Here is a 55,948-nt window from a genome sequence, read left to right on the forward strand (position 1 = left end):
CCAGAATCAGCATCGGGAGGACGGTCGTCACGACGAAGAAGACCATGATCGCCAGTACCGCGACCCACCGCCAGCGGCCAAGATCGGTGAGTGTGGGCCGGTAGCCCTTGCCCGTGATCGTCCCTCGTCCCTCGACACCACCACCAAGGCGCCGAGCTGCCCAGAGCCCGAGCACGGCGATCACCAGGACGATGACGCCGATCACCGAGACCGACCCGTAGTCCGGCGGGAACGAGCGCAGCGACGTGAAGATCTCGGTGGAGAACACTCGTTTGTGGGCCGCGGAGCCGATGAGCTGCGGCACCTCGAACGAGGACATCGTCTGCACCAGCATCAAGAAGATCGCGCCGAGGACGGCGGGACGAATCAGCGGGAAGGTGATCGTGCGGAAAACCATCGCCGGGGGCGCTCCCGAGGCTGCGGCCGCCTCCTCGAGCGAGGAATCCATCGACGAGAGCGACGCGACGCCCATCAGGAATGCGATGGGCGCGACATGCATCGACTGCACCAGGATCATGCCGTGCATCGAGTACAGGTCGAACGCCGGCAGGCCAAGGTATCGGAGCAGCACGTTGACGGGACCGGTGTCGGGGGCCAAGAGCAGGCCCCAAGCGACCGTGTTGAGGATGCCCGGGATGATGAGCGGCACCAATGAGGCGACCAGTGCGAAACGTTTGGCCGGCGCGTTGGTCCGCACATAGACCCAGGCCAGCGCGAAGCCGACGGTGACCGAAGCGAGTGCGACGCCCCCGGCGTAGGTCAGCGAGGTCACCAGGGTCTCGCGGAACGCCGCGTCGGTCAGTGTGCGCTGGTAATGCTCGAGAGTCCAGGTACCGGTCGTGCCGAGGAAGTCCGAACGCAGGCTCGAGTAGAGCATGGTCACCAGCGGCACGATGGTCAGGTAACCCACCACGAGCACGGCCACGATCGACACAACGGACTGCGTGCTCACCCGCCGTCGGAGCCAGGTCACAAGGGTACGCGGTCCCGCTGAGGCGGTCCCCGCCTCAGCGCGCTGCAGCGTGGCCATCGAAGTCGTCCAGGCTCAGGTCGGCACGGGGGTAGGCGGCTCCGCTCTGCGAGATGCCCATCGCGACGCAGGTTTCGGCGAACCGGATGCCGACCGACTTGGTGTTCAGCACGGGGACGCCCACCTGCCTGCTGAGCGACTCGGGGGAGACGACGTACGGGATCAGGGCGCCACCCAGCGGGATGATGATCTCGGCCCCATCGCGCTCGACCTGTTCCTTCATCACGGCTACCGCCAGCGACTCGATCTCCTCGCGCCGGGAGACCAGGTCCTGACCGTAGACCTGAATCGGACGCACGCTCGTCACGAACCGGTCCATCGCGTAGCCATTGATCAGCCGCCAGGTATAGGGGACGTGCCCGTCGAGCGGCACCATCACCCCGACCCGGGTCGCGAGCGTCGTCGCCACGTGCAACGACGTACGGAACAGCCCGACGACCGGAATGCCGACGGCCAACCGACCCGCCTCGACCCCGGGGTCGAACGTGTTGCTCTGCACAACGGCGTCGTACCCCTGGACCTGCGCCCACACAATCTTTCGGACCAGCGCCGGGGTCTCGAGCGCATGGTGCAGACCCGTGAGCACGCTCTGCTCACCCATCCGCTGGAACACGCGAGAACCGGCAAAGTCGTCCGGGTAACACAGGTCGAGTTCGGTACCCGGCGACGCGTAGCCGCGCAGCAGCTTCTCCACGCGCTCGTGCTTGTCTTGGTCCCCGGTGAAGGGAGACTGGCTCAGGAACATAATCTTCATGGCGCGCCTCAGGGGTTAACCGCTTTGTCGAACTCCGAGCTGAGTTTGTTGTACTCGTCCGGCGGGCGCGACGGGTCGGCCCAGGCCGGTGTCCAGGTCTTGGGGTCCCATAGCGTGGTGTTGTTACGGACGTCCCCACGGATCGAGATCTTTCCCGCGGCGTCGACGACGACCTGCTGGCCCTCGGCTGACAGCAGCCAGCTCTGGAACAACATGGCAGCGTTGCGGTGTGGGGGTTTCTTCGCGAGGCCCGAGAGTGTCAGCACGGCCGGCAGCGGGTTCGAGTTCACGAAGTCGGTCCGGGTCGGGTCGGTCTTCTTGAACGCCGCCGAGGCGGGTCCGTACGCTGCCACGGCAGCCAGGGTCTCGCCCGCCTGCATCTCGGTCAGCTGCTGTGTGTGGTTGGGGGTGATCCGCGGCGAGTTCGCAGCGAGTGCCTTGACCAGTTCCAGGGCTTGGTCGTGTCCCATGCTGGAAACGAGGCTGTCGTACCAGTCGACGGACTCGGGATCGATCGAGAACTTGCCCTTCCACTCCGGCTTGGTGAGGTCCTGCCACGTCGTCGGGGGTGTGAGGCCCGCCGCCTTGACGGCCTGCGGGTTGTACGCGAGGACCGAGGTATTGATGTACACCACACCCTCGTAGCCCTCGGGGAGGGTCAGCCCGGAGGGCAGCGCGGGAAGGCCCGCGACATGGAAGCCATGGAGGGCACCAGCCTTCTGCAACTGTCCGATGTAGGTGGCGTTGCCCGAGACCACATCGGCGTTGAACTGACCACCGCGCTGCTCGGTCAGGATCCGGCTGGAGAGCTGGTTGGCGCTGAGGCGCAACGTGGTCACCTTGATGCCCGGATAGGCCTTCTGGAAGGCGCCGATGATGGGCGCGCTGTTCTCCTTGGTGAACACGGTGTACCAGCTGACCTCGCCCTCCTTGGCCGCAGCGTCGGCCAGTTCGCCCATCGTCTTCTCGGGCCAGATCTCGGCCGCGGCGCCGGCGTTGCTGTTGTCACCGCCGCAGGCGGCGAGGCCCAGTCCCATCACCAGCGTCAGCGCCAGGAACGCCGCCCTGGGCGCCGCGAGGCGCCGCGCCCTGCAATGAAGCTTCATGTGATCCGTCCTCGAGTGAGTGGGAGAGAGGGTCATGCCAGGTGGGAAGGCTGGGCCGGCGTCGTCATGAGCCGGCCGTACGCCGGCCGGTCGACGTGATTGCCCACCATGTTTAGCGAGTACCAGATCTTCGCCTGCTGGCCCGCGACAACTGCCACCCCGAACTCGCGTTCAATGTCGGCGACCAGCGGCGCCACCAGCCACGCACCACCGGCGATGAACACGCAGTCGGCATCCGGGTGCTGGCGCAACGCCCGTTCGACCAAGCGGAGCGCCACGTCGACCCCCTGCTCGAAGCTGCTCTTCACCTGGTCGGCGGTGTGGGCTTGGGCAACCGTGCCGACCAGATTGACCCCCGCCGACGCGAGCGAATCCGCGACGCGCGCGTTGAGCTGGTCGTCCCACTTGTTCGTCATCACGACCCGCTGTGCGCCAAGGGCTCGGAAGGCAGCGTTGACGGCATCGATGCTGGTGCCGCCGCGCAGGCCAAACTCGGTCCGGCAGCGCTCCCGGAACTCCGCGGAGTAGTCCGGGCCGAGGTTGTAGAGCATCGGCAGGCCACCCAGGACCACGAAGTCCACCCGACGCTTGGCGAGCTGCGCAAGACAGCGCGTCAGGTTGGAGTCGACGGCTTGGCGAGCCGCGTCCCCGGAGAAGCCGGACAGCCCGATGCTGATCATCGAGGCGATCGCGTTGTCGGGCGCCAGGCGATAGAACTCGTACGGGCAGGTGTCGATGATGTCGAGCGGGTTGACGTAGCCGATGCGGCACGTCGGCAGTTCGACGCGATGCGGGGCTTCCCCGGCGGCGGGGGTTATGTCGACCATCCGATATGTCCTCTCAGAGTCCTTGACTCCGTGTGATGCGGTAGGCGGCGCTCGACAGCGCGACGATCGCTGCGGTGACCACGACGCTGAACGCCGCGAGCTCGGTCACTGCCCCGTTCTGGTACAGGTCGAAGATCGCCACGGAGATGACCTGGCTGTCGGGCCCCGACAGCAGCAGAGGAATGGCGAGCTGGCTGCTGCTGTTGAGGAACGTGAAGATGAAGCCTCCGGCCATCGCCGGCAGGGTCAGTGGGAGCACCACGCGACGGATGCGGGCCCAGAATGCCGCCCCGCTGGTGCGGGCGCTGTCTTCCAGATCGGGATGCATCTGAACGATGCCCGCATGGGCATAGCGCATGCCGTACGGCAGGTATCGCATGGTGAACGCGATCGCCAGAATCCAGATGGTGCCGTAGACGGGGATCGGCGACGCTATGTAGGTCCGGAGAACGGCAATGCCAGCCACGACGCCCGGGACCACCAGTGGAAGCGAGGCCAGCAGGTCGAGGCCACGCCGACCGCGAATCGAGGTACGCGCCATCACCCAGGCCGCACCGAGTGAAATGGCCATCACTGCCACCCCGCTCACCACGCTGACCACGAGGGTGTTGCCGACCGACCGGACGATTCCGGACCGCCCGAGCGCACTGGCGTAGTTGTCCAGGGTGAGGCTCTGGAGGGCCTCCCAGGACACGGTTCGGTAGTAGGGCAGCAGCGAGGCCCAGACCAGGACCAGCAGCGGGGCCAGCACCAGCAGGAGCGTCGCCCACGAAATGATCCCGCCGACGATGCGCAGCCGGCCGAGGTCCACCACAGCCGGCCGGAAGCCCTTGCCGGTGACGGTCGCGAACCGCTCGCCCGAAGCAGTCTGCCGGCTGTAGCCCCACAGCAGCACCGCGACCAGGACGATCAGGATCACGGCGTACGCCGACGCCGAGCCGTACTCGGGCACCAGACCGCTCTTGATCTGCAGGTAGATCTCGGTGGTCAGCACCTTGACCCCACCGGGGATTCCGATCAGTGCCGGGGCCTCGAATGACTCCAAGGTACGGATCAGGCTCAGCATCAGGGCGGCGAGCGCGCTGGGGAGCGCCATCCGGATCGTGATCCGGCGGAAGACCGTCCACCGGGACGCGCCGGAGACCAGACCCGCCTCCTCCAAGCTCGGGTCCATGAACTTGAAGGGCGTGACCATCAGCAGGAAGACAACCGGCGTCCACGAGAGGCTCTCGACGAGCACCATGCCGCCCATCGAGAAGATGTCGAAAAAACCACCCTCGAGCCCGATCCGATGCGCCAGGGTGTTGATGAGCCCGGCGTCAGGCCCGAAGAGCAGGATCCAGCCGATGACGCTGATCACGCCCGGCACGGCCAGCGAGACGAAGGCCGCGACGTAGATCGCGCCCTTGCCCGGGGTGTTGGTCCGTTCCACGAGCCAAGCGAGCCCCGAACCCGCGACGATGGCGATCGCGGTGCTGCCCCCGGCGTAGATCAGCGAGTTCTTGAGCAGTTCGAGCGAGGCGACGCCATCCGACAGGATGCCTTGGAAGTTCTCCAGCGAAACAGGCCCCGGTCGCAGGCCGTCCCAGCTGTGCATGCTGGTGCTGACCAGGAAGACCAGCGGCGGGACCACCAGGATCACCAGCAGCGATCCGACCACGGTGGCCACCCACGTCTCCGCTTGGGGCAACGGTGGCCGCACCAGGGACCGCGTGCGGACGACTGGACGCACGATCGACATCAGCTCGGCTCTCTCTTCGTCCGTCATTTCAGGAGCAGATCGCGCATGTCTTTTTCCCACTGCGGGAACGCGCTCGAGTAGTCGTCCCTGGTGTCGATGTAGATCTTCTGGAAGGACTTGTCACCGGCCATGTCGGTGCGAGCGGAGTCGTAGCCCTTCGAACGGTAGATCTCTTGGCCCTCCTTCGAGAGCGCGAAGTCGACATAGAGCATGGCGGCGTTCGGATGCGGCGCGTTGACCGCGAGGGCGAGGGCTGTCGGTACGGCGATCACCGGTTCGACCGGCTGCCAGGCGATGGGCGCGCCCTTGGCCTGGCTCACACTGACGTGCGAGTTGTAGATGGTCGGCGAAAGCGCGACCTCGCCGGACACGATGAGGTCGGCCAGCGCCCGTCCCGACACGTTCTGACCCCGGATGTCCTGCTTGGACATCTGCTGGACGAACTCCTTGCCCTTCGTGAGCTCCAGCGCGGCGATCCATCGCACGCCAGTCGCGCTGGTGGGCAGGACGATCTTCCCCTTCCACCTGGGGTTCAGGAGGTCCTCGACCGTCCGCGGAACGTCCGTAGCGGCGACCAGCTTCGTGTTGTAGCCGAGCCCGAGGTAGGACTCGCGGACGCCCACATAGTGGTCGCGTACCGCGTCGGCGGCGTACGCGCCTTCCTCGGGCGAGGTGAACTTGGAGAGCAGCCCCGCATCACCGAGCGCGCCGAGCGCGCCGGTTGTGGTCTCGATGATGTCGACGGTGTGCCGACCGCCCGAAGACTCCTCGGAGATCCTCCGGGCAAGGTCGGAGGAGTCACCCTGAGTCACCTTGATCTTGATGTCCGGGTACTTCTTCTCGAAGGCAGCGACAATGGCGTCGGTGATGTCACCGGTCGGGTTGGTGTAGAGCTCGAGCTCCCCCTCCTTCTTCGCGCCCTCGAGCAACTTCGCCTGACGGTCCGCCCCGGTGTACGTCGCGACGGCCAGCACGTCGGCGGACCCCGTCGCGGACCCCTGGTCCCCCGAGCCCTCACAGGCAGCGAGGAGCGCCAAGCCAACCATCCACGCACACACACATGCGACGGCGCGAGGCTTCCTCGCCGCACTCCTCGTCAACCGACTCATGGCTCACGTCTCCTCCGGGGCCGTCGTCCACTGCTCAAACCAGGACGGCGTTGGACTGATGGAAATATGGACTATCCATTACGGAGTTGATTGCTATCACACATGGCGGCCGATAGGAAGAGCGCCGTCCAGTTCAGAGGCCCAGCCGACGCCGACGCGGCCACAAGGGGAGCGGGCTCCCCGCACCTGCGCCGACTTCCAGCGCTCCCAGGTCCACGCCCTGCCGGCCTGCGACTTCCTGGAAACGGTCACCCCGTTCGTGGCGCGGATGTACGGGTTCGGCGGTGATCGAGCACGCCAATCGGCGGATCCGGATCCTGGCTGCCACCGCCCACCCGACCGCATCCTGGATGGCGCAAGCCGCGAAGAATCTGGTCATGGACCTCGAGGACGGCGGCTGCCGGGCGCGGTTCCTGATCCGGGACCGGGACGGGAATTCACCGAACTGTTCGACGCAGTCCTCAAGGATGCGGGAACCGAAGTCGTCTCAGCGGCGTAGAGGCGCACCCGTACATGATGGGCGGCGGCTGGCGCATGCTCGACATCGTCGACGTGCTCGAGCAGGACCTCGAGGTGCCGGTCCTGCACACCGTCCCGGCCCGGGTGTGGCACACGCAGCGCCACTTCATGGTCGGCGAGAAGCGGACCAGCTTCGGGCGCCTGCTCGCCGAACTACCACCGTTGCTGGCGGTCTCTGACCGCCAGCGACCTGCTGATCAGCAGAACGGGGTGCCGCCTTCAGACGGCCCCCCGTTGCCCTTGCTGATCACTTCCAGACATAGTCCGGGTTCGTGTACGCCTCGTCCGGCATCAGCGTGGTCAGGCCGCGCTCGGCCAGTTCGCACTCGAACATCGCACGCACCTCGGGGTCCTCGGCGACGTACTCGATCTGGTCGTTCGCGTTGACGACCTTCTCGGTGTAGCCGTTCAGCTGGATCGGGGGGTGGATCGCCAGGTAGCGGGCGGGGTTCGCGCCGAGGTTGAAGTGCTGGTGGAACCACCGGTTCGGGGGCACGAACATCGAGCCCTCCTGCCAGCGGACGATCACCTTCTCGCCGCCCTCGGGCCACATCACCGAGTAGCCCTCGCCGCCGGGGATGAGGATGGCGCGACCGGGACCGTGGCGGTGGCCCTTCTTGTAGGTGCGGGAGGCAAAGACGGACATGTGCGCACTCATGTCGGTGCCGGCGAACTGGATCCGGACGGTGCGGCTACCTGCGCCCCGCTCCTCGTTGGTGTCGAGCCGGTCCCAGGCGAGCATGTCGGGGAACAGACGCCCGTACCAGTAGGCGACACCCTTGCCGCGCTGCCCGTTGATCCACCGGTACCCCTCGCCGCCCGGCACGGTGCGGGCGTCGGAGTAGGCGTCGCCGTCGGCGGTGATCGGCGCCGGCAGCCGGTAGGGGTTGTTGAGGAAGTAGTCGGGGTCGGTGACGACCGACAGCGCCAGCGGCAGGTACGTGTAGTGCACCAGGCGGACGGTCGTGTCGCCGCTGAGGTTGCGGAACTGGCGGGTGGTGTTGGCGGGAACGAGGAACATCGCGCGCGCCGACCACTCGAAGGACTGCGAGTGGCCGCTGCCGTCGGAGACGTGGGTGCTGCCGTTGCCCATCAGGACGTACACGACCTCGTCAATGCCGACCTTGTACGCCGGCAGCGTCGCGCCCGGAGGGATCTCGGTGACGCGGGCCTCGCTCACGCCCTCCTGGCCCATCAGCTGGACGAAGGCGGTGTTGCACTGCCGCTCCTCCCACCAGCCGAGTTCGACGGTGCGCAGGTCGGACACCGCATAGCCGGTGTGGATCGGGACGCCGAGGCTCTCCATCCACTCGTCGTAGACGAACCTCGCCCGCGGCTCGACCGCAGCTTCGACACTCATCGCTTGCTCTCCTTCTGCTTGCTCGCCAGGACTTGGGTTCGGGTTGATCGCTATCGCGTCAGGAACGTCAGGGATTTCACCGTCACCGGGACGGCGCCGACGGCGCCGAGCGGGTGGCCGATGTCGAGGTAGTCCAGCTCGCCGACCGCGACGCCGTCGACCGCCACGAGCGGACCCGCCCAACCGACTTCCACCCGCAGGATGCGGCCCAGCGCGTGGGCGACGTCGGCGTCGAGGACGACGTAGAGCGGGCGCGCCGGGTCGGCCACCTTGACGAGTTCCTCGGCAATGCCGCGCAGCAGCCGGTAGTCCGGATCGGCCGTGACGGCGAGGGCGTACGCCACCTCCGGGGCATGCCCGTCGATCTCGAATCGCCGTGCGGTGGCCGCGAGCGCCTCGGCCAGCCCGGCGGACTCCCCCGCCGTCGCTGCCACCACCTTGAGGCCGGCCACGGGCAGGACGCCGTCGTCGAGGAAGCTGGTGACCCCGCTGGCCTGGACGCTGTGCTGCCCGGCGCCGAGGACGGTGGCCCGGATGCCCTGCGCCGGCTCGATCACCTGCGCGCCCAGGCCGCTGGCGGCCAGCCGCTTGCGCAGCTCTGTACCGAGCCGGAGGCCGAGGTCGCCGAAGTCGCCGGTCTCGCGTCCGTAGATGTGCTCGGACACGCCGCCGGAAAAGACGATGGTGCCGATGTCGTCAAACGTCTCGGCCGGCAGCTCGCCGGTCACCCAGAGGCGGTGAAGCAGTTCGTCGCGGGGCTGTCGGTCGATGACCTGGAGCACCAGGTCTGCCATCAGACCGGTCAGCGCGTCGAGGACGGGTTCGTCGATGACGTCACCCACGTCCGCGGACGAGCCGAGGAGGTCCAGCATCCACCGGCCGGGCGGCTCGACACGGGTGAGTCGGCAACTGCCGTCGAAGGCGACCAGCCTGGCCCCGACGCTGAAGGCGCCGGTGTGCAGAACCTCGCCCGCCGACACGACCGACAGCTTGGTCGTACCCCCGCCGATGTCGACGTTGAGGACACGCTGGCCGGTAGCGGACAGTGCCACGGCGCCGGATCCGTGGGCCGCGAGCAGCGCCTCGTAGTGCGGGCCAGCCGCTACGCAGATGAAGGCTCCGGACCGGGCGGCAAACGTCGTCGCGAGCTCTTCGGCGTTCGGCCGGTTCGCGGCCTCGCCCGTCACGATCATCACGCCCGTGTCGATCTCGACCGGCGTGAAGCCGGCCTCTCGGTACGCGGCGTCGAAGAAGCCCTGCAGGGCTGCCGCATCGATCAGCGAGTCGTCCCGGTAAGGAGTGAGCGTGACCTGCGAGCGGTAGAGTTCCGTGCGCTCGGCGACGACGAACTGGTTGGACAGTTCGACCCCGAGCCGCTTGAGCACCAGCCGGGAGATCGTCAGATGCGACGTTGCCGAGCCGACGTCGAGGCCGGCCGAGTGCAAGGTCAGGCGCTCGATGCCGTCCATCTCCTCGGCGTCCTCAGGTACCGGCTCGGTCTCCCACGCATGGCTGTGGCCGTGATCGTCGTGGTGGTGGTGGCCGTGATCGTGGTGGTGGCCCTGGTGGTGGTGCTCAGACATGGGCCGCCTCCTGCGTCGCGGCGGGGTAGGAGCGCACTGCGTTGGGCCGGGACAGCACACCGGCGGCGATGGCAGCCGCGGCGAGCCCTTCGGCGGTCAACGCGGCGACCGGGCCGATCACACCGGCCACACCACCGACGAGGGTGTCCCCCAGTGCCAAGCCGCCACGGGAGGACATCTGGTAGATGGCCGTCACCACGCCGCGCAGCTCGTCCGGGGTGTCCAACTGGATAGCCGCGTGGCGGATCGTCGTCGCCTTGGCGTCGGACCCCGGCGAGCAAGGCGGCGAGGAACGCGTCCGGCTGCTCGCGGCCATCGGGTACAGCGCCTCGATCGTCCTGCTCGGCCAATCCGACGTGGCGGCGATCGGGCCGAGCAGCGTGACGAGGTCACCCTCCTCCACGACGAAGCTCACGTCGTTGACGGCGAAGACACGGCCGCCGGTCTCGGCGCTGCCCTTGCGGCCCCTGTGCTGACGCTCACCGTCAAACGTCTTGCGCAGGCTCGCGACCTCCAGCATCGGCCTTCCTCTCGCCATCGGTTAGGTCTTATGGACTGACCATAGTCATGCTGTCGGGCCATCACAACGCCCCGTGCATGAGCCCCGTTCCGGAAGCCCGTCGCACTCGCAGCTGGGGGTTCACAGCATCGTCAGGGCGTGATACAAACCACGTGGCATGACCATTAGACCTTCAACTCAATGACGTGCGAGGTCGCTACCTCGGACGAGCACGCCGGCGGAACCGTCCCAACTACAACGAAAGTGGTTGAAATGCATATCCATCTCCGGACCGCCACTGTCATCTCCGTGATCTCCGTGGCCCTCACGTCGTTGCTCACCGCCTGTGGAGGCAGCAACGGCGAGGCAGGCGGGGGGACCAATGCCGCCGCCACCGCCTTCACCTACACCGGCAGCGACCGCGACACCTACCTCGCCGACTGCGCCAAGAAGGAGGGCTCGGTCACCTGGTACACCTCGCTCGCCGGCGGCGTCATCGACGACATGATCAAGGCCTTCAACGAAAAGTATCCGGACGTGAAGGTCAAGACCTTCCGCGGCGACGAGAGCGACATCACATCGCGTGTCGTCCAGGAGAGCCAGGCCGACCGCCTGCAGGGCGACATCCTCGAACTCTCCTCCGATGCCTACCGGGAGCTCGCGGACATCGGTGCCCTGGCGACGTTCACGAGCCCGGTGACGGCAAAGTACTCCGAACGCTTCACCCTCAAGAACGACGAGGGCAAGATCCTGGGCATCGGCGACCGCGCGTCGTACGTCTCCTTCGCCTACAACACGAACAAGGTGCCCGAGGCGGACGTCCCGAAGACGCTGGACGACCTCCTCAAGCCGGCGCTCAAGGGCAAGCTGGCGTTGACCGACAGCACCACGGGCGTGCGCTTCATCGGCAACGTGCTGACGACCCTCGGCGAAGACGCCGGAAAGGCATACCTCAAGAAGCTCGGCGAGCAGAACATCCGCATCGAGTCGGTGTCCGGATCCGCACTCGCCGGCCTGATCGCGAAGGGCGAGGTGGCCTCGTCGCCGGGCATCTTCCGTAACCACGCCCAGCAGCTGATCAAGGACAACTCCCCGATCAAGTGGGTGGCCATCGAGCCCGTGACCGCCAACGTCGGCTATGCCGGCGTCTTCGCGAAGGCGCCGCACCCGTGCGCGGCAATGCTGCTCACCGACATGCTGCTCAGCGAGGACGGCGGCAAGATCTACGAGAAGAAGCAATACCCGCGGCCCGACGAGGACCTCGGCTTCAGGTCGTGGGTTCCCGACGAGACCTACAAGACGGCGAAGGACTACGAGAAGGCGTTCACCACCTGGCAGGAACTGTTCGAGAAGACCTTCAGCTGACGGGCAACTCGACCGCAGGCCGCGCCGGGACAAACCGTCCGGGCGCGGCCGTGGTGGAAGTGACGAGAGTGAGACCTCAATCATGACTGCGACCGCACCGACCACATCGCCACGTGCACGAGCAACGCGGACGGGCTTCACGCTCCCCCGGTTCGGCTCCAACGCGTCGTTCTTCGTCATCGTCGTCGTCGCGGCGATGCTTGTGCTCCCACCGCTGGTCCTGATGATCTGGACGAGCTTCACGCCCGGCGGTTCGGTGACGGAGAGCGGCGCGATCAGCTTGGGCGCGTACCGGGATCTCGTCGCATCGGACAGTTTCAAGGACGTCGCGTGGGACACCGCCGTCTTCACGGTGGGCGCCAGCGTGCTGGCCCTCGCGCTGGGTAGTGCCATGGCGTGGTTCGTGGCTCGCACGAACATGGCGGGCAAGGGCCTCGTCTACGCCTGCGTGTTCTTCTCATTCGCGATCCCTGGCATGATCGAGGCCACCGGCTGGATCCTGCTGTTCGGCAAGGGGGCCGGAATCGCCCGCGGGCCGGTCGAAGACCTCATCGGCTGGGCACCGGTCGTCCAGAGCATGCCGGGCATCATCATCATCCAGGCTTGGTCCTGGGCGCCGATGGTCTTCCTGCTGCTGGTCGGCCCGTTCCGCGCTATGGATGCCAGTCTCGAGGAGGGCGCACTGACCTCCGGCGCTCGCCGATCCACTGTGCTGCGTCGCATCTCCGGCCCGTTGCTGGCGCCGAGCATTTTCGCAGTCCTGATCCTGGTCGTCGTGCGGGCCGTCCAGGCCTTCGAGATCCCGCTGTTCCTCGGCAGTTCGGCCGGCATCCGCACGTTCACCACCGAGATCTACAGCAGCCTGCGCAAGAGCTTCCGGCCGGACTACGCGACCGCGGCCGCGTTCGGAACGATGCTCGTCGTGGTGCTGTCCCTGGGTCTCTACCTGTACCACCGGGCGACCAAGCTCGGCTCGCGCTTCGCCACGGTGACCGGCAAGGCGTTCCGCGCACGCGAGGCCGATCTGGGGCACTGGCGATGGGTCGCCGGCGGAGTCACCTTCCTCATCCTGCTGGGCTACGTCGCCCCGGTCCTCGCGATGGTGATGACCTCATTCTGGCCACAGCTCGGTCAGGGCGACGGCCTCGGCGAGTTCACCATGAAGAACTACGAGCAGGTCGCGGACTATCGCGGCATCTGGGACGGGGTGACGAACAGCCTGTACGTCGGCGTCGTCTCGGCGACGTGGGCCACTCTGCTGTGCCTCGTCGCCGCGTACATCATCGTCCGCACGAAGGTACGAGGCCGACAGAGCCTGGACCACATCCTGTCCGTACCGATGGTGATCCCCGGAACCGTGCTGGGGCTGGCCTTCCTGATCACCTTCCTGCGGGTCCCGATCGGCATCTACGGAACACTCTGGATCCTGGTGTTCGCGTTCGTCGCCCACTACGCGCCGTACTCCATGCGGTACCTACAGCCGGCGCTGTTGCAGATCAGCCCGGACATCGATGACTCGAGCCGCGTCGCAGGCGCGGGCACGCTCAACGTCTTCCGGCGCATCCTGTTCCCGCTGCTGATGCCCGCCATCATCGGATCGTGGCTCTACGTCTTCTTCCACGCCTTCCGCGACGTGTCGATCGCCTCGATGCTCTACACGGCGGCGACGCCGGTCGTCGCGACGCAACTGCTTGACATGTGGAAGGACGGCACAGCCGGGGCGCTCAGCGCCTACGGATCGATGCTCTCCGGCGCCAGCATCGTCATCGGCGGCCTGGCGTTCTGGCTCGCGAAGCGGTTCGGCTTCAAGCTCTGACGCCGCCACGAAAGAGCCCCGCCCGAGAGCTCGTCGGGCGGGGCTCTTGCTGGGTCCCGAACGCTGTGCCAGATCACCCACGTGTCCACCGATGGCGCCCAGTGGATCACTGATGTGATCGACGAGCGCTGCCCGAACGCGGTCCGCGGCGCCGACCGCTACCATGTGGCGGCCTGGGCCACCGAGGCACTCGACCAGGTCCGCCGCGACGTGTGGAACACCGCCCGCGGCGGGAACGGGCGATCCAGCGAGGTGTCCAAGGCGCTCAAGAACGCCCGTTGGGCACTGCGGAAGGACCCTGACGACCTGACCGAGGCCCAGCAGACCCAGCTGGACTGATCGAACGCACCCATCCCCGTCTGCATCGGGCATGGGCGCTGAAGGAACGACCGCGCGGGGCAGTTCAGCTGTCCCGGCAGGGGTTCCCACGGCTGGCGGTCACCGCACTCGACCAGTGGATCGGCTGGGCGCGCCGCAGCCGCATCCCCGCCTTCGTCGGCCTTTCCCGCCGCATCATGCGTCACCGCGCCGCCATCGAAATCAGCATCGACCACCAACTGTCCAACACCCTCGTGGAGCTGCGACTAGTGGTTGCTTTCCCTTGTAGGGCTGCCGACGATTGACCGTCGTGGGTGGCGTGTATCGGATGGGCGAGTTTGCCGAGCGGGGTGGGCCGCTCGGTGAGCACGGTGCGTCGGTGGGAGGTGGAGGGTCGGATCGTGGCCCGTCGTCCAAGGACCTGTTGGCGGTCGTGCACACCTTCTCCTGTCGGCTGTACGGTCTGCGCCGCTACGAGAAGGAAGTCGAAGGGGCGGTCCTGACCGTGGGAGATGACCGGTGAAGGTCACCCGCATCGCCTACTCCGCCCGACTGAACCCCGGCAAGTACGCGGCTCTGGTGGAGCAGGCCCGCCGGTTGGGCCGGGTGCGCAGCGAGGTGTGGCAGCATTACGGCTCGGTCAACCGTGTCGGAGCCGGACTACGGGATCGACAGGTGCGGGATCGGTGGCTGGCGGACGGCACCCACACGCGGTTTGGTGCTGGCGAACGCGTGGAAGGAAACCGTCCGCGACGCGATGGCCGACATCGCGGCGAGCATGGAGGCGGCGAAGGCCGAGGTGCGCCGGGCGATCACCCGGCGCACTGACGATCCGGTGCAGCGGAAGCGGATATTCGCCGCGTTGAGGGCGGACCGGTGGTCTGGGGATCCGTTTCTGGCGCGGCAGATACGCCAGCACTGGAGGCGTGGGAAGAACGGCCACCCCGAGGGCGTACCGCGAACCTCGCCCGCCAGCTATGGGCAAGCCTCGCTGTGCTCGTTCGCCGCCGGCGACCCCATGCCGACAGACGAGAACCACGGCCCGGTCACCGACCGCCCGACCGAGAAGATCTCCACCATCGACTATCACTTGATCACGCCAACCCACCCACGGATGTGTCAGTAGGGCCCTCTTTCGCGTGGGGCCGTGCGCTGCGGTCAGATGGTGATCTCCGGCAGTTCGACGACACTCTCGCCGTCGAGCAGGGCGGCGACGTTCGCGACGTTGATGCTGCGCATGAAGGTCCGGACGATCTCGCTGAAGTACAGCTTCCGGTCGATGTCGGAGGCCATCTCGACGGCGTTGTCGGTGTCCTTCTCGTACCAGGTGAACCGCATCTCCTCGAGCTCGCGGAGGGTGCGGCTGTCGGTCGGTCCGTTGTAGAGCGCCGGGCGCATCTGCTCCGGCTTGAGGCCCAGCTCGAGACCCAGCGAGAGCGCCTCGACGATGCAGACGATCTGACCCCAGTGGATCATGTTGTTGACCGTCTTGCCGATCTGGCCGTTCCCGGACGGGCCGAGGTGGTTGACGTGGCTGGTCCAGGGCTTGAAGACCGGCTCGAGGGCCGCGACGTCCTCCGCGGCACCGCCGACGAGCAGGTTGATCTCGCCTGCCCGGGCACCGCGCACGCCACCGGTCAGTGCGGCGTCGACGACCTTGATCCTGGCCGGGGCGAGTTCCTCGGTCAGGGCCCGGCAGGTCTGGGTGCGCACCGAGCTGTGGATCACGAAGTACGCGCCCGGCGAGGCAACCTCGGCGAACTCCAGCGCGACCGAGCGCACGTCCTCGTCGGTCGGGACGAACACGAGCAGCGCCCGGCACACGCCCAGGTCCGCAGGACCGGAGGCCGCCTCGCCGCCGTTGGTGACGGCGCCGTTAAGGCGGCCCGGGTCCAGGTCCCAGCACAGCACGCGGAAGCCTGCGTCGGTGAGGTAGCGGACGATCGGCAGGCCCATCGCGCCCGCCCCCACGATGCCGACGGGGTCGGCAGTGGTCATCACCATCAGAACTCCTTAGGAATAGCGGGTTACTTGGTGCCCTCGACGTACGCGTCTACGGCGACGACGCCGCTGCCGGCGGGCATCACCAGGACAGGGTTGAAGTCGAAGCTTGAGACGGTCGAATCGGGGTCGGCGACGGCCGCGGACACGGTCGCGATGACGTCGGCGAGCGCTGCAACGTCCCGCGGCTCCTGCCCCCGGGCGCCCTGCAGAACGTCCCAGCCGCGCAGCGTCTGCAGCAGCGCCGTCGCCTGCGCGGCGGACACCGGCGGTACGGCGTAGGCGACGTCGTGCAGCAATTCCAGGAAGATGCCGCCCAGGCCGAAGGACATGATCCGGCCGAGGATCGGGTCCGAGTGCATGCCGAGGAAGAACTCGGCACCGCCGCCGGCCATCTCCTGGATCTCGACGGCGAACTCGTCGGTCACCGCCAGGCCGGCCATGCGCTCGAACAGCGCGGTCACGCGAGCCTCGAGGTCCTCGACGTCGGCGATGTTGAGCTCGACCAGCTTCAGGTCGCTCTTGTGCGCGACGCCCGGGACGATGCCCTTCGCGACCAAGGGGAACGTCATCGTCGCGGTCGCCTCGACCGCCTCGGCGACGCTCATGGCCTGGACCGTCCTGGTGAAGGACATGCCGGTGCGGCCGACCCAGTCCATGGTCTGCTGCCAGGACAGCGGCTGCGTCTCGGGCATCTCGGCCACCACCTCGGGCAGCGCCGTGAAGGCGCCGTCCTCGTTGACGTAGTGAGCGTCGCGGCGGTGGTGCTGCAGGTTGGCGAACGCCTTGAGCGCGCCGTCGTAGCTGGTGAGGAACGGCGTCCCGAGCTCGGCGAACAGATCGAACCAGCGTTCCGAGGACGTCTCCGTCACGCGGGAGGTGAAGACGCATTCGGCGCCGTTGGCGCGGATGTGCTCGGCTACCCGGGTGTACATCTCCTCGTGCTGCTTGGTCGGTGCGAGGGCGAGGTTGAGCCGCAGTGCGACGGTCGCGATGTTCGGGTCGGCGGCCAGGGCCGCCAGGCTCGCCCAGAACACCTTCGGCGCGGACGTCCGCGTGTTCCGGACGTCGAGCGGGTTGGCCAGGATGTTCGTCCGAGACAGCTGCTCGTCCAGGATCGCCTGGGTCTCGGGCGTGACGTCGCTGAGCTCGAGGTCGAGGTTCTCGGCCATGTCGCTGAGCAGGCCGCAGTCGCCGCCGGAGATGGTGGCCAACGCGAGCCCACCGCCGCGAGCCTCTGCCGACAGGCCGGCGGTGAGGGCGACGGTCTCCATGAAGTCGGTGAGGTCGTCGACGACCAGAGCGCCGACCTGACGGAACAGCGCGGACCACACACGGCCCGACGTGGCCATGCGGCCAGCGTGTGAGGAGACGTTCTTCATGCCCCGCTCGGACTTGCCGATACTGAGCACGACGACGGTCTTGCCGGCCTGGTTGGCGTGTAACAGCGCCTGGGCCAGCGCCCGCGGCCGGGTCGTGCTCTCCAGGACGATGCCGAGGACGTCGGTCTCGGCGTCGTCGGCGAAGGCGCGGATGAAGTCGGCCAGGTCCATGACGGCCTCGTTGCCGACCGAGACCGCGGCTGCCAGGCCGATCCTACGGTGGGCGACCTGGTTCAGGACCAGGTTGAGCATGCCGCTGGACTGGAACGCCAGGGAGACCCGGCCCGCCGTCAGGCGCTCGGGGACCCGGCCGCCGACCCAGGCCGCCACGCCGCGGGAGGGGGCGACGTAGCCGAGGCTGTTCGGCCCAAGCAGGGTCACCCCGTGGCGGGCCGCCTTATCGGCCAGGCGCGCCTGCCGGGCGGTGCCCTCAGCACCCATCTCGGAGTAGCCGTCGGCGATGACCAGCATCGCGGGCACCTGAGCCTCGATGGCGTCATCGAGGACGGCGTCGACGCGCTCCACCCCGACCAGGGACACGACGAGCGAGGGCCGTCCGGGAAGGTCGGCGAGGCTCGCGTGGCAGCGCAGTCCGTCGATCTCGTCGTACTTCGGGTTGATCGGCATGACCTTTTCGGCCGGCAGGCCGAACTGCAGCAGATTGGCGATCACGCTGGTGGAGTAGTGCTTGCCGGGCGAGGCTCCGACCACCGCGGCACTGCTCACGTTGAGCAGCGCCATCGGGTCCAGCGGTCGGGCGGCGGGAGTTTCGGTCGCGGTCGGGGATGCCATGGTCGTCCTGTTCGGTTGGGGCGGTCGGTACTCAGACGAGACTGACGCCGAGCCCGGGAGCGGTCGGAACAGTGATCCCGCCGTCGACCACCTCGAGCCCGGTGGCGCAGTCGTTCTGGAGGCGGGCGAACTCGCCGAGTTCGGCGAACGGTTCGAGGTGCGGCAGCGCGGCGGCGGCGTGCAGGGCGGCGGCGTTCATGATCCGGCTGCCGACGTGCGCGCCGATGCGCGAGGGAATGCCGTGGGCCGCGCAGAGGTTGGCGGCCAGCAGCAGCGAGTCGATGCCGCCGAGCTTGGACAGCTTCAGCGAGACCGCGTCGACCGCGTCCTTGCGCAGCATCGCGACGACCGCCTCGAGCGAGTCGGCGGCCTCGTCGGCCTCGATGGTCAGATCGGAGCGCTCGCGCACCCAGCGCAGCCCGTCGATGTCGCGCTGCGGGACGGGCTGTTCGAAGACCTGCACGCCGTACTTGTGGATTGCCTGCCCGAACGTCACCGCCTCCTTGGCGGTGTAGCTCTGGTTGGCGTCGACGGTCATGACGGCCTTGTCGCCCACCGCCTCGCGGATCGCGGCGACGCGGGCGATGTCCAGCGACTGCGGCCTGTTCTCGACCTTGATCTTGAAGTGGTCGTAGCCCTCGGCGGCCAGGCCGGCGGCGACCGCGGCCATCTCGTCCGGGGTCTTCAGCGCCAGGATGCGGTTGACCCGCAGGCTGACGTTCTCCGCGCCGCCGAGCAGCCGGTACAGCGGGACGCCGACGATCTTGCCGACCAGGTCGTGCCACGCCATGTCCAGCAGCGAGCGGACGGGCGCCGGCAGCTGCTGCTTCCACGGCGAGCCGACCAGGCTGCGCCGGTCCAGCGGGCCGGCGGCGAGGATCGCCGGGACCTGCGAGCGGACCACGGCCTCCATGACGTCGATGTTGTAGCCCAGGTGCGGGACCTCGGAGGCGTACCCGAGCCCGATCTGCCCGTCGACATCCTGCATTTCCAGCAGGATGCCGACGGACTCGGCGCGGGCGCCCAGCGCGAACCGCCAGGTCGGGTCGTCCTTGGGCATGACGACCCGGCTCACGCGGACGTCCCGAATGGCCGCCGTAACCTCCTCCGTCGAGGTCACGGTTACTCGGCGACCAGTTCGAAGCGGGGCAGGGTGAAGCCCTCTTCGGGGTGGTCCTCGAAGGCGATCTTCACGCGCCGGCCGATGTCCTTGATTGGGTCGGTTGGCTGCTCGCCGATGATCGTGGAGCTGATCACCGGGCCCTCGTCGAGCTCGACGAGGGCGTAGAAGTAGGGCACGTCCTCCTTGAAGCCGGCGTGGAACGCGTACTCGTGCCGGTTCATCGCGAAGATCCGGCCGTACCCGCTGGACGGCTTCCAGGACAGGTTCGCTGCGAACGGCTTGTTCTCGTGATTGCGGCAGTAGCACTTCGGCCAATACGCCGCGCCGCACTCCTCACAGGTCCACAGCAGCAGCTCGTGGCGCTTGAGGCCCTCCCAGAACTCGGCGCTGTCGGCGTCGATGTTCGGGCGCGGCTTGTTCCACTTCTTGGGTTCGGTCACCGTTACGCCTTCGTTCGTCATGTCAGTCCACCGTCAGGATCGTGCTGGTGTGAATCGAGCACATGCTCGGCGAGACGAGCTCGCCGCCGTGCCCCGTGGTCAGGGCGACCTTGGCGTCCTTGACCTGGCGGTCGCCCGCGGTGCCGCGCAGCTGCTGGACGGCCTCGGCGTAGCCGACGAGGTCGCCGAGGTGCCAGTTCGAGAGCAGGCCGCCACCGGTGTTCACCGGGATGCCGTGGCCGCCGGGCGCGGTGGCGCCGGACTCGACGTACTTGCCGCCCTGGCCCTTCTCCGCCCAGCCGTAGTCCTCCAGCTGCAGGAGCACCTCGCCGGTGAAGCAGTCGTAGAGCTGCGCGACGTCGATGTCGTTCAGGGTGATGCCGGCCTGCGCGAAGGCCTTCTGCTTGGCGGGAGCGACCGCCATGTGGGTGAGGTTCTTCTTCTCCCACCAGTACGACGCGGCGATCTCACCAAAGCCCTGACCGGAGACCCAAATCGGCTGCTGCTTGAGATCCTTGGCGCGCTCCTCGGTGGTGAGGATGAACGCGATCCCGCCGTCGGAGATCAGGCTGCAGTCGAGGCGGTGGTAGGGCTCGACGACCCGCGGGGAGTTCTGGTGGTCCTCGATGGTGATCGGGCGGCCGTACATCTTGGCGTCGGGGTTGAGGCAGGCCCACGCGCGCTGGGCGACGGAGATCGCGCCGAGCTGTTCGCTGGTGGTGCCGTACTCGGCCATGTGGCGGGCGGCCATCCAGCTGTGATGGCTCGCGGCCCGGAGGTCACCGAGCGGCTTGCCCCAGTAGCCCTCCTTCTCCGCGTGCTGCATGCCGCGGTGGCCCTGCTTCTTGGTCTGCTCGGCCTTCGACCAGTCGTCGACGGCGCCGACGCAGACCACGTAGTTGGCCAGGCCGCGGTCCAGGAAGCCGGTCGCGGCAGCCGTCGCCAGGCCGGCGAGCGCGCCACCACGGCCGATCGTGAAGTAGAACTGCGCCTGCATTCCGAGGAACCGGGTGAAGGTGTCGCTGTAGCTGGCGCGGTCGCCACCGCCACCGGTGCGCCGCAGGTCGATCGCACCGTCGATGTCGCTGATCTTCAGACCGGCATCCTCGACGGCCAGGCGCGTCGCCTCGCTCGCCATCATGCGCTGGCTCATCCCCTGTGGCGGATGGACCTCAGCCAATCCGACCACAGCGATCCTGTTGCGTGTTGACATTCAGTTCTCCTCAGGATTCTTCAGTTGGAGGCTCGGAATGCTGGACCGTCCACGCGAAGCAGCCCTCGGGCCGGGGCCGGTGCGCCGCCGCGCGCAGGACGTCCGCGCTGCGCGTCCCCGGATCCGGATCGTGTGAATGGTCTGGCCATTAACCTATTAGGGCGGGGGCTGCGTGTCCAGTGCCACATCCGAGATAGGCACCTGCCGCAGCCCGGGCAGCGGCGCCGCGACCGCTAGCGCGGAGACGGCGGCGGTCGCCATGCCGGCACGTGGCCCGGCGACGTCGCAGATCCACCCGGCGATGGGCATCCCGATCGTTGTGCCCAGGAAGACGAAGCCGTGCACCGCCATGACGCGGGCCTGCATCGCAGCAGCAGGGGCGGTTCCGTCACCAGGGCGCGGGCCAGCACCAGGTGCTGCTGCCGCCCGCCGGACAGGTCGATGCCCGCCGGGTCCATGATCAACATGGACCCGACCCGGCCGTCCCTGTTGTCATGGCCGTCAGGTCCCGGACGTCGGCTACCGCGCCCAGGTCCAGGATGGCCTCCTTGAGTTGCGTGACGCCGTGCAGGTCCAACCGCCGCCCGGCGCAGTCGTCGAACTTCGCGGCGATCTCTCCGGGTTCGCTGAGGTCCGGCTTGCACCCGCACTCGGCGGTGAGCACCGTGCCGTCGTCAAGGCGGATCGTCACCCGTTCCGGCGCACCCGCCGGGGCCGCGTCGGGATCGGCGACGACCTTCGCCATCAGCTGCCGGACGACCGGGTCGTGCAGCCGGTCCCCGTTCACCTGGTCGGGCCCGACCCGGCCATCGACCAACGCGATGGCGAGCAGGTACGGCAGGCTGTACCCAGTCGCGATCGCCTCAGCAGGATCGAGCCGCCGGAGCGAGAACTCGTGCAGATCCGCCTCGATCGACGCCACTCGGGCCGGGTCGATGGCGTGGTCGCGGCGCAACTTCAGCATCGCCGCCAACGGCTTGTGGCTCGGGCTGCAGGCCGGGAAGTACTTGACCCCCAGCTTCTGCGACAGCTCGTACGGCGCGCCGAGGCGGGCGAGCGGGACCCACTCGGCCTCGCCCGGCAGGCAGATCGCGTTCACGAGCCCCAGCGGGCCTTCGATGGCTTCCGCGTCGGCGGTGAAGCCACGCGCGGCCAGCATCGCCGCGGTGACCCCGGCGGCCGCGCTGTTGCCCGCGTGCAGGGCCTTCGTCATCGTGCCGAGGTTGCGGCGCAGCCCACCCGAGCTGGAGCTCGCGATGCCGATGGCGTAACGCGTCCGTTCAGGGTCGAGTCCCAGCATCCGGCTCGCCGCGACCGCGGCCGCCACCGGTCCGACCACGCCGACGCGGTACCAGCCCCGGTAGGTCGGCCCCTGCTTCTGCTTGCGTTTGGCCTCGATGACGGACGACAGGCGGTACCCACATTCGCGCCCGACCACGTACGCGGTGAGAAGGTCGGCGCCGGACGAGCCCAGGGACTCCCCGACCGCCAGCGCCGCCGGCAGGACGTGCGTGCTGAGGTGTCCGTGGTCGTCGTAGTCGAGGCCGTGGGCGAGCGTGCCGTTGATCTGAGCGGCGAGCTGGGGCGACGTCGCCAGGTCGGTACCGAGCACCCGGGCCGCGGGTGCGCCGCCCATCGCGGCGGCATAGTCGGTGAGGATCCGCCCGATGGGAAAGTCGACCGCGGCCATCGCCACACCCACGGTGTCGAGCACCACCAGCTTGGCCGCCTCGGTGACCTCGACCGGAATGTCGTCGGCGGTGACCGTGGCCGCGTACTCGGCCAGCTGTCGGGTCGCGGCAGGTGCGTCAGTCATGCTTCTCCTTTGCCGAGTGGGCGGTGGCCCGCCGCCTGACTGGTCCGCCAGGTGACGGCCGCCCGTCACCATGGCTATGCCGTCGCCGGTCAGGCCGTCAGGCGGCCACCGAGTCGCTGGAACAGGGCGACCAGCAGGGAAAGTCCGAGAATCATGCAGACCCCGAGCGCGGACAGGGCGGTGTAGTTGCCGTTCGTGTAGAGGTTGTAGATCAGGACAGCCAACGGGATGTTCTGTTGGCTGGACAGGATGATGGCCGAGGACATCTCGCGGGTGGAGACGATGAAGACGTAGATCCAGGCCGCGAACAGTCCGGGCCGTAGTAACGGCAGGACGACCCGCCGGAACCGCTGCAGCCAGCGGGCACCGGACACCATGGCCGCCTCCTCCAGCTCGGTGTGGAGCTGCACGATGCTGGCCGAGCTGGCACGCATGCCGTACGGCAGGAAGCGGATCACGAAGGCGATGATGAGTACGAAGATGGTGCCGTAGATGTGCAGAGGCGACGCCGCGTAGAGGTCGATCATCGCGACGCCGAGCACGAGCCCGGGAATCGCGATGGGCAGGAACGCGGCCACGTCCAGCAGCTGCCGGCCCTTGATCCGGGTACGGGCGGTGATCCACGACGACACCGCACTCAGCAGGACCACGATGGTCGCCGCGCCGAGTCCGAGGATCAGGCTGTTGCGCGCCGACTGCAACGCGATGGGGTCGGAGAACAACGTGCGGTAGTTCGACAGTGTCAACAGGTGCATCGCCTCGCCGCTGGGTGCCGCGTAGAACGGCAGGAACGACGACCAGATCATGATCACGGCCGGCAGGAGGCACAGCAGCGCGACGTAGAACAGAGCGAAGACGAACGCCACGTACCGGTACCGGCCGAGGTCGATGACGCGCGGGCGGAATCCCTTGCCGGTCACCGTGCTGTAGCCGCCGCGGGCGAGCAGCCGCAGGTAGAAGATCACGCCGACCGCGGCGACGATGAACAGCAGGGTCGAGTACGTGCCGACCACACCGAGGTTGATGGGGAACGTGTTGAGTGCCAGGTAGATCTGGCTGGTGAGGACGTAGATGCGCGCGGGCTGACCCAGCATGGCCGGCACCTCGAACCCTTCGATGGCCCGCACGAGGCCGAGCAGGAGGGTCGAGGCCAGAGCCGGCAGCAACAGCGGCATGGTGATACGGCGGGCCGTGGTCAGTATCCGGGCGCCCGAGGACGACGCCGCCTCCTCGAGCGACGCATCCATCGACCGCAGCGCGGCCGCGATGAGCAGGAAGGCCAACGAGCTCAGGTGCAGGCCCTCGACGAAGATCATGCCCGGCATGCTGTAGACGTTCAGCGGTGCCTTGTCGAGGCCGGTGATGTCCTTGATGACCACGTTGATCCAGCCGACGTTCGGGCTGAGCAGCAGCACCCACGCGAACGTCGACAGCGATCCCGGGATAATGAGCGGCACCAGGGCGGCAACGTAGAAGATGCGGCGGCCGGGAACGTTGGTGCGTTCGACCAGCCAGGCCAGGACGGCACCGACCGCGGTACCGAACAGGGTCGCGCCGAGCGCGAACACGACCGACTGTCCAATGAGGGACCAGGAGGTGTGGCTGGTGAGGATGAGCTTGTAGTTGTCGAGCCCGAATGCTCCGTTCGCGTCCCGGAGGCTGTCGCGGATCATCATGACGATCGGTACGACCGTGAGGTATCCGATCAGGACCGCGATCGCCAGCGGTACGAGCCAACTGATGTCGAACTTCACCGGGAGTCGGAACCGGCGGCCGTGACCGCCGTCCGGGCGGCGGTCGACTTCGGGCGAAGCGGTTTCAGCATGGTCCTCTGCAGTTGTCGTTCCCACGATCATCGTGCTCCAACCTTCGCGCGTGCCGGCAACCCGGCGGACCAAGAGCACCACCAACCAGACCGCGCCCTTGGCTATGCCGGTCCGCGGAGCCGGGAGACCCCCCGACCCCGCGGTTGCGACCGAGGATCAGCCGCCGGTGACGGGCCGACCGGTGGTGGTGTAGTAGAGGGTGTTGTACTTCGAAAAGTTCTTCATCACCTCGTCGCCGGCCACGACGGCGTTGTACCTGTTGTCCGCCAACTCGGGCTCCTTCGGCGCCACCGAGTGGTTCGACGGCACGCGGTAGGCGTCGATGACGACCTGCTGGCCCACCGGCGAGAGCACGTAGTTCGCCCACAGCCGGGCCGCGTACGGGTGTGGGGCCTTGGCCGCGACGTTGACGGCGCCGTAGTTGCCGTACAGCGGATCGGTCTTCACCCAACCGATCGGCGCGCCCTTCGCGGCGTTCTTGGCGACGGTGTGCAGGTTGGCCGAGACGGCCACCGGGCAGTCGCCGCTCAGGACGGACTGGACCAGGTTGGTCTGGCCGCTGACAAACCGCAGGCCGTGCGACGTCAGCGTCTTCCAGTACTGCTCGGTCTGGTCCTGGCCGAGGTCCTGCACCATGTCGGCGAAGACCGACACCTCGCTGGGCTCGGCGCAGATCTTGTTCGCCCACTTCGGGTCGCTCAGGTCGTCGAGGCTCTTGGGTACGTCGGCCGTCGCGACCAGCTTGGTGTTGTACGCGATCGGCTTCAGCTGCACCCGGTAGCCGGTGAAGTACGGGGTCTTGTACTTGGCGTCGACATCGGCGCCCGCGGGCGGGCTGTACTTCGCGAGAAGACCGGTCTGCGACAGCGAGTAGCTCGTGTTCTGCTCGGTGTCGATGACGTCGACGTTATATACGCCGGCGCGGGCTTCGGCTGCCGCCTTCGCCGCCGACTGCTCACCCTGCTGCTGGAAGTACTGGACCTTGACTCCGGGGTACTGCTTCTCGAAGCCCGGAATGAGGTCCTTGCCGGAGTCGGCGGCGTAGAGGACGAGCGTGCCTTCCTTCTTGGCTCCCTCGTAGAGTTGGTCGACGGTCTTGTCGTTGAGGTTCTCTGCGGGAGTCGTGGATACGGGCGTCGAGCCGCCGCACGCCGTGACCAACAGGCAGACACCGGTGACCGGCAGCAGCGCGGCGAGCCGCCGCTTCGTTGCGTGTCCTGAGCTGTCGGGACTGCTCATTCAGTTCCTCCAATCAGTGCTGAGTAAGGGCGGCGGCGCGACCACACGCGGGGGCTGATCAGAGGACCGGTGGGATGCCGCCGAGCCCTGGGTTTCCGTCGCTGGTGGCGTACTCGCCGGTGTAGACGACTCCGAGCACCTGGTCATCGACCAGTGCTGACGATTCGCCGACCTCGGCGAAGATGTCGATATCGGGGGTCGACAACGCGAGACGGGTCAACGCGCTGTCGACGATCCCGGGCGCGGCGCAGCCACCGAGGTGGACGCCGAGCCCCGTGGCGGCACAGACATGGGCGACGCGAACACACTCGTCGACGCTGCCCATCTTGGTGAGCTTCAAAGACACGATGTCGGCGCCGCCGGCGTGGGCGACCCGCACCACGTCGTCCGCGCTCTCGACCATCTGGTCGGCCATGAGCCGGACGGGAGACTTGGCCCGCAGTTCAGTCATCCCCGCCAAGTCGCGGTACGGCAGCGGTTGTTCGACGCAATGGACGTCCAGCTCGCCGAGGCCCTGGCAGAGCGCCAGCGCGTTCTCGCGGTCGTACGCGCCGTTCGCGTCAATCATCAGCGTCAACGACTCGCCGAACTCCTGGCGGACCCGGCGCACCCGGTCGATGTCGCGCTCGACCCCGTCGCCCACCTTGAGCTTGAAGGCCCGTACGCCGGTGTCGTACAGCGGACGTACGGCGTCGACGAGGAGTTCCGGTTCCTTGATGCCGACCATCCGGACGAGGTTGATCCGGTCACGGACCGGCCCGCCCCACAACGTCTCGGCCGGCAACCCGGCGAGCCGCCCGACGAGGTCGTGCAGGGCGAGGTCGACTGCGATGGACGCGCGCCCGGCCAACGGCCGGCCGCCGAGGATGCGCCGGGCCTGCTCGAGCGGCTGGTGGGTGAGGGCAGCGGCGACGTCGTTGAGCTGGTTGGTCAGTTCCTCGATGGTGAGCCGGCGCGGATGGGCCGCGGAGGCGCCGACGCCGACCTGGCCTCCGGCCTCGACCGCGAAGTACACACCGCCCACTTCTGAAGCCTTGTACGACGACGTGCGCCATTGCGGGTCCACCCGCTGCATCGTCCGGGCCAGGACGCGTACTGCGTCGATCCGCACGATCGCCTCCCTGGCCACATTGAATGCTCGGTGAGTTAGGTATAACCGTATGACCATTATCACAAGGGGTCAAGAGTGTTCCGCGCGGGAGAACCGGATGGCGCTTGGGTGTCAGCCGAGCGGAGGAGTCCGGGCCGCGGCTACCGAAGCGACCAGTGTCTCCGTCGCGCGTACGGCGAGCAGAGCCGGATCCAACACCGGAACTCTGATCCGGCGGGCGACCTCGGCCGCCGCGACCCGGACCGGGATGAACGCGAGGCCGGTCGGGCAGATGACATCGGCACCACGGTCGACCAGCCGCTGCGCCGCCGCGACCAGCGCATCGGTCATCGCCCGCGGATCCTGTCGGGCGTACGCGCCGATCGGACGGTTGATCGGTTCGATGCCGAGCAACCGGTCGTCGAGCCCGAGCTCGGTGACCTGTTCGCGATGGTGCTTCACCGACTTGTCGCTGGGCACCGTCATCCCGATCGCGCGGCTGAGCATCGCGCCGGCCCGCAACGTCGCCTCGCCCGGCCCGATCACCGGAATCGAGACCCGGGCGCGGGCCCGTTCCAGCCCGGGATCCGAGCAGCAGTGCATGATGACCGCGTCGTACCCCTCCTGCTCGGCCTGCGCACAGCGGTCGGGGTACAGCACGGCCTGCCTGGTCGCCGCGTCGGCCGTGCCGAACTCGTAGTTGCGCGCGACTCCGCCGCTGCTGTCCTCATCGGGCAGATACCCGATCTCGAGCTGAGTTCCCGGCGCGCAGTACGGCTGCCACACGCGCAACCGTGCCTCGTCCGCGCCGCCCGCGTACCGGGCCCGGGATCCGTTCATAATCAGCAGCACACGCATCGAATCAAGCCTCCACACCAGAACCCGGTGACAACAAGGCAAGCAGACCCCCGACCTCGGTCAGCTCCGGCAGCCGCCGCACCTGCTCGACGATCGTGCCGGCGCGCTCGGCGCCCACCACCGGCGTCGCGAGCGACCGGAACTTCGCCTCGAGTTCCTCGTCGCGGATGGGATTGCGCGGATGACCGGGAAAGTAGATGGTCGTGTGCGTGAACGTCTCGCCGGAGCGCAGGCGGATCTCCACGGAGGCCGGGTTCGCCTTCGGCCAGTACGAGGTGAGCTCCGGGTCCGGCGCGATAACCGTACGATCGATGAGCGCGTGGATGCGGGGATCGGCGAGCCGGTCCGGGCCGAACTGCTCGGCCTGCAGATGTCCGTCGATGGCCGCCGCGGCGAGGCAGTAGACGACGCTGTGGTTGGCCGTGTCGCGGTTGCCCGGTCGGCGGCGGGCCTCCACGTCGTCCGACTGGTTACGCCAGTCGCGTTCGGCGAGCCGCAGGATGATCCGGTCCACCTCGTCCCACCGGCCGGCCACACTTTCGCGCAACGCGACCACGGAACCTACCGCCGACTGCGCGCACTTCACCGCGTTGTACTGCTTGGTGTAGGCGTCGAGGATCCGGAAGTGGTCGATCGGCCCGAGGAGTACCTCCTCGTCGAACCGCCCGGCGACACCGTTGAGGAAACCGTCCTCACCTTCGAACGCCGTCACCTTGCCACGCATGCCGTGCCGGGCGAGGAGGGCCGCCGTGATCGCCGACTGCGCCACCATGCCGTCCACACAGGACTTGCTCGGCGCCATCTGGCCTCGGCCGCTCGCACCGAGCGTGGGTCCGTGGACGGTCGCGATGGCCAGGGCGTGGACGAGCTCGTCGCGGGACAGTCCGAAGATCCCCGCCACCGCTGACGGCACCGCCACGGCCAGGTTCGTGCTTCCGCTCCACCCATGTGCGGTGATGTCGGGGTCGCCGGAACCGAGCTGCATCCGGATGTCGACCTCGTAGCCCAACGCTATCGCGAGGGCGAGCTGGCGGCCGCCGGCCCGGTGGGACTCGGCCGCCGCCAGCACGGCCGGGACGAGCAGCGACGGGTGGCAGGGGTACGGCCCGGGATGCCCGTCCATATAGTCCAGGTACCGCAGAGCCGTACTGTTGGCGAGCGCGGCGTCGGCGACGGAGGCGCGGCGGCCGTCGCCGACCAGGGTGGCCGGACCGGCCGTCGTACCCACCGCGTCGAAGGCGGCTCGCACGGGTCCGGCCGCCGAGCCGCCGAGCATGCATCCGATGGCGTCGAGCAGCCGCCGGCCGGCCTCGTGCACGACCTCGTCGGGCAGCTGCTCGGGCGGGACGCCGGCAACGATGTCTGCCAGTCGTTCGAGAACCGATGGCACTGGGCGCTCCTCCATGGTCGGTCGCGGGTGGCCGGTGCGGCGTCAGTGCTGGCGGTCCCCCTCGGCGAGCGCCGGGAACTCGGACAGTAGGCGCCCGAAGCCGTCGATCGGTGTGGTGGTGCCGAAGTAGTGCAGTACCTCCCAGACGATGGCCGGGGTGCTGGCGATGACCGGGACCTTCAGGTCCGTCTCCAGCTCCTCGATCACGTCGATGGCGCGCAGCCGGCCGCCAGCCATGTACAGGGCCTGGGCGCCGGGCGCGGCGCGGAATGCCTCGCGCCCGACGCGGTACGCGACCTCGCCCGGCAGGCGGTGGATGTGGGTCAGCTCCTCCGTCATGCCATAGGAACCGACGACCTCGAAGCCGTTCGCCTCTAGGAAGGCAATGAGCTTGGCATTGCGCGCCTGGTATGGACTGCACATGGCGATCTTCGTGATCCCCATGGCCCGCATGGCTCGCATGGCCGCCGTGGTCGTGGTGGTGCCCGGACGGCCGGTGGCCTCGCGGATGGACGCGATCAGGCGCAGGTCCGCCCCGGGGCCGCCATGCGTGACCATCGGAGAACTGTTGATACAGAAGAACTCCGCCCCGTTGGCCGCGAGCAGCTGCGCGGTCTCCAGCAGCCGCCCGAGCGCCGCGTCGGTCTCCTCGGCCGACTGGTCCTTCTTGCCGAGCGTCGTGAACAGGAAGCCGTAGCCGTCGGGAACGATCCGGTAGAGATCGAGCGGGGTCGAGTGGAGCATGCCGTACGAGTGGATCCATCCCACCAGCGCTCGCCAGCCGAACTCAGCGCCGACACGTTGGGCCATCGGTACCTCCAGCGCACTCAGCCGGCGAGTCTGCCCCGCGAGATCGAACTGTATAACGGACTGACCATCGCGTAAACAGGTCGAGGAGCAGCGGGACCGTACGGAATCACCGGTTCGGCGGGCGCACGCACGAGCGCCGAGGCGGGCATGCGCAGGTCAGCACCGCACCGACGGGAATCGCATAGAAAGTATTGTTCGCACTTCTCCGGGAATTTCCGGCAGTTCGACCAAGCGCGCTCGCCGCGACCCACCCGTACGGCTATTTGGTTAGGCCTACAAACAGTACTATCATTTGTCCCCCGCGTAATACCTCCTCCATGAGACGAGACCTGGAGGCGCATGCCGATGACCCGACCCCGCCTCCCGCTCGCGTGACCGACCAACCGCTGCGGCGGACGCGCTCCGGCATGTTCTTGTCGTTGCGGGTACGCAACTTCCGGGTGTTCATGGCGGGGCAGAGCATCTCCGTCGCCGGAAACTGGATGCAGAACGTCGCCGTGGGCTGGCTCGTGCTCAACCTGACCCACAGCGGCGGCGCGTTGGGGCTCATCACGGCCTGCCGGTACGCTCCCCTGCTCCTGCTCGGCGCCTGGGGCGGGCTCGTCGCCGACCGCTGGGACAAGCGACGCCTGCTGCAGATCACCGCCGCCGCCGAACTTCTGATCGCGGCCGCGCTCGGGGGGCTGACCCTCACCCACACGATTGGGGTCTGGTCGCTGACCGCGCTGATCCTGGCCGTCGGCGTTGTCGACATCGTGGACACTCCCACCCGGCAGACGATCATCAGCACGCTGGTCGGTCGGGACCGCCTGGCCAACGCTATCGCCCTCAACTCGATCCTCGTCAACGCGGCCCGGGTGGTCGGCCCCGGAGCGGCCGGCCTGCTGATCGCCACGTTCGGTGTCGGTGCGTGCTTTCTCATCAACGCGGCCACCTACATCGCCGCCATCACGGGCCTGCACCTGCTACGGGTGTCCGAGCTGATCGTGTCAGCGCCCGAGATCCGCGCGAAGCGGCAGATCCGGGCCGGACTCGATTACGTCCGGCGCACGCCGCACCTGCGCACGCCACTGATCCTGGTCGCCGTCAGCGGTGCCTTTACGTGGGAGTTCCAGGTCACCCTGCCGCTGTTCACCTCGACGACGTTCCAGGGTGACTCCCGCGCCTACGGCTGGGCGTTCACCAGCCTCGCCACCGGCTCGATCCTCGGCGGCCTGCTCTCCGCCCGCCGCCGTACGGTCAACATCTGGGCCGTCGCGGTCTCGGCCGCCCTGTGGGGCGTGGTCATCCTGGCCGCCGCGGCCGCTCCGAACCTCGCGATCGCCTACCCGCTGCTGGGCCTCGTCGGTGCCGGCGCCGTGACGTTCAACTCGGTCACCAAGACGCTGCTGCAGACCGATTCCATCGAGCAGATGCGCGGCCGGATCATGGCCCTGTGGTCGATCGGCTGGCAGGGTACCACCGTCGTCGGCGCGCCGGCGGTCGGCTACATCGGACAGTGGCTGGGTGCCCGCTACGCCTTGGGCTTCGGCGGTCTCGCCACCCTGGTCGGCGGTGTGTTCCTCCTGCTGGCCCGCCGCGACGACATGATGGACGCCCTCTCTTGGCGGATGGCGCGCAGGTCCGCATCAGAGGAACCAACCGCTTCGACCCTTAAACCCGGCTCAACCTAGCCCTTCAAGATCTGTTGCCGGTGTCCCACCCACGAGCGGCACAGTCGCCGCCTACCTGCGCACCAACAACTTGATCATACTGTGTGATCACCACACCGGGTCCATCGAATCCGAGTCCACGGTCTACCCGCTCAACCCGCAGGGACACGACCCACGCGCAGCTACGCTCACCCGTAACCGCTCGGTAGGCCGAGAGCTAGCTGCTGCCCCGCTCACACCAGCTGCCATCCACTGCTTTGGCGCCCGACCAGCAGCCAGGAAGACATTGCACCGCACGCCCGAGTGAAGTGGCGGTTCTCGGCGCACGCACAGCAGGTGGGGTACCTCCGGCCGTAGTCAGTGCCAACGGCGACGAGACACTGTTGCTGGCTGCGCTGACCACACCTGGCGGGTGCCCACGTTGCGGCACGCCGTCACCGCCGCCGCCGCCGCCGACCTCCTAGGAGAGGGGTTGGAGGACTTCGTGCTGGCAGTGAACGCTGACCACAAGCGCCGTGCGCCATGGCGGCGGCAGAGGACAGCTGGTGCTGCGCCGAATCGGCGACGAGCTCGCCTGCCAGGTCAGCGACCACGGCCCCGGGATACCCGAACAGCTGCCCGCCCTGCCCGAGCCAACCCGGCCGGGGCGCCGCGACCCGTGGCTCGCCCAGCACCTAACCGCGGGACTGGTGCTCGACAACACGCCGACCGGACTGACCGCCGCCGTTACTGCCGCACTGCCCAGGAGGGCTTGATGACCAGCGACGAGCTGTGGCAGGCGCACGCCGAGACCCACCCGGACGTGCCGTGGTGGCTTTGTCCGGAGAGCTCGACCTCACCGCCGTCGACCAGCTACGCGACCTGCTCACCACCACCCTGCGGATTAATCCCGTCGTCGACGTCGACCTCTCCCAGCTGACCTTCCTCGACTCGACATTCCTCAGCGTCCTCGTCACCGCCTACCACGACGCCACGGCCGCCGGCGGCACCCTGAACCTGATCAGCCCAGCCCCACCGGCCACGTCCGCAAGGTCCTCACCCTCACTGGCATCCTGCCCCTGCTCGAATCCGACGACACCAGCCGCGCCTGACACATGGCTGGGCGCTGTTGACCTTGCCGCGTCCGGCCGGCCGCCGCGGCCCGCTGGGGTAGGCCGTGAGTCAGCGAATGGCTGCTGCCGTAGAGACGCGTGATCGGTCGCGCCGGTCGCGGTGGTGCTCGGCGATGGCATTTCTACGCTTTCGACGGCCCGGCCGGAACGGCCCGGACGAGCCAATACCGAGCAGGACCGCATTCGGCAAGGCGATTGCTGGCGGACGTGGTGCGCGGGTAGCGCCGGCATGGGGACCTGGCAGGGTCGCGGACGGTTGGGAAGCGGGGCCGGGACGAGCACGCAGTACTGCCGAAACATCTCACCCATCGGCGTCCCAGGACCGCTCTACGTCAAAGCTCGTTGAGCTCTGGTCTGAGCATCTCGTCTTCCTCTCGACCTTCCGACGACTCGCCAGAGCTGGCTATCTGCGGCGGCGGGCACGACCACGCCCGGGAGGAGGAGCGTGGGCACCCACCAGGGCGTCGGAGTGCAAACCATCATACCATTGGCTCCTTCCCGGCGAAGCCTCTGATCCACCGGATCCTGCCACATACCCGGGCGGGCGAAAGTCGGTTCACAACGGGCATCGGGTAGCGGGGCATACACGAGCCGTCGCAGAGGTTGGTGAGTGGTATGACATTATTTCCGTCAGGCCCTAGGACCGAGGAACAGACGGGCCATCGAATGCGAAGGACGAGCCTCATGACATCCGGAAAGACCGAGCATGCCGGCACTGGCGGCGATGTCGACATGTTCAAGGCCGTGTCGCTCAACCGCGTGTCGCAGGCCATCGTCGATCAGGTGAAGCTGCTGCTGCGGCAGGGCCGGCTCAAGCCCGGGGACCGGCTGCCCAGTGAGCGAGACCTGTGCGAGCGGTTCGGGGTCAGCCGAGTGACTGTGCGAGAGGCGCTTCGCGTCCTGGAGGCTGGCGGTCTGATCGACATCCGCGTCGGCGCGCGCGGCGGCGCGTTCGTGACGTCGCCGACGTCCCAGCAGATCGGCGCGGGTCTCGCCGACCTGCTCCACCTCTCCCCGCTCACCGCGGCCCAGGTCACCGAGGCACGACAGGTCTTCGAACTCGGCATCGTTCCGCTGGTCGTCGAACGCGCCACCGACGAGGACATCGTGGCGCTACGCGACATGGTGCGCAGCCAACAGGCGGCGCTCGACCGGGGTGAGTACGTCATGTCCATGTCAGCCGACTTCCACGTGCGGGTGGCGGCCTGCACGCACAACCCTGCCATCGAGATGCTCGTGCAGTCGTTCCACGGTCCGTTGCTCATGTCGCTGCTGAAGGCACAGGTCGTGGAGCCGCTCATGGGCCACCGCGGCTCCGAGGAGCACAGCGCCTTCATCGACGCGATCGCCGCCCGCGACGTCGACTGGGCCCGGTCGATCATGCGCGAGCATCTGCAACGCACCGCCGACCGGCTCAGTGAGCCCCACTGAGGCCGCACAAGCCCGACCAAGCCTTGCCGTCGCCCATTGACTCGCCGCCCGACGGTCATCTATGAACGTAGGTGCCGTTGCCGGTCCCGGTCAGGAGGCAGCACATGGGTCTGAGAGGTTGGTCTGTGGGGCGCTTCGTCGCCATTCTTGACCGCGCCATCGCCTTCCCGGAAAGCACCGGCTGGCCGTGTCCCCGAGACGGTGATCACGACGCCTTTCACCATGCACGGACGACGCGGCCGCCCGAGGCGGCAGCGATGGAGGTGCCGCCGAGCGGTGACGGAGGCGTCGAGTCCACCACGCAGTCGAACTGACGATCCGTTCGCCCCAGGGCCGCCACCACCGGACACTGACAGGCACCCCGAGCATCTGGCATCGGGCTTCTCATCGAGGCCTGCGGCAGCACCGGATCGTTGTCGTAGCCCTGGTCACCACCCCTCGCCGTCGGGAGGACGTCAGGGACGTCCTATCGGCTCACGCCGCCCCGCAGGTCCTCCTCGATCCGCTTTGCGGCCGCCAGCAGCGGCGGCAACAGCGCCTTGCGGATCACCTCCGAGGACCCGCGGCTGGCGTGCGCGGAGACGTTGACCGCAGCGATCACCGACCCCTCCTCGCCGTGGATCGGCGCGGCCACGGACCGTAGCCCCTCCTCCAGCTCCTGATCGACGATCGCGTACCCCTGCGCGGCGATCCTCGTCAGGGCCGCGCGCAGCTTCACCGGGTCCGTGATCGTGCGCCGGGTCAACCGCTGCAGGTCGGCCTTGACGAGGTAGTCGTCCAGCCACTCCGCCGGTTGCGCGGCGAGCAGCACCCGTCCCATCGAGGTGGCGTAGGCGGGGAAGCGGGTGCCGACGCTGATCCCCACCGTCATGATCCGTTTCGTGGGGACGCGGGCGACGTAGACCACCTCGTCGCCGTCGAGCACCGACACCGAGCACGACTCGTGGACCTGCGCGACCAGTGCCTCCATGTGCGGCTGCGCGACCTCCGGCAGGCTCAGGCTCGACAGATAGGCGTAGCCGAGCTCGAGGATCCGCGGCCGCAGCGTGAAGAGCCGGCCGTCCGTACGCATGTAGCCGAGGTCGACCAGGGTGAGCAGGAACCGGCGCGCGGCGGCCCGGGTCAGCCCGGTCGCCCGGGCAACCTCACTGAGGGTGAGCTGCGGGTGGTCGGCGTCGAAGGCCCGGATGACCGCCAGCCCCCGTTCCAGCGACTGGACGAATTCCGGGCTCCGCGCCGCCTCCTCGCTCATTCGGCCTCCTGACGAAGGGTCTGTTGAGCGACCTTGAACGCCCGGTTCGCGGCCGGGACGCCGGCGTAGACGCCCACCTGGAGCAGCACCTCACCGACCTCCTGCGGAGTCAGCCCGTTACGCAGCGCAGCACGCACGTGCATCGCAAACTCCTCGTCTTGGTGCAGGGTGGCGAGAACGGCGAGGGTTATGCAGCTGCGGGTACGCCGGTCCAGGCCGGGCCGGGTCCAGATCTCGCCCCAGGCGTACCGGGTGATGAAGTCCTGGAAATCGGCGGTGAACTCGTCCGTGCCGGCGACTGCGCGGTCCACGTGCGCGTCGCCCAGCACCTGCCGGCGTACCGCCATGCCCGCCTCGTGGCGCTCGCGGTCGTTGCCCGGCTCGCCCGTCACAGCGTCTCCTCCTCGAAGTGCTCCAGGAGCAGCTTTCCGACCTGCTCTGGCTGCTCCACGTTGGCCAGGTGCGCCGCATGGTTGATCACGGCCAGTCGGGCCGCCGGGATCCGCTCGACGATCCGGGCGGCGTGCTCCACAGGGGTGGCGGGGTCGTCCGCGCCGGCGATGACCAGCGTCGGCGACGGCACCTTGGCCAGGTCGGCGCGGAGGTCCATCGCGGCGATTGCCTCGCAGCAGCCGGCGTAGCCGGCGGCGGGCGTGGCCGTCAACCTGGCCTGGTGCTCGGCGACCAGTCGCGGGCGGGATTCCGCGAAGGCCGGAGTGAACCAGCGGGCCACCACGGCGTCGGCGATCGCCTCCAGGCCGGCCGCGCGTACCGTCGCCGCCCGCTGCCGCCAGCCCTCCGCCGGGCCGAGCGACGCCGACGTGCAGAGCAGCGCGAGCCGGTCCACCCGGTCGGGGGCGTGCGCGGCGAGCCACATGCCGACCATGCCGCCGAGGGAGAGCCCGGCGTAGTGCACCCGGGGCGCGTCCAGGTCGTCGAGGAGGGACAGCACCTCCCGGCCGAGCAGGTCGATGCCGTACGGGCCCGGTGGCACCGCCGAGCGGCCGTGGCCGAGATGGTCGTACCGGATCACGCGGTAGCGGGCGGCGAGCCCGGCCAGCTGCGGCGCCCACATGGCACCGGTGGTGCCGAGGGAGCTGCCGAGCACGAGGACCGGCGCGTCGGGCGGTCCGTCCACGGTGGCGTGCAGGCGGGACGTCACGATGCCTCCTCCGTCCGGTACGCGGCCAGCGCCCGGTCGACGAAGAGCCCCGCCGACCCGAGCCAGCCGTGCGGGTCGAGTGCCTCACCGATCTCGGGCTCGCTCAGGTGCGCCCGTACGTCGGGATCGGCATACAGCGCGTCGCGGAACGGCGGTCGTCGGGCGGCCCGGGCGACGGCGTCGTGCGCGCCGCTGCGGCCGAGCGCGCGGGCCAGCCGCGCGGCGACGGCCTCGGCCAGCACCAGGCCGGCGGTGGCATCGAGGTTCGCCCGCATCCGGTCCGGGCGGACCTCCAGGCCGTCCAGCATCCGGGCGGTACGGGCGGCCGCGCCGCCGGCCAGGTGCAGCAGGTCGAGCAGGGGCTCCCACTCGGCGTGCCAGGCGCCGGTGGCCCGCTCGTGCTCCTGCACGGCTGCGGCCAACACCGTGGCGACGAGACCGGGTGCGCGCCGGGACGCGGCGGTGACGAGGACGGAGTGGACGGGGTTGCGCTTGTGCGGCATCGCCGACGAGCCACCCCGGCCGGCACCGCCCTCAGCGACCTCGCCGACCTCCGTCTGGGCGAGCAGCCCGACGTCGAGCGCGACCTTGCCAGTGGCGGCGAGCAGCCCGCCGAGCACGGCGGCCAGATCGAGCAGGGGCTGGCGGCGGGTGTGCCAGGGCATCGGGCTCGTGGCGAGGCCCAGGCGCCCGGCGTACCGCTCGGCCACCGCCGCTCCGGCCGGTCCGAACGTGGCAAGCGTGCCGACCGCGCCGCCGAGCTGGGCCGGCAGCGCCGCCCGCACCTGGCGCAGCCGGGTGCGCGCCTCGACCAGCCCGATCAGCCAGCCGGCGGCCTTGAGCCCGAACGTGGTGGGCGCGGCCTGCTGCCCGAGTGTGCGGCCGACCATGACGGTGTCGCGGTGGGCCTCGGCGAGCCGGACCGCGGCGTCGGCGGCGGCGTCGAGGTGGCCCAGCAGCGGCCCGGCCGCGCGCACCGCCACCAGGACGAGCGCGGTGTCGAGGATGTCCTGGCTGGTCGCCCCGAGGTGCACCCAGGCCCGGGCGTCCTCGGGCACCGCCGCGGTCAGCGCCCTGACCAGCGGGACGACCGGGTTGCCGGCGTCCTCGGCCGCGCGACCGAGTTCCGCGGGGTCGTACCGGTCGGCGCGGCAGTGCGCCGCGATCGCCTGGGCCGCCGGCCGGGGCGTCACGCCGCAGTCGGCAGCGGCGCCGACGAGGGCGGCCTCCGCGTCGAGCATCGCCTGGAGCAGGGCCCGGTCGGTGAGCTCGGCGTCGACACCGGGGTCACGGGAGAGGCCGCCGAGCAGCCCGTCAGACGGCGAAGAAGATGGTCTCATGCTCGCCCTGCAGGTGGATGTCGAAGCGCAGCCCGTCCGCCGCCTCGCTCGCGAGCAGCGTATGGCGTCGGTCGGGGTCGACGCTGCGCAGCACCGGATCGGCGTCGTTGGCCGGCTCGTCCGGGAAGTAGAGCCGGGTGACGACGCGGTGCAGCAGCCCCCTCGCGAAGACCGACAGGTTGAGGTGCGGCGCCTCGGTGCCGCCGTCCGGGGCGGGCAGTGCGCCCGGCTTGACGGTCAGCATCTCGTACCACCCCTGCGCGTCGGTGGCGCTGCGCCCGAAGCCCCGGAACCCGGCCACGGACGGCGGTTGCGCCCCGCGCGGGTCGTCCGGGTGGTCGAACCGGCCGTCCGGATCGGCCTGCCAGGTCTCCACCATCCCGTCCGCGACGGGATTGCCGGCGCCGTCGAAGACCTGCCCGCGAATCCAGAACGCGCCCGGGGTGTCGTCCAGGACGACGTACGGGCCGTCGGGCCAGAGCAGGCCGATGTGCAGGTACGGCCCGACCGTCTGCGACGGGGTCACACCCAGCCGGTCACTCATCGTCGTCCTCGTCCTCGAAGGGGATGCTCTCCCGGCCGCGCAGCACGATGTCGAACTCGTAGGCCAGCGCCCACTCGGGCTGGGTGGTCGCGTGGTCGTAGCGCGCGATCATCCGTTCCCGGGCCTTCGGATCGCGGACCGAGTTGAAGATCGGGTCCTGGAAGAAGAGCGGGTCGCCGGGGAAGTACATCTGCGTCACCAGCCGCTGGGTGAAGGCGCGGCCGAAGAGGGAGAAGTGGATGTGCGCGGGCCGCCAGGCGTTGTCGTGGTTCTTCCACGGGTACGCGCCCGGCTGCACGGTAACCAAGCGGTAGCGCCCCCGGTCGTCGGTGAGCACCCGCCCCACCCCGTCGAAGTTCGGGTCGAGCGGGGCCGGCCAGTTGTCCACCGCGTGCCGGTAGCGCCCGGCGGCGTTGGCCTGCCAGATCTCCACCAGGGTGTGCGGCACCGGACGGCCGTCGCCGTCGAGCACCCGGCCGTGCACGATGATCCGCTGCCCCAGCGGCTCTCCGTCGTGCTGCCGGGTCAGATCGTGATCGAGCTCGCCGAGCCGCCCCTCCCCTAGCAGCGGCCCGGTGACCTCGGTGAGCCGCTGCGGCAGGTAGGTCAGCGGCTGCCGCGGCGACCGCAACACTGTCGACTTGTAGCCGGGGCTGAGCAGGGACGGATGGGCGTCGGTGTCGTCGGGCCGGTACCGGGGCAGCAGCAGGCCGCTGTCGGTCCGGTCGACCGTCTCATGGGTCATCGTCCTCTCCCGTCAGGCTTCCAGCACTACGGCCAGCCGCTGGCCGACTCCGATGCAGATCGCGGCGAGTCCTCGCCCGCCGCCGCGGCGGCGCAGTTGCCAGGCCAGTGAGCCGAGGATCCGCGACCCGGACGAGCCCAGCGGGTGCCCGAGGGCGATCGCCCCGCCCTGGGGGGTTGACGATGTCCGGGTCAAGGTCGGGCCACTCCGCGAGGCAGGCGACGGACTGCGCGGCGAACGCCTCGTTGAGTTCGACCACCTCGAGGTCGCCCCAGCCGATCCCGGCCCGCCGCAGGGCCTCCTCGGCGGCGGCCACCGGGCCGATGCCGAACAGGTGCGGCTCGATCGCGCGGTGACCGCCCGGGAGACGATCCGCGCCAACGGCGTCCGCCCGATCGCGTCGGCGCCCGCGCCGTTGGCATCACCGAGCAGCACGTCGTCGATGCGGGCCGGGTCGAGCCCGGGGTTGCGCCGGACCACCTCCCACACGACGTGCGCGGCGAGGTCGTCCGGGCGGACGCCGGCCAGGCCGCCGCCGTACCGGCCGATCGGCGTCCAGACCGCGTCGAGGATGTGGACGTCTCTGCTCACCCTCGGGCTCCCTTCTTCGTCGCCTCCAAGGCCCGCAGTACCGCGAGCTCGCGCGCGGTCGGCGGCTCACCCGTGCTCAACTGCTCGGCGACGGCGAGGTCCCAGCCGGTGGCCGCCCGCGCCTGGTCGACGGTGACGCCGGGGTGCAGGCGGGTCAGGGTCAGCTCGCTGGTGTCGGGGTCCGGCTCCAGGACGCCGAGGTCGCTGATCACCGCCCGAGGGCCGCCACCGCGCAGGCCGAGCCGTTCCCGGTCGCCCGGCCCGCTGCCGTAGCCCACCGAGGTGACGAAGTCGACCCGGTCGATGAACGTCCGCAGCCTCTGCCGGACGACCACCACGACCTCGCCGCAGGACGCGGCGATCTCGGGAGCGCCTCCGGCCCCGGGCAGCCGGACCTTCGGGTCGTCGTAGTCGCCCCCGATGACCGTGGTGTTGATGTTGCCGTACCGGTCGAGCTGCGCGGCACCGAGGAAACCGACGTCGATCCGGCCGGGTTGCAGCCAGTAGTTGAAGACCTCGGGCACGGAGACCACCGCATCAGCGGTATCGGCGAGGATCCCGTCGCCGATCGACAGGGGAAGCCGGTCGGGCTTGGCGCCGAGGCAGCCTGACTCGTAGATGAGCACGAGGTTCGGCGCGTGGGTGGCCCTTGCGAGGTTGGCCGCCGTACTGGGCAGGCCGATCCCGACGAAGCAGGCGGCCCCGTCCCGCAACTGGCGGGCAGCCGCCACCGTCATCATCTCGTCGGCGGTGTATTCGGCGCTCACGCCTGCACCTCCGCCTTCAGCACGTGCTCCTCCAGCCAATCGCGGAAGGTGTGGCGGTCCCGGCTGATCGCGTCCCAGGCCACGTAGAAGTCGTTGTCCCGCACGGAGTAGCCTTGGGCGTACGACGGGTGCGAGCCGCCCGGCACCTCGGCCACCGCGGTGACCGCCCAGCCGGGCAGCACGACCTGGCCGGGTACGGGTTCGAGCTCATCGACGATCTCCTCGACGGTGACCAGGGACCGGTGCGCGGCGAGCACGGCCTCCTTCTGCACTCCGGTGATGCCCCACATCTGCACGTTGCCGGCCCGGTCGGCACGCTGGGCGTGCACCACCGTGACGTCGGGACGCAGCGCCGGCACCGCGGTGAGGGTCTCTCCCGTGAACGGGCACGTGATGGTGCGGATGTTGGTGGTGTGCCGGGGCAGGTCGGTGCCGGTGTAGCCACGCAGCACCGCGAACGGCAGTCCCGATGCCCCGGCCACGTAACGGTTCGCCATCCCCGCGTGGCTGTGTTCCTCGAGTTCCAGCGGCACCGGCCAGGCGTTCTGCACGGCGTCGCGGAAGCGGTGCAGCGATCCGACGCCCGGGTTGCCGCCCCAGGAGAAGATGAGGCGGCGGGCGCAGCCGGCACCGATGAGCTGGTCGTAGATGACGTCGGGTGTCATCCGGACGAGGGTCAGGTCCTGCCGGCCCTGACGGATGATCTCGTGTCCGGCGGCGAACGGGATGAGGTGCGTGAACCCTTCCAGGGCCACCACATCGCCGTCGCGGACCAGGTCCGCCACGCCCTCGGCCAGCGAGACGAGCTTCGCCATGAGCCTCCCCGCCTCCTGCATCGTCGACAGACCGTTGTTCGCTATGCGTACTGTCGTCCTTATATCGAACATAATCCCGGGGGTTGCGCTCCGTCAACGCCGACCGCCCAGGGTCGAGCGCTCCATATCAATGACCGGCGACGCCACAATTACGACGACGAATCGGCAGCAACCACGGACACGGCGTCGTCGGACGAACTACGCGTAATCGTCCCGCCGGACCCGCCAGGATTCGGACCGGCCGCTGCGCGCGCCCTCCTGCGCGTTCTCGTCGCGGTACACCGCAACGCTCGGATGCCGATCATGATGCTGTGGAGGAACATGACCCTTGACCAGGAACGCCTAAGACACGACCTCGCGGAGGAGAGCTTCGAACCCCCGAGGCTCTCCTCCGCTTTCTACGGCCGCGTCTCCACCGAGGACAGCCAGGACCCGGAGTCGTCCCGACACCGACAACTGTCGCTGGCTCGCACGCTGATCACACCAAAGGTGGGGTGATCAGCGAGGAGTTCTTCGACGTGGGCCACGGCCGAGCTCTGCCATGACAGCGTCGCCCGGAAGCCAGCCGGCTGCTCGCCGCGTTGCGCAACCCGCGGCATGGTTTCACGGCAGCTGATGTCGATGATCGCCTCCGCCGAGGACGGCGAGGCGTGCGTGTGCGACCTGACGCCGCATTCGACCTGGCCGGGCCGACCATCCCCACCACCTCAAGGCGCTGCGCGAGCCGGGCCTGGACCGCAACAGCGATTCGCATCAGCTCCCGCCCCCGCACTGCATAGCCGATTCGCCGGGTCGACCGGCGCCTTGTCCGCGCCACCAATCCGCACCGAAGGAAGGCTCCTGATGTCCGATAAGCCCAGCGTCCTGTTCGTCTGCGTCCACAACGCCGGCCGGTCCCAGATGGCCGCCGGCTGGCTGCGCCACCTCGCCGGCGACACCGTGGAGGTCCGCTCCGCCGGTTCCGCCCCCACCGAGAACGCCGCCGCCGTCGAGGCCATGCGCGAGGTCGGCATCGACATCGCCTACCAGACCCCGAAGCTGCTTGAGTACGAGACCGCGGAGTCCTCCGACGTCATCATGACCATGGGCTGCGGCGATGCCTGCCCGGTCTTCCCGGGCAAGCGCTACGAGGACTGGAAGCTCGAGGACCCGGCCGGCAAGGGCATCGAAGCCGTCCGCCCCATCCACGACGAGATCCGGGCACGGGTGGAGCAGCTGCTCGCCGAGCTGCCTCACACCACCTGACGACCCGTCTCCGCCGCCCCTCCGCCGGTCACCACCAGCGAAGACGAGGGTTTGATCAGTTTTTCCAGCAGTCGGTGCGTCGCTGGGTGATCAGGTTCGTGTGGAGGCACGATGGGTGGGTGGATGTGCAGCTGTTAGTGAGCGTCCGGGAACTTCGGTCACCAGTTGCCGGTGCGGGCGAGTCGGCGTGACATTGTCATGATCATGGCGATGTAGATCATGTACCGACAACAGCATCGACGCCATCGCCCAGGCGGCTGGTATGGGAACCGCCACGACGCTGCGCCGACACTTCAACCGCACCGTCGGTGTACCTCCGGACGCCTACCGTCGCACCTTCCGCAGCGCCTGGCCCTCAGCGTCGGCCTGAAATTACGGCCAGAAACAGAAACGGTGCACACCATCATCGATCTTGGCGTGCACCGTTGGGATTCTGTTGACGTCCGAGAACTGACGTCGACCACGAATCCATGATCGCCGTTTGTGGCCAACTACAACTGGGGCCCGGCTAGCTGTGCTGCGCGGCCCAGATGACCGAATCCAATGGCGGACGAGCCCCGGTCGATCGCTGGTGGATCGACCGGGGCTCGTCGTTCGAAGCCGGGTCAGGCGAGGTCGAACCGGTCGAGTTCCATGACCTTGGTCCAGGCTGCGACGAAGTCGGCCACGAACTTGTCGCGGGCATCCTGGCTGGCGTAGACCTCCGCGAGGGCCCGTAGCTGGGAGTTGGAGCCGAAGATGAGGTCGACCGCGGTGGCGGTCCACCTCACCTCATCGGTGGCCAGGTCCCGGATCTCGTATACGTGCTCGTCGGACTCCGACGCCTTCCAACGGGTGCCCGGGGAGAGCAGATTGGTGAAGAAGTCGTTGGTGAGCACGCCGGGCCGGTCGGTGAGGACGCCGTGCTGCGTGCCGCCGACGTTTGCCTCGAGGGAGCGCAGGCCACCGATGAGGACGGTCATCTCGGGCGCGGTCAGGTTGAGCATGTAGGCACGGTCGACGAGCAGCACCTCCGGCTGGGTCTTCTCGCCGGGACGCAGGTAGTTGCGGAACCCGTCGGCACGCGGCTCGAGGACCCGGAAGGACTCCACGTCGGTCTGCTCCTGAGTGGCGTCGGTGCGGCCCGGGCGGAACGGCACGCTCACCTCGACGCCGGCGTCGCGCGCCGCCTTCTCGACGGCGGCCGAGCCGGCCAGCACGATCAGGTCCGCGAGCGAGATCTTCGCGCCGCCGGCGGAGTTGAACTCCCGCTGGATGCCCTCGAGGGTCTCCAGGACCGTCGCGAGCTGCTCGGGCTGGTTAACCTCCCAGCTGCGCTGCGGCTCGAGACGGATCCGCGCGCCGTTGGCACCGCCGCGCTTGTCGGTGGACCGGAAGCTCGCGGCGGAGGCCCAGGCGGTGGAGACCAGCTGGGCGGTCGTGAGGCCGGACTCCAGGACCTTCGCCTTGAGGGCGGCGACGTCGGCGTCACCCACGAGCTCGTGGTCGACGGCCGGCACCGGGTCCTGCCACAGCTGGGGCTCCGGAACCCACGGCCCGAGGAAGCGGCTGACCGGACCCATGTCGCGGTGCAGCAGCTTGTACCAGGCCTTGGCGAACGCCAGCGCGAACTCGTCAGGGTTCTCCAGGAAGCGGCGCGAGATCTTCTCGTACGTCGGGTCGACGCGCAGCGCCAGATCGGTCGTGAGCATCGTCGGCTTGTGCTTCTTCGACGGGTCGTGGGCGTCCGGGATGATCGCCTCGGCATCCTTGGCGACCCACTGCTTCGCGCCGCCGGGGCTCGTGGTGAGCTCCCACTCGTAGGCGAAGAGGATCTCGAAGAAACGGTTGCTCCACTGCGTCGGCCGGTCGGTCCACGTCACCTCGAGACCGCTGGTGATCGTGTCCCCACCCTTGCCGCTGCCGTAGGTGCTCAGCCAGCCCAGGCCCTGCGCCTCCAGCGGAGCGGCCTCGGGCTCGGGGCCCACGTGGTCGTCGGCGACGCCGGCGCCGTGGGTCTTGCCGAAGGTGTGGCCACCGGCGATGAGGGCGACGGTCTCCTCGTCGTTCATCGCCATCCGGGCGAAGGTCTCGCGGATGAAGTGCGCCGCCGCGGCCGGGTCCGCGTTGCCGCGGGGGCCTTCCGGGTTGACGTAGATGAGACCCATTTCGGTCGCCCCGACGCCGGCCACCATCTCCTTCTCGGAGGCGTAGCGCTCGTCGCCGAGCCAGGTGTCCTCCGGACCCCAGAAGATCTCCTCGGGCTCCCAGACGTCCTCCCGGCCGAAGCCGAAGCCGAAGGTCTTGAAGCCCATCGACTCCAGGGCCACGTTGCCGGCGAGCACGAGCAGGTCGGCCCACGAGATCTTCTGGCCGTACTTCTGCTTGACCGGCCACAGCAGCCGGCGGGCCTTGTCGAGGTTGGCGTTGTCCGGCCAGCTGTTGAGCGGGGCGAACCGCTGACCACCGTCGCCGGCGCCGCCGCGACCGTCGTGGATGCGGTAGGTGCCCGCGGCGTGCCAGCTCATCCGGATCATCAGGCCGCCGTAGTGGCCGAAGTCGGCCGGCCACCAGTCCTGCGAGGTGGTGAGGACCTTGATGATGTCCTGCTTGAGGGCCTCGGCGTCGAGCTTGGCGAACTCCTTGGCGTAGCTGAAGCTCTCCCCCAGCGGGTTGCCCTTGGACGAATGGGCGTGCAGCACCGAGAGGTCGAGCTGGTTGGGCCACCAGTCCCGGTTGGTGCGCGGACGACCTCCGGTCTTCGGGGTCGGCGAGTCGATCGCCGGGTTCTCGCTCTCGCTGCCGTGCGCGGTCACGGAGTCGTGCGCGATCGGGCAGCCGGCCGCCTCCTTCTTGTCCACGCCTTGGGCGCTGGAGGGGGCGTTGTCCTGGATGTCGCTCATCTACTTCCTTCCGAACTGGCGGATCAGTGGGGAGGACCGTTCGGTCGCACAGTCGGGGCAGGTGCCCCAGTAGACGACCTCCGCCTCGTCGACCACGAAGCCGTGGTCGTCCGAGGCGGTGAGACAGGGAGCATGGCCGACAGCGCAGTCGACGTCGGCAATCGCGCCGCAGGAGCGGCACACGACATGGTGGTGGTTGTCCCCCACCCGGGACTCGTACCGGGCGGTCGCACCGGCAGGCTGGATGCGCCGCACCAGACCGGCGTCGGTGAGCGCACGCAGCACGTCGTACACCGCCTGGTGGGAGACCGTGGGCTGATCCGCCCGTACCAGGGCGATCACCCGGTCGGTGTCGATGTGCGGATGGTCGCGCAGCGCTGCGAGCACCGCCAACCGGGGCCGGGTCACCCGCAACGAGACCGCCCGCATCTGAGTCTCGAAGTCGGACGTCATGTGATGAACATAGTCCACTCTTTTGGAATGGATCAAGTTTTGTTTCGACTCAACCCGCACACCTTCGGCGCAGACCCGGTCGCTCACCCGGTAAAGCAGGCCCGGGCGGCCGGGTTGCGGCTGACCGGCGATGGCGGGCTGGCGCAGGAGCTCACGAGGCGGATCCTGGAATCAACGCGCGAGGTCAGCGACCACCCGGGCCATGACAAAGCCGACCCGGCAGGGAAGAACAGCCGGAACTCCCGCAACGACGTGGGTAGCCTTCCCCCTGAGATGTGGACACCCTGAGACTGGACGCTGGCCCAGAGGAAGGGGGTCCCCGTTGGAGCGCCCATCGAAGTACACGGAAGAGTTTCGGCGTGACGCGGTCGACCTGGTCCGCTCGTCGCAGCGGCCGATCAACCAGGTGGCGCGTGAGCTCGGGATGAGTTACCAGACGCTGCGGAACTAGGTCCGCGCGGCAGAATTCGGCAGCGCGGCGGGTCCGGCGGGTTCTGCTGGGGACGGGTTGTCGGTGGCGGACAAGGACGACGAGATCGCCCGGTTGCGCCGTGAGGTCGCTGAGCTGCGGCAGGAAAAGGAGATCCTGTGTAAGGCAGCCGCCTATTCCGCGAAGGAGATGGATCGGTGACCAGCCGCTTCCGGTTCATCTCCACCCACTGCGCCACCTGGGGCGTCAAGCGGCTGTGCCGGATGTCATCGGCGCGGCCGTCGCCTCCGACGTCGACTGCTCCCTTCCCCACCCCGCACGCATGGAAGGAAAATCATGACCAGCTCGGCACAACCACCGGCGGATGAAACCCCGACCGCCCGGCAGAAGCGGGTGTGGGACAAGACCGCACCCACCTATGACAAGAAGATAGCCCTCTTCGAGAAGATCTGGTTCGCCGGTGGGCGCCAGTGGCTCGGCCAGCGGGCTCACGGCCGCGTTCTCGAGGTCGCGATCGGCACCGGCCGCAACCTGCCCCACTACCGGTTCGGCACGTCGGTTACCGGTATCGAGCTGAGCCCGGCGATGCTGGCCATCGCCCGCGAGCGTGCCGCCGACCTCGGCCGTGCGGTGGAGCTGCGCGAAGGTGACGCCGAGCAGTTGCCCTTCGATGACGCCTCGTTCGACACAGTGGTGTGTGCGTTGTCGCTGTGCACCATCCCCGACCCCGCTATTGCAATCGCCGAGATGTACCGGGTCCTCGCACCGGGCGGCACGCTGCTGCTGGTGGACCACATCGCCAGCAGCTGGCCGCCGATCCGGGCCGCTCAGTGGCTGCTCGAACGAATCACGATCCGTGCAGCCGGGGAGCACTTCACCCGCCGCCAACTGCCCCTGGTCCAAGCCGCCGGATTCCAGATCGCCGAGACCGAACGGCTCAAGGCCGGCACCGTCGAGCGCATCCTCGCCCGCAAGCCGGCCGCACGCGACGCAGACGCATGAGCCTCCCGCACGCTGAAGGTGCGAGAGCGCTCGGATCGCAGCTCGGTGCGGGCCGCGAGGCCGACGTGTACGGGTACGGCGATGCCGCGGTGCCCAAGCTCTACCGTCCCGGCTTCGGCGGCCACCGCAACGAGACGACGGCCCTTCGATCGCTGGACGGTCATGGCGTCGCACCGAAGCTGGTCGAAGTCGTGGACTGCGACGGCCGCACCGGGTTGGTGGTGGAGCGCCTGGCCGGACCGGACATGCTGACGCATCTGCGACGGCGGCCGTGGCACGTCTACGCCGTCGCCCGTTCGCTGGCTGAGGCACATCTTGCCGTCCACGGCGTCCAGGCGCCTGCCGAGCTTGCCGACCTGCGCGAGGTCCTGGCCGCACGGGTCCGCGACGCCGCGCTGCCGCAGCATCTGCTCGACTTCGCGACTCGGCTGCTCGACGGCCTGCCGGACGGCGATCGTCTGTGCCACGGCGACTACCACCCAGGCAACGTGCTGCACGCCAAGGATCGGACCACAGTCATCGACTGGGGTGCCGCGACGCGCGGCGTGGCCGAGGCCGACCACGCGCGTACGCTCCTGCTGCTGCGCTGGGCCGATCCACTGCCCAGCACACCATTGCTGTCGCGGGCGCTGATCGCAACTGGCCGGTCGCTGCTGGCTGACGCCTACGGGCGGGCCTACCGGCGCGACTCGCCGCCGTTGCGGCACACCAGGTCGTGGCTGGTGGTGCACGCCGCAGCGCGGCTGAGCGAAGGCATCCGGGCCGAATGAGACATGCTGATCGGTCGTCTCGAACGCGCCCTGCACAGGGGCCCACCTGAACGGCTCAGCGGTGCACCTGTCACGCCCAGTTGATGCGCTGGCGCAGCAGCGACTGCTCGGCCGGGTTCGCGGTCAGCTTCGGCGCCCGCGCGTCCGCCGCACGCGCGTCGTCGGCGCGGCCGAGATCGCGCAGCAGTTCTGCCCTCGTGGCGTGCCAGAGGTGATGGCCGGACAGCGGCTCGGCGAGCTCGTCGACTGCGGACAATGCCGCCTGCGGCCCGGCCACATAACGCAGCGCCACAGCGCGGTGCAGCTTGGTGACCGTGACGGCGCCAGGCCGTCGTGCATGGTGTACAGCAGCAGGATCTGTTCCCCGTCGGTGTCGGCCCACCGGCGTGCCTCGGCGTGCACGGCCACGATCGCGGCCTGCAGCTGGTACGGGCCCGGTCTCTTGAACGCGGCGGCTTTGGCGATCAGACGGGTCGCGTTGGCGATCATCTGCTGGTCCCAGAGGGTGCGATCGGGAAGCCCGGCCGGCAGTCGTGGTCGGCATGGCGACCTCGGGAACGGGTACGGGTCGGACCATGACGAATCCGATCCGACTGCAGAGGTACCTCGGCGGCGTCGACTATCCGGTCGACAAGCGAACCCTGGTGCAGCACGCCCGTGACAACGGGGCAGACGAGGAGGCGGTCCGTACCCTGGAAAGTCTTCCAGCCAACCGCTTCAACTCGCCGAACGACGTCAGCGAAGCATTCGGAAACCGATGAACCCTCTCGAGGTGGCCCCGCCGAGCGCCGGGGACAGCTCGATCCGGTAAACGTCCCGTGCGGTCGAATCTCCGGTGCCGGCTGCCGTGGTCGGAAAGACGGAACGCGCCGGCCCGGCCAGGAGGATCAGAGCGGGCGGATTCGGAAGCCTGGCGTAACTGTCAGCTGTCGGACGTGTCTTGTGAGTTGTCCGCACGTTGTCGGCTGAGGAAGAAGGCGCCGAGGGCGCCAGCGAGGGTGGCGAACACCACGGCGGAATATGCGGCCAGTACCAGCTCCAGGACCTGCGCGAATGTGTCGGGCGGTGAGCGGTTCGCCGGTGATGGTGGTCAGGGTGACGTCGTGCAGGGCCTTGCCGTACATGCGGTAGGAGCCGGTCAGCACCAGCAGTTGCCCGGCGGCGAGGATCAACGACAGGGTGACCACGGCCAGCCATGCCAGCCGGTCGGTGAGCAACCGGCCTGCGGATCGGGAGCCGCGGACCGCGGCGGCGACCACGCCGGTGCCGCGGACGGCGCGCAGCGCGGTGGCGGCGCGGGCGAACCGCAGGAACGGTACGGCCAGGAAGATCAGCTGCCACCAGTTACGTTTCCAGAACTCCCGCGCCGTGTGGCGGGCGAGCCAGGCGCGTAGCGCGAACTCGGCGATGAACACCGCCCACAGCACCCAACTCGCGACTGTGAGCACCGTGGCGAGCGGCTGGTCGTGCGCCAGCGCCTGGCCGAGCAACACCAGCAGGAACAGGATGCCGAGGACACCCATCGGCTTGTCGAGGCGGCGGGCGAGGCCGTTGAGACGAGCGTCGTCCGCGTCGCGCCCCTGCCGATGCCGCGAGCGCTCGTCAGATCCTGGTGCTCGGTCGGTACCCCCCCGGCAGCGTAGCCGCTTTCTGTGGATGGGTACGAATCTTCCGCATGTCCGCCACGGTGGCGGTAGGCTTCTTTCTGGAGGAAGGAGAGTGAGCCGATGCCCGGCACGCCGGCAGACCAGGGCGTGGGCGCAACGGTGACCTCGACGATGGGGACGTGATCGCGGCCGACGGTGAAGGACTCCTGGCCGGAGCCGTCGACCTCGTACCCGCAGAACCGCATCCGGCGCCGCGCGAGGCGGGGTGGATCCGGTAGAGCCAGATCGGGGCGCGGAACAGCAACCGTCGCAGGCCGGTCGGAGGTACTGGATCAGCGATCTCGCGAACTACGCCAGCACCTCGCTGCCGTACGCCAGATGACCTTCACATCGCTCCTATACCCGGGCCGCTCGCCGGTCCGTCCTGTCACCCGGGGACGGTGAGAGCGGTAAATTCGGCCGCGGTGAGGGGCTGCTCCGAGAGGGAACCGTCCGCTCGCGGAACGCCCAGCGGCTGCCCGCGACGCGTGAACGCCACGGTGTCGATGTCGTCGCGAGCGACCATGGTGCGCACGATCTGCCCGAAGGCGAGGACCGCATCGCTGCGCCCACGGTTCGCACGGTGACGTACGAGGGCATCAACTGCTCACTTCCGACGGGCGCGGGCGGTGGCGCGGGCGTTGGCCTTCTCGATGGCCTCGACCAGGTCGTCCTTGTTCAGCTTCTGCGGGTCATCGATGCCGACCTTTCGCGCCACGTCGTCCAGGTGCCCCTTGCTCGCGTTGGCGTCCACCCCCTGAGCGGTGGGGCGCTCCCGGTCCCGAGATGCCGGGGTGCCCTGTGCCGCCTGCGGGTCCGAGGGGCCTTTGTGTTCCTTGGGCTCCCAATGGTCGCCGACCTTCTCGTGGGTGTGCTTCAACGACGCGTACGCCGTGCGGTGCGCGCGCTCCCCGTCGCCGTAAGTCTCCTCGGCCGACTCCAGGGTCTTCTTGTAGGTGCGGACCGCCTTGTCGTCCGAGCGCGAGATGGTCGACGGCACGTCGTCACGCATCTCCTCGGCCTGCTCGTGCTTGTCCGGCATGACGTCCTCCCGACCCTGCTGCCGGCTACCTGTTGAGTTCGTCGCGGGCCGCGTCGGCGCCGGTGGACACCACCCGGCCGGCGGTGGCGGACACCATGTCCCGCACCTCGTCCGCGAATTGCGCGGAGGTGCCACCCGCCGCGCGCAACTGCGCCAGCCCCATCCGCCCCAGCACCACGGCCGTGACCAGGTATCCGGCGGTGAGACCCGCGGCGGCCAGCCGGCGCGGCAGAATCGTCTCCAGCATGCGCAGCACGGTGGTCGACGCCGCCCCCGCGCCGAGCACCAGGCAGCCCCCCGCGGCGGCCAGCAGGGCGATGCCCAGCCCGGCCGGGCGGGCGGCCTCGGTCACCTGACTGCGGACGGCCCGGACCTCCTCCCGGACGACGTCCGCCACGTCCTCCGCCAGCCGCTCGGTCGGGCTGATTCTCCGCCCGTCGTGACGCGGTTGACCGGTCCCGTCGCTCATCGCTCCTCCACCTGCTGCTCGCGAACCCCAGTGGTACCCGGGCCGGACGGTCACACACCGCTGCGGAAGGTCTTCCCGCTCGTCGTGGAGCACGTGACATGCGGGCGTCTGGACCGGCTCGCGAGCTGTCCGCTCCGCGGGCGCGATCCACGCCGCCGGCGTCGTACCCCCGATCCCATAGCCGAGGACGATGACCCGGATTCGTGAGAATCTCGACCGGTGATCCCTCCCAACCGGCCGCGCGGGCACGCGCTGCGGGTGCTGCGGCTCTGCTCGACGTTCGAGATGCCGTCGGGGCGGCCCGACCCCCGTGCCGCCCGGTTCGACGCGATCGGGGGGATGCAGACCCACACGGGGGAACTGAGCCGCGCCCTCGACGCGCTCGGCGTGGCACAGCGGGTCGTGACGGCCTGGCGCCCGGGAGCCCCGCGGGTGGACCGCTTCGGACGGGCCGCCGTGGTGCTCCGCCTCGGGGTCCCGACCCGGCGCCTGCGGCAGTGTTACGCGCTGCCCGCCGCGCACGTCCTGAACCGGCTGGCCGCGGGGGTGTGCACCGCGTTGCGAGACCGATCCCCGGTGCCGCGTTGATGGCTTGCCTGAGGGGTGGCCATAGGTGAGGGCCCGTCCGTGAATATCGGCCTAGTGGTCGCGCGCATCGATGACGCCGCGGCTTCGCCGCAAGCGCGGAGCGCCAGCATGAGCACATAGGTGGCACGAGGTACGTCAACGACCTTTTTCCCGGAGGACGAGTAGCCGGTCCGACTCTTGGCGGGTGAGCCACGGCCGGGCGGGACGCGGGGGTCGGGGGCGTCCAGGACGGCTGTGGTCGGCCGCGCACCACTGCCGCCCAGGGAGTCATGTGCGCCGGTGGTCCTGTCGGCGTTACGTTCGATCCCTGGCTTAGCGACCGGCTTGCCTCCGCTGAGTCCGGCGGTAAGCAGGGCGGCAGTGGGGGCGCGGGTAGGAATCCAGCACACACGGGTAGCGCCGGATGTCAAGGCGCCGGGTGCTGGTGTGCCAGCGGCTGCCGGTCATCGGCCCAGCACGACCACGATTGCGGCGAGGCAAACGATCATCACGGTGATGCCGCCGAACGCGGCGTATGGCCACCACTCGCGCGGGTGCTGCTGTATCTGAGGCAGGGGACGGGTTGGCTGGTTCCACCAGGCAGGTGCCGGCCGGCTGGTGTTGATTGGCCAACGCGGTGGTGGGGTGCGGGGGTCGAATCGGCGATCATGGGGCCTCCGGCAGCGTCGGGGGTCGCTGTACGGGCAGGACATGGCGAGGCCGGACAGGACCGCAGGGAGGTGGGGGCCGCCGTCCCGCCCGGCCGAAGGGATGGCCATCCATCCCGTCTCTTGTAGACCAGCGCCGATCCGTCAGTCGCCGTTACAGCGCCGCGTCGCCAGCGCCTGGATCGCCAGCTCACGTGCTGCCGGCTCAAGGATCGGCTCATCGTCCGCTTGCTGTCGCCTGCTGGCCGCTGGTTCGGAGGCGGCGACCAACCCCAGCGCAAGCCTGCTGACTCCAGCGTTCCGCGACGCCGAGCTACCCATCGGCACGACCATCCGCGCCGACTGACGCTGGCATGCCTCAACCTCGTCGCCGCCATGCGTGGCTGCGGCGGGCATCGTGCCGGGTGGCGTAGCCGTTGAGCGGGGCGGCACGATTTCTGGCGTGACCGCTGTCGCCCGTGCGCCGCTGTCCAGCCTTGAGGCGGTGCTGGAGCGCCTGGCCGACGTTAACGAGGAAGCGGGCTACACCGTCGCCCGCCTCGCCACCGGCCGCGGCACTGACCTGTTGACCGTGGTCGGTGCGCTACTCGGGGCGCAGCCGGGCGAGGCACTACGGCTGCACGGACGCTGGTCGTCACACCCGCGCTATGGCCGGCAGTCTGCGGCAGACTCCTACACGACGATGCTGCCGGCCACGATCCGCATCCGGCGATACCTCGGCTCCGGACTGGTGAAGGGGATCGGGCCGGTGTTCGCCGAGCGAATCGTCGCGCGTTTCGGCCGGGACACCTGCGGGTGATCGAGGAGAAACCCACCCGGCTGATCGAGGTGCCGGGGCTGGGGGTCCAGCCGCATCGGATGAGCTCTTCACGTTCCTGAGCTCCTCGGCCGTCGCCCCCGCGCCGTCAGCCGCTCGGCGTTCCGAACGGGTCTTCGCCCTCGCCGAGGAGCAGCGGCACGTCGTAGACCGACATGTCCAGCCGGGCCTTCGCGTACCGTACGCGGTGCCGCCACCGCTGGTGCTCGAACGCCACGTCGGCGTCGATTTCCGCCACTGTGGTTGGCTCCACCTGTACGTACCGCAGCGGTTCGGGCTGGTCCAGTTGGCTGGACCAGGACGGGGGCAGGGGTTCCGGCCATGGGTGGGCTACGGCGCCGGGGCGCGGCATCCGCGGCGGCGCGAGCAGCGCGGCCAGCTCCACGGCCTGGTTGGTGGTCAGGGGGTGGGTGCGGCCGGTGTATCGCAGCCGTCCCCGCCGGTCGAATCGGCCGAGCAGCACGGTTTCCGGACGGCTGATGCTGCCGGTCACCCCACCGACGATGGCGTCCGTGACGATCCGGGTCCGGAACTTCGACCAGCCTCGCCGGCCGGGCTCGTACCGGCTGCCCAAGCGTTTGCTCACCACGCCCTCGATGCCCGCCGCGACGGTCCAGTGCAGCAACCAGTCCGACACCTGCCGCATGTCGGCCGTCTGCGGGGTCAGGGTGAGCTGCGCCGGCGCGTCGGCGAGCAGCTGTTCCAGCCGGGCCCGGCGCTGCGACAGCGGCAGGTCCAGGATCACCTGTCCGCCGGCGTCCGCGAGGAGGTCGAACAGCACGTAGTGGGCGGGGCACTGGCGTGCCAGGCGCAGCAGGGCGCTGCCGGCGGTGACTCGTCGCTGCAGCTGCGCGAAGTTGGTTCGGCCGCGCTCCCAGACGATCAGCTCACCGTCGAGGACCACGCCTGGCGGGATGGCCGTCCGGATCGCGCGGGTGATGTCCGGGAAGTAGGTGGTCAGGTTCCGGCCGGCCCGCGATTGGAGGTACACCCCGTCGGTGTCGCGGAAGGCGATCGCCCGCCACCCGTCCCACTTCGGCTCGTGCACCAAGCTGGGGCCCTCGGGCACCGCGTCGACCGGCGCCGCGAGCATCGGCGCGACCGGCCGACGCAGCACCGGTGCCGCCGCCGCGCTTGCCCGCGGGCGGGCGGGAGTCACCTCCAGCCCCGCCTGCGCCGGCCGTGAACGCGTCTCATCATTCGCCCCCCACGTCATCGTGGGTACAAAGGAGGCCGTCTCGGGCGGAGATCCGCGACAACGAATCCGCCCGCGGCTCGCGCCACCGGTGGCGTACGACCAGCCAGCGAGGGAGGACGCTGATCACGTCGCCGCCCGCGACGCCCCAGACCACCTACGCCCCAAGCTCAGCCAGCCCCACCACGGGATCGTCGACCTGCGCGGACTGGCGACGGGCGGCTACTCCCCCACCGTGACGTCGGCGGCAGGCCGCGAACGGACCCTCTGGCGGTTCGTGTGCTATTCGCTCGTGGGACACGGTCGGCGGGCCTGGCGACAACCGCAGCTCCCAGGGGGCTAGCAGATTCGGCCATGATCAGGGCGTTTTCCACGCCGAAGTTCTCCACAGGACCCGGTCCCGCGCTGGCGAGCGGCGGGGCCGGCGGCGAGCCTGAAACGGGTCGGCGAGGTCACCGCTCGGCTGCTGGGCACGGCCACGTGCAGGTGGAGCGCTGGGCGCACGCCCGACCTCGGTGCCGGGCATTCGGAGGAGGACATCCGCGCCGCTGAGGCCGCCGTGGGCCTGCGGCTGCCCGAGGACCTTCGACCCTTTACCGCACCGTGTCCAGCGAAGCGTCTCTGGTTTCCTATGTGATCCTCAGCGAGGCGGATGTTTCGCCGGTGCGAGCGTCCCGGTCGGTGATCGGGGTGGCGTGCACGTGGCGGTGGAAGCCGCGGCCGAGGACTGCCCCGCGAACCCGGTGTGGGTGTCGCTGGGTAGTGGTGGAAATCGTGTGCGGCACCTGGCGTACCGGCCCTGGCGGGTTGGTTTCCTGGGGTGTCCGTCCCGCCGGACGCTTGCCGGCAGATCCCGGTGGGGAGCCTGCCGGGGCGGGAACCTGCCGTCGCAAGGGCAGCAGGCGTGAAGCCTTGACCGTTGCAGGTCGGGTCTGCTTCGGGGTGGGTAGGGTTTTACGTCGATCCCGCTGCGGTCCGACAGTGGCGGCTCGGGTTGGTCGACGGGCCCGGTGACGGACGGGTGTGTCGGTGGCGGTCCGGATCGCGGCGTTGCCGTTACGGTCGCGGAGGGTTTTGGTCTGGTTGGCCAGGCCCCGGGCGGCGATCCGTTGCGACGCGGCGTGGTCACGGTCCATCGACAGGCCACACGAGCAGGTGGCCCACCGGTACCCGGCGGCGCTGCGCTCCGGTGTTTTGACGTGCTTGATCGCGCGGCCGCAGCGGGGACAGCCGGACGAGGTGCCACGGGCGGGAACAGTGACGACGGCGATACCGGCTTTCGCGGCGAGGTGGGCGATGGCGGTGAACACGGCGCCGCGTACCGCACCGGAGAGTCGCCGGTTG

General features: G+C 69.1%; 56 protein-coding genes and 5 pseudogenes (2 of these 61 only partly in view). 19 read left to right on the forward strand and 42 right to left on the reverse strand.

Features of this window, described 5'->3' with window-relative positions; all coding sequences use genetic code 11:
• From ACFOYX_RS13300 to ACFOYX_RS13340, 9 genes are all read right to left on the reverse strand, one after another.
• Positions 1-934, reverse strand: the 5' portion of a protein-coding gene (locus tag ACFOYX_RS13300; RefSeq protein WP_322440890.1) for an iron ABC transporter permease. 728 nt of this gene lie to the left of the window's left edge; 934 of the gene's 1,662 nt are visible here — the first part of the coding sequence; the start codon lies at positions 932-934; its stop codon lies off the left edge, out of view.
• A gap of 73 nt (positions 935-1,007) precedes the next feature.
• Positions 1,008-1,724: an aspartate/glutamate racemase family protein gene (locus ACFOYX_RS13305; protein ID WP_322440889.1), complete on the reverse strand. Its 717-nt coding sequence runs from the start codon at positions 1,722-1,724 to the stop codon at positions 1,008-1,010.
• A 68-nt stretch (positions 1,725-1,792) separates the two neighbouring features.
• A complete protein-coding gene (locus tag ACFOYX_RS13310) occupies positions 1,793-2,890 on the reverse strand; it encodes an ABC transporter substrate-binding protein (RefSeq protein WP_322440888.1) in 1,098 nt (365 codons plus the stop codon).
• 32 nt (positions 2,891-2,922) lie between these two features.
• Positions 2,923-3,717, reverse strand: coding sequence for a hypothetical protein (locus tag ACFOYX_RS13315; protein ID WP_322440887.1), 795 nt, complete (start codon positions 3,715-3,717; stop codon positions 2,923-2,925).
• Between the two features lie 13 nt (positions 3,718-3,730).
• Positions 3,731-5,257, reverse strand: coding sequence for an ABC transporter permease (locus ACFOYX_RS13320; protein WP_377534001.1), 1,527 nt, complete (start codon positions 5,255-5,257; stop codon positions 3,731-3,733).
• Positions 5,258-5,481: 224 nt separating this feature from the next.
• Positions 5,482-6,432 (reverse strand): extracellular solute-binding protein, encoded by a 951-nt coding sequence (locus ACFOYX_RS13325; protein ID WP_322440885.1) that lies wholly within the window; start codon positions 6,430-6,432, stop codon positions 5,482-5,484.
• A gap of 901 nt (positions 6,433-7,333) precedes the next feature.
• Positions 7,334-8,446, reverse strand: a complete 1,113-nt coding sequence (locus ACFOYX_RS13330) for a hypothetical protein (protein ID WP_322440884.1) — start codon at positions 8,444-8,446, stop codon at positions 7,334-7,336.
• Positions 8,447-8,496: 50 nt separating this feature from the next.
• Entirely contained in the window at positions 8,497-10,029 is a 1,533-nt protein-coding gene (locus ACFOYX_RS13335; protein ID WP_322440883.1) for an ethanolamine ammonia-lyase reactivating factor EutA, read from the reverse strand.
• Entirely contained in the window at positions 10,022-10,549 is a 528-nt protein-coding gene (locus ACFOYX_RS13340; protein WP_322440882.1) for a hypothetical protein, read from the reverse strand. The genes ACFOYX_RS13335 and ACFOYX_RS13340 overlap by 8 nt, the downstream gene beginning before the upstream one ends.
• A 180-nt stretch (positions 10,550-10,729) precedes the next feature.
• Here ACFOYX_RS13340 and ACFOYX_RS13345 point away from each other — a divergent pair, with 180 nt between their 5' ends.
• From ACFOYX_RS13345 to ACFOYX_RS13370, 6 genes and pseudogenes are all read left to right on the forward strand, one after another.
• On the forward strand, positions 10,730-11,893 hold the full coding sequence (locus ACFOYX_RS13345; protein ID WP_322440881.1) for an extracellular solute-binding protein: 1,164 nt from the start codon (positions 10,730-10,732) through the stop codon (positions 11,891-11,893).
• Between the two features lie 82 nt (positions 11,894-11,975).
• Positions 11,976-13,709 carry an iron ABC transporter permease gene (locus ACFOYX_RS13350; protein WP_322440880.1) on the forward strand — a complete coding sequence of 578 codons (1,734 nt, stop codon included), beginning with the start codon at positions 11,976-11,978 and terminating at the stop codon, positions 13,707-13,709.
• A 72-nt stretch (positions 13,710-13,781) separates the two neighbouring features.
• Positions 13,782-14,048, forward strand: coding sequence for a transposase (locus tag ACFOYX_RS13355; RefSeq protein ID WP_322475103.1), 267 nt, complete (start codon positions 13,782-13,784; stop codon positions 14,046-14,048).
• A complete protein-coding gene (locus ACFOYX_RS13360; protein WP_369292977.1) occupies positions 14,048-14,332 on the forward strand; it encodes a transposase in 285 nt (94 codons plus the stop codon). Before ACFOYX_RS13355 ends, ACFOYX_RS13360 begins: the two co-directional genes overlap by 1 nt.
• 23 nt (positions 14,333-14,355) lie before the next feature.
• Positions 14,356-14,440 (forward strand): annotated as a pseudogene (locus ACFOYX_RS13365) (IS607 family transposase); the annotation flags it as partial.
• 305 nt (positions 14,441-14,745) lie between these two features.
• On the forward strand, positions 14,746-15,153 hold the full coding sequence (locus ACFOYX_RS13370; protein WP_322440879.1) for a hypothetical protein: 408 nt from the start codon (positions 14,746-14,748) through the stop codon (positions 15,151-15,153).
• A gap of 32 nt (positions 15,154-15,185) precedes the next feature.
• On the opposite strand, the gene ACFOYX_RS13375 is transcribed toward ACFOYX_RS13370, so the two are convergent.
• The 13 genes from ACFOYX_RS13375 to ACFOYX_RS13435 all read right to left on the reverse strand — a co-directional run bounded on the left by ACFOYX_RS13375 (position 15,186) and on the right by ACFOYX_RS13435 (position 30,007).
• Positions 15,186-16,031, reverse strand: coding sequence for an NAD(P)-dependent oxidoreductase (locus ACFOYX_RS13375; protein WP_322440878.1), 846 nt, complete (start codon positions 16,029-16,031; stop codon positions 15,186-15,188).
• Between the two features lie 23 nt (positions 16,032-16,054).
• Entirely contained in the window at positions 16,055-18,202 is a 2,148-nt protein-coding gene (locus tag ACFOYX_RS13380; protein WP_322440877.1) for an acetate--CoA ligase family protein, read from the reverse strand.
• A gap of 31 nt (positions 18,203-18,233) precedes the next feature.
• Entirely contained in the window at positions 18,234-19,277 is a 1,044-nt protein-coding gene (locus tag ACFOYX_RS13385; protein WP_322440876.1) for an enolase C-terminal domain-like protein, read from the reverse strand.
• A gap of 47 nt (positions 19,278-19,324) precedes the next feature.
• Positions 19,325-19,765: an OB-fold domain-containing protein gene (locus tag ACFOYX_RS13390; protein ID WP_322440875.1), complete on the reverse strand. Its 441-nt coding sequence runs from the start codon at positions 19,763-19,765 to the stop codon at positions 19,325-19,327.
• A 22-nt stretch (positions 19,766-19,787) separates the two neighbouring features.
• Positions 19,788-20,918, reverse strand: coding sequence for a thiolase family protein (locus tag ACFOYX_RS13395; protein ID WP_322440874.1), 1,131 nt, complete (start codon positions 20,916-20,918; stop codon positions 19,788-19,790).
• Between the two features lie 216 nt (positions 20,919-21,134).
• Positions 21,135-21,344, reverse strand: coding sequence for a hypothetical protein (locus tag ACFOYX_RS13400; RefSeq protein ID WP_322440873.1), 210 nt, complete (start codon positions 21,342-21,344; stop codon positions 21,135-21,137).
• A 94-nt stretch (positions 21,345-21,438) separates the two neighbouring features.
• Positions 21,439-22,794, reverse strand: coding sequence for an MmgE/PrpD family protein (locus ACFOYX_RS13405; protein WP_322440872.1), 1,356 nt, complete (start codon positions 22,792-22,794; stop codon positions 21,439-21,441).
• 89 nt (positions 22,795-22,883) lie between these two features.
• The gene (locus ACFOYX_RS13410) at positions 22,884-24,548 is read right to left on the reverse strand and encodes an iron ABC transporter permease (protein WP_322440871.1); all 1,665 of its coding nucleotides are present in this window, start codon (positions 24,546-24,548) and stop codon (positions 22,884-22,886) included.
• A gap of 228 nt (positions 24,549-24,776) precedes the next feature.
• On the reverse strand, positions 24,777-25,859 hold the full coding sequence (locus ACFOYX_RS13415; RefSeq protein WP_322440870.1) for an extracellular solute-binding protein: 1,083 nt from the start codon (positions 25,857-25,859) through the stop codon (positions 24,777-24,779).
• Between the two features lie 58 nt (positions 25,860-25,917).
• Positions 25,918-26,970 carry an enolase C-terminal domain-like protein gene (locus ACFOYX_RS13420; RefSeq protein ID WP_322440869.1) on the reverse strand — a complete coding sequence of 351 codons (1,053 nt, stop codon included), beginning with the start codon at positions 26,968-26,970 and terminating at the stop codon, positions 25,918-25,920.
• A gap of 111 nt (positions 26,971-27,081) precedes the next feature.
• Complete coding sequence (locus ACFOYX_RS13425) at positions 27,082-27,807, reverse strand: aspartate/glutamate racemase family protein (RefSeq protein WP_322440868.1); 726 nt, start codon at positions 27,805-27,807, stop codon at positions 27,082-27,084.
• A gap of 4 nt (positions 27,808-27,811) precedes the next feature.
• Entirely contained in the window at positions 27,812-29,197 is a 1,386-nt protein-coding gene (locus ACFOYX_RS13430) for an MmgE/PrpD family protein (protein ID WP_322440867.1), read from the reverse strand.
• A 42-nt stretch (positions 29,198-29,239) separates the two neighbouring features.
• Positions 29,240-30,007, reverse strand: a complete 768-nt coding sequence (locus ACFOYX_RS13435) for an aspartate/glutamate racemase family protein (protein WP_322440866.1) — start codon at positions 30,005-30,007, stop codon at positions 29,240-29,242.
• A gap of 191 nt (positions 30,008-30,198) precedes the next feature.
• Between ACFOYX_RS13435 and ACFOYX_RS13440 the strand changes: the two genes are divergently transcribed.
• From ACFOYX_RS13440 to ACFOYX_RS13460, 5 genes are all read left to right on the forward strand, one after another.
• Positions 30,199-31,680: an MFS transporter gene (locus ACFOYX_RS13440; RefSeq protein WP_322440865.1), complete on the forward strand. Its 1,482-nt coding sequence runs from the start codon at positions 30,199-30,201 to the stop codon at positions 31,678-31,680.
• Between the two features lie 524 nt (positions 31,681-32,204).
• Entirely contained in the window at positions 32,205-32,414 is a 210-nt protein-coding gene (locus ACFOYX_RS13445; RefSeq protein ID WP_322440864.1) for a hypothetical protein, read from the forward strand.
• Between the two features lie 55 nt (positions 32,415-32,469).
• Positions 32,470-32,853: an STAS domain-containing protein gene (locus ACFOYX_RS13450; RefSeq protein ID WP_369292978.1), complete on the forward strand. Its 384-nt coding sequence runs from the start codon at positions 32,470-32,472 to the stop codon at positions 32,851-32,853.
• 650 nt (positions 32,854-33,503) lie between these two features.
• Positions 33,504-34,202, forward strand: a complete 699-nt coding sequence (locus ACFOYX_RS13455) for a FadR/GntR family transcriptional regulator (protein WP_322440862.1) — start codon at positions 33,504-33,506, stop codon at positions 34,200-34,202.
• 125 nt (positions 34,203-34,327) lie between these two features.
• Positions 34,328-34,516 (forward strand): hypothetical protein, encoded by a 189-nt coding sequence (locus tag ACFOYX_RS13460; RefSeq protein WP_322440861.1) that lies wholly within the window; start codon positions 34,328-34,330, stop codon positions 34,514-34,516.
• A gap of 152 nt (positions 34,517-34,668) precedes the next feature.
• Here the strand turns inward: ACFOYX_RS13460 and ACFOYX_RS13465 are convergent, their stop codons facing one another.
• From ACFOYX_RS13465 to ACFOYX_RS13515, 11 genes and pseudogenes are all read right to left on the reverse strand, one after another.
• Entirely contained in the window at positions 34,669-35,454 is a 786-nt protein-coding gene (locus ACFOYX_RS13465) for an IclR family transcriptional regulator (RefSeq protein ID WP_322440860.1), read from the reverse strand.
• A complete protein-coding gene (pcaC, locus tag ACFOYX_RS13470; RefSeq protein ID WP_369292979.1) occupies positions 35,451-35,801 on the reverse strand; it encodes a 4-carboxymuconolactone decarboxylase in 351 nt (116 codons plus the stop codon). Before pcaC ends, ACFOYX_RS13465 begins: the two co-directional genes overlap by 4 nt.
• A 41-nt stretch (positions 35,802-35,842) precedes the next feature.
• Positions 35,843-36,616, reverse strand: a complete 774-nt coding sequence (gene pcaD, locus ACFOYX_RS13475) for a 3-oxoadipate enol-lactonase (protein ID WP_322440858.1) — start codon at positions 36,614-36,616, stop codon at positions 35,843-35,845.
• Positions 36,613-37,956, reverse strand: coding sequence for a 3-carboxy-cis,cis-muconate cycloisomerase (pcaB, locus tag ACFOYX_RS13480; protein ID WP_322440857.1), 1,344 nt, complete (start codon positions 37,954-37,956; stop codon positions 36,613-36,615). The genes pcaD and pcaB overlap by 4 nt, the downstream gene beginning before the upstream one ends.
• A complete protein-coding gene (gene pcaG / locus ACFOYX_RS13485) occupies positions 37,931-38,500 on the reverse strand; it encodes a protocatechuate 3,4-dioxygenase subunit alpha (protein WP_322440856.1) in 570 nt (189 codons plus the stop codon). Before pcaG ends, pcaB begins: the two co-directional genes overlap by 26 nt.
• Positions 38,493-39,245 (reverse strand): protocatechuate 3,4-dioxygenase subunit beta, encoded by a 753-nt coding sequence (gene pcaH, locus ACFOYX_RS13490; protein ID WP_322440855.1) that lies wholly within the window; start codon positions 39,243-39,245, stop codon positions 38,493-38,495. Before pcaH ends, pcaG begins: the two co-directional genes overlap by 8 nt.
• A 12-nt stretch (positions 39,246-39,257) precedes the next feature.
• Positions 39,258-39,440: a hypothetical protein gene (locus tag ACFOYX_RS13495; RefSeq protein WP_322440944.1), complete on the reverse strand. Its 183-nt coding sequence runs from the start codon at positions 39,438-39,440 to the stop codon at positions 39,258-39,260.
• 31 nt (positions 39,441-39,471) lie between these two features.
• Positions 39,472-39,561 (reverse strand): annotated as a pseudogene (locus ACFOYX_RS13500) (hypothetical protein); the annotation flags it as partial.
• 134 nt (positions 39,562-39,695) lie between these two features.
• A pseudogene (locus ACFOYX_RS13505) lies at positions 39,696-39,836 on the reverse strand (3-oxoadipyl-CoA thiolase); the annotation flags it as partial.
• The gene (locus tag ACFOYX_RS13510; protein WP_369292980.1) at positions 39,833-40,576 is read right to left on the reverse strand and encodes a CoA-transferase subunit beta; all 744 of its coding nucleotides are present in this window, start codon (positions 40,574-40,576) and stop codon (positions 39,833-39,835) included. The gene ACFOYX_RS13510 and the pseudogene ACFOYX_RS13505, both read right to left, overlap by 4 nt.
• A gap of 23 nt (positions 40,577-40,599) precedes the next feature.
• On the reverse strand, positions 40,600-41,418 hold the full coding sequence (locus ACFOYX_RS13515) for a CoA transferase subunit A (RefSeq protein ID WP_322440853.1): 819 nt from the start codon (positions 41,416-41,418) through the stop codon (positions 40,600-40,602).
• A 321-nt stretch (positions 41,419-41,739) separates the two neighbouring features.
• Between ACFOYX_RS13515 and ACFOYX_RS13520 the strand changes: the two genes are divergently transcribed.
• Entirely contained in the window at positions 41,740-41,916 is a 177-nt protein-coding gene (locus tag ACFOYX_RS13520) for a hypothetical protein (RefSeq protein WP_322440852.1), read from the forward strand.
• 345 nt (positions 41,917-42,261) lie between these two features.
• Positions 42,262-42,663 (forward strand): arsenate reductase ArsC, encoded by a 402-nt coding sequence (locus ACFOYX_RS13525; RefSeq protein ID WP_322440851.1) that lies wholly within the window; start codon positions 42,262-42,264, stop codon positions 42,661-42,663.
• A 605-nt stretch (positions 42,664-43,268) separates the two neighbouring features.
• On the opposite strand, the gene katG is transcribed toward ACFOYX_RS13525, so the two are convergent.
• Complete coding sequence (gene katG / locus ACFOYX_RS13530; protein ID WP_322440850.1) at positions 43,269-45,545, reverse strand: catalase/peroxidase HPI; 2,277 nt, start codon at positions 45,543-45,545, stop codon at positions 43,269-43,271.
• Positions 45,546-45,998, reverse strand: coding sequence for a Fur family transcriptional regulator (locus tag ACFOYX_RS13535; protein WP_322440849.1), 453 nt, complete (start codon positions 45,996-45,998; stop codon positions 45,546-45,548).
• 202 nt (positions 45,999-46,200) lie between these two features.
• Here ACFOYX_RS13535 and ACFOYX_RS13540 point away from each other — a divergent pair, with 202 nt between their 5' ends.
• From ACFOYX_RS13540 to ACFOYX_RS13550, 3 genes are all read left to right on the forward strand, one after another.
• Positions 46,201-46,449 carry a transposase gene (locus ACFOYX_RS13540; RefSeq protein ID WP_369292976.1) on the forward strand — a complete coding sequence of 83 codons (249 nt, stop codon included), beginning with the start codon at positions 46,201-46,203 and terminating at the stop codon, positions 46,447-46,449.
• Positions 46,450-46,764: 315 nt separating this feature from the next.
• Positions 46,765-47,430: a methyltransferase domain-containing protein gene (locus ACFOYX_RS13545; RefSeq protein WP_322440848.1), complete on the forward strand. Its 666-nt coding sequence runs from the start codon at positions 46,765-46,767 to the stop codon at positions 47,428-47,430.
• Positions 47,427-48,200, forward strand: coding sequence for a phosphotransferase (locus ACFOYX_RS13550; protein WP_322440847.1), 774 nt, complete (start codon positions 47,427-47,429; stop codon positions 48,198-48,200). Before ACFOYX_RS13545 ends, ACFOYX_RS13550 begins: the two co-directional genes overlap by 4 nt.
• A gap of 70 nt (positions 48,201-48,270) precedes the next feature.
• Here the strand turns inward: ACFOYX_RS13550 and ACFOYX_RS13555 are convergent, their stop codons facing one another.
• On the reverse strand, positions 48,271-48,492 hold the full coding sequence (locus ACFOYX_RS13555) for a hypothetical protein (protein WP_322440846.1): 222 nt from the start codon (positions 48,490-48,492) through the stop codon (positions 48,271-48,273).
• A 283-nt stretch (positions 48,493-48,775) separates the two neighbouring features.
• On the opposite strand from ACFOYX_RS13555, the gene ACFOYX_RS13560 reads away from it, so the two are divergent.
• Positions 48,776-48,961: a DUF2795 domain-containing protein gene (locus ACFOYX_RS13560; protein WP_109805567.1), complete on the forward strand. Its 186-nt coding sequence runs from the start codon at positions 48,776-48,778 to the stop codon at positions 48,959-48,961.
• Positions 48,962-49,087: 126 nt separating this feature from the next.
• Here ACFOYX_RS13560 and ACFOYX_RS13565 read toward each other — a convergent pair whose 3' ends face one another.
• The 4 genes and pseudogenes from ACFOYX_RS13565 to ACFOYX_RS13580 all read right to left on the reverse strand — a co-directional run bounded on the left by ACFOYX_RS13565 (position 49,088) and on the right by ACFOYX_RS13580 (position 51,357).
• On the reverse strand, positions 49,088-49,723 hold the full coding sequence (locus tag ACFOYX_RS13565) for a hypothetical protein (protein WP_322440845.1): 636 nt from the start codon (positions 49,721-49,723) through the stop codon (positions 49,088-49,090).
• Between the two features lie 511 nt (positions 49,724-50,234).
• A pseudogene (locus ACFOYX_RS13570) lies at positions 50,235-50,417 on the reverse strand (hypothetical protein); the annotation flags it as partial.
• A gap of 36 nt (positions 50,418-50,453) precedes the next feature.
• A complete protein-coding gene (locus ACFOYX_RS13575; RefSeq protein WP_236648529.1) occupies positions 50,454-50,888 on the reverse strand; it encodes a ChaB family protein in 435 nt (144 codons plus the stop codon).
• Between the two features lie 25 nt (positions 50,889-50,913).
• A complete protein-coding gene (locus tag ACFOYX_RS13580; protein WP_322440844.1) occupies positions 50,914-51,357 on the reverse strand; it encodes a phage holin family protein in 444 nt (147 codons plus the stop codon).
• 219 nt (positions 51,358-51,576) lie between these two features.
• On the opposite strand from ACFOYX_RS13580, the gene ACFOYX_RS13585 reads away from it, so the two are divergent.
• The gene (locus tag ACFOYX_RS13585) at positions 51,577-51,945 is read left to right on the forward strand and encodes a hypothetical protein (RefSeq protein WP_322440843.1); all 369 of its coding nucleotides are present in this window, start codon (positions 51,577-51,579) and stop codon (positions 51,943-51,945) included.
• 1,080 nt (positions 51,946-53,025) lie between these two features.
• Positions 53,026-53,435: pseudogene (locus tag ACFOYX_RS13590) on the forward strand (ATP-dependent RecD-like DNA helicase); the annotation flags it as partial.
• Positions 53,436-53,497: 62 nt separating this feature from the next.
• Here ACFOYX_RS13590 and ACFOYX_RS13595 read toward each other — a convergent pair.
• Both ACFOYX_RS13595 and ACFOYX_RS13600 read right to left on the reverse strand, forming a co-directional pair.
• Positions 53,498-54,526 carry an ATP-dependent DNA ligase gene (locus ACFOYX_RS13595; RefSeq protein ID WP_236648527.1) on the reverse strand — a complete coding sequence of 343 codons (1,029 nt, stop codon included), beginning with the start codon at positions 54,524-54,526 and terminating at the stop codon, positions 53,498-53,500.
• 707 nt (positions 54,527-55,233) lie between these two features.
• Positions 55,234-55,948 carry the end of a zinc ribbon domain-containing protein gene (locus ACFOYX_RS13600; RefSeq protein ID WP_322440842.1) on the reverse strand. Its footprint extends 1,124 nt past the window's final position, so only the last 715 of its 1,839 coding nucleotides appear in the window; its start codon lies off the right edge, out of view — the gene reads right to left on this strand; its stop codon occupies positions 55,234-55,236.

The sequence above is a fragment of the Micromonospora sp. GCM10011541 genome (assembly GCF_042650725.1).
GTDB classification, from domain to species: Bacteria; Actinomycetota; Actinomycetes; order Mycobacteriales; family Micromonosporaceae; genus Micromonospora; species Micromonospora sicca.

Excerpts from the sequence above, each read along its gene's own strand:
- ACFOYX_RS13465 (WP_322440860.1), bottom strand. The coding sequence starts at position 35,454 with ATGAGCGAGGAGGCGGCGCGGAGCCCGGAATTCGTCCAGTCGCTGGAA.
- ACFOYX_RS13545 (WP_322440848.1), top strand. The coding sequence starts at position 46,765 with ATGACCAGCTCGGCACAACCACCGGCGGATGAAACCCCGACCGCCCGG.
- ACFOYX_RS13580 (WP_322440844.1), bottom strand. The coding sequence starts at position 51,357 with ATGAGCGACGGGACCGGTCAACCGCGTCACGACGGGCGGAGAATCAGC.
- ACFOYX_RS13515 (WP_322440853.1), bottom strand. The coding sequence starts at position 41,418 with ATGGCGAAGCTCGTCTCGCTGGCCGAGGGCGTGGCGGACCTGGTCCGC.
- ACFOYX_RS13350 (WP_322440880.1), top strand. The coding sequence starts at position 11,976 with ATGACTGCGACCGCACCGACCACATCGCCACGTGCACGAGCAACGCGG.
- ACFOYX_RS13535 (WP_322440849.1), bottom strand. The coding sequence starts at position 45,998 with ATGACGTCCGACTTCGAGACTCAGATGCGGGCGGTCTCGTTGCGGGTG.
- ACFOYX_RS13565 (WP_322440845.1), bottom strand. The coding sequence starts at position 49,723 with ATGGGTGTCCTCGGCATCCTGTTCCTGCTGGTGTTGCTCGGCCAGGCG.
- ACFOYX_RS13425 (WP_322440868.1), bottom strand. The coding sequence starts at position 27,807 with ATGCGTGTGCTGCTGATTATGAACGGATCCCGGGCCCGGTACGCGGGC.
- pcaB (WP_322440857.1), bottom strand. The coding sequence starts at position 37,956 with ATGAGACCATCTTCTTCGCCGTCTGACGGGCTGCTCGGCGGCCTCTCC.
- ACFOYX_RS13310 (WP_322440888.1), bottom strand. The coding sequence starts at position 2,890 with ATGAAGCTTCATTGCAGGGCGCGGCGCCTCGCGGCGCCCAGGGCGGCG.
- pcaC (WP_369292979.1), bottom strand. The coding sequence starts at position 35,801 with ATGGCGGTACGCCGGCAGGTGCTGGGCGACGCGCACGTGGACCGCGCA.
- ACFOYX_RS13510 (WP_369292980.1), bottom strand. The coding sequence starts at position 40,576 with ATGATGACGGTGGCGGCTGCCCGCCAGTTGCGGGACGGGGCCGCCTGC.
- pcaH (WP_322440855.1), bottom strand. The coding sequence starts at position 39,245 with ATGACCCATGAGACGGTCGACCGGACCGACAGCGGCCTGCTGCTGCCC.
- katG (WP_322440850.1), bottom strand. The coding sequence starts at position 45,545 with ATGAGCGACATCCAGGACAACGCCCCCTCCAGCGCCCAAGGCGTGGAC.
- ACFOYX_RS13405 (WP_322440872.1), bottom strand. The coding sequence starts at position 22,794 with ATGACTGACGCACCTGCCGCGACCCGACAGCTGGCCGAGTACGCGGCC.
- ACFOYX_RS13455 (WP_322440862.1), top strand. The coding sequence starts at position 33,504 with ATGTTCAAGGCCGTGTCGCTCAACCGCGTGTCGCAGGCCATCGTCGAT.
- ACFOYX_RS13550 (WP_322440847.1), top strand. The coding sequence starts at position 47,427 with ATGAGCCTCCCGCACGCTGAAGGTGCGAGAGCGCTCGGATCGCAGCTC.
- ACFOYX_RS13330 (WP_322440884.1), bottom strand. The coding sequence starts at position 8,446 with ATGAGTGTCGAAGCTGCGGTCGAGCCGCGGGCGAGGTTCGTCTACGAC.
- ACFOYX_RS13335 (WP_322440883.1), bottom strand. The coding sequence starts at position 10,029 with ATGTCTGAGCACCACCACCAGGGCCACCACCACGATCACGGCCACCAC.
- ACFOYX_RS13525 (WP_322440851.1), top strand. The coding sequence starts at position 42,262 with ATGTCCGATAAGCCCAGCGTCCTGTTCGTCTGCGTCCACAACGCCGGC.
- ACFOYX_RS13435 (WP_322440866.1), bottom strand. The coding sequence starts at position 30,007 with ATGGCCCAACGTGTCGGCGCTGAGTTCGGCTGGCGAGCGCTGGTGGGA.
- ACFOYX_RS13375 (WP_322440878.1), bottom strand. The coding sequence starts at position 16,031 with ATGGTGATGACCACTGCCGACCCCGTCGGCATCGTGGGGGCGGGCGCG.
- ACFOYX_RS13345 (WP_322440881.1), top strand. The coding sequence starts at position 10,730 with ATGACGTGCGAGGTCGCTACCTCGGACGAGCACGCCGGCGGAACCGTC.
- ACFOYX_RS13540 (WP_369292976.1), top strand. The coding sequence starts at position 46,201 with ATGACAAAGCCGACCCGGCAGGGAAGAACAGCCGGAACTCCCGCAACG.
- ACFOYX_RS13315 (WP_322440887.1), bottom strand. The coding sequence starts at position 3,717 with ATGGTCGACATAACCCCCGCCGCCGGGGAAGCCCCGCATCGCGTCGAA.
- ACFOYX_RS13395 (WP_322440874.1), bottom strand. The coding sequence starts at position 20,918 with ATGAGCCAGCGCATGATGGCGAGCGAGGCGACGCGCCTGGCCGTCGAG.
- ACFOYX_RS13415 (WP_322440870.1), bottom strand. The coding sequence starts at position 25,859 with ATGAGCAGTCCCGACAGCTCAGGACACGCAACGAAGCGGCGGCTCGCC.
- ACFOYX_RS13575 (WP_236648529.1), bottom strand. The coding sequence starts at position 50,888 with ATGCCGGACAAGCACGAGCAGGCCGAGGAGATGCGTGACGACGTGCCG.
- ACFOYX_RS13380 (WP_322440877.1), bottom strand. The coding sequence starts at position 18,202 with ATGGCATCCCCGACCGCGACCGAAACTCCCGCCGCCCGACCGCTGGAC.
- ACFOYX_RS13560 (WP_109805567.1), top strand. The coding sequence starts at position 48,776 with ATGACGAATCCGATCCGACTGCAGAGGTACCTCGGCGGCGTCGACTAT.
- pcaG (WP_322440856.1), bottom strand. The coding sequence starts at position 38,500 with ATGAGTGACCGGCTGGGTGTGACCCCGTCGCAGACGGTCGGGCCGTAC.
- ACFOYX_RS13400 (WP_322440873.1), bottom strand. The coding sequence starts at position 21,344 with ATGCAGGCCCGCGTCATGGCGGTGCACGGCTTCGTCTTCCTGGGCACA.
- ACFOYX_RS13340 (WP_322440882.1), bottom strand. The coding sequence starts at position 10,549 with ATGCTGGAGGTCGCGAGCCTGCGCAAGACGTTTGACGGTGAGCGTCAG.
- ACFOYX_RS13520 (WP_322440852.1), top strand. The coding sequence starts at position 41,740 with ATGACCCTTGACCAGGAACGCCTAAGACACGACCTCGCGGAGGAGAGC.